56 protein-coding genes and 1 tRNA gene (1 of these 57 running past the window's edge) are annotated in these 54587 nt (G+C 63.2%); 19 read left to right on the top strand and 38 right to left on the bottom strand.

What is annotated here, in order from left to right:
• Positions 1 to 396 carry the 5' portion of an MlaA family lipoprotein gene (locus AACY13_RS22390; RefSeq protein ID WP_339463801.1) on the bottom strand. The gene continues 306 nt to the left of window position 1, outside the view, so the window shows 396 of its 702 coding nt (coding positions 1–396); the start codon lies at positions 394 to 396; the stop codon falls past the left edge of the window.
• 213 nt (positions 397 to 609) lie between these two features.
• On the opposite strand from AACY13_RS22390, the gene AACY13_RS22385 reads away from it, so the two are divergent.
• Together AACY13_RS22385 and AACY13_RS22380 are read left to right on the top strand one after the other, a co-directional pair.
• Positions 610 to 1320: an HAD family phosphatase gene (locus AACY13_RS22385; RefSeq protein ID WP_339463800.1), complete on the top strand. Its 711-nt coding sequence runs from the start codon at positions 610 to 612 to the stop codon at positions 1318 to 1320.
• A gap of 158 nt (positions 1321 to 1478) precedes the next feature.
• On the top strand, positions 1479 to 1745 hold the full coding sequence (locus tag AACY13_RS22380; protein WP_339463799.1) for a DUF4404 family protein: 267 nt from the start codon (positions 1479 to 1481) through the stop codon (positions 1743 to 1745).
• Positions 1746 to 1914: 169 nt separating this feature from the next.
• Here AACY13_RS22380 and queF read toward each other — a convergent pair whose 3' ends face one another.
• The 6 genes from queF to AACY13_RS22350 all read right to left on the bottom strand — a co-directional run bounded on the left by queF (position 1915) and on the right by AACY13_RS22350 (position 6514).
• Complete coding sequence (queF, locus tag AACY13_RS22375) at positions 1915 to 2745, bottom strand: NADPH-dependent 7-cyano-7-deazaguanine reductase QueF (RefSeq protein ID WP_339463798.1); 831 nt, start codon at positions 2743 to 2745, stop codon at positions 1915 to 1917.
• 43 nt (positions 2746 to 2788) lie between these two features.
• On the bottom strand, positions 2789 to 3487 hold the full coding sequence (pyrF, locus tag AACY13_RS22370) for an orotidine-5'-phosphate decarboxylase (protein WP_339463797.1): 699 nt from the start codon (positions 3485 to 3487) through the stop codon (positions 2789 to 2791).
• Between the two features lie 82 nt (positions 3488 to 3569).
• Positions 3570 to 4775, bottom strand: coding sequence for a winged helix-turn-helix domain-containing protein (locus AACY13_RS22365; RefSeq protein WP_339463796.1), 1206 nt, complete (start codon positions 4773 to 4775; stop codon positions 3570 to 3572).
• A gap of 12 nt (positions 4776 to 4787) precedes the next feature.
• Positions 4788 to 5261 (bottom strand): DUF3291 domain-containing protein, encoded by a 474-nt coding sequence (locus AACY13_RS22360; protein ID WP_339463795.1) that lies wholly within the window; start codon positions 5259 to 5261, stop codon positions 4788 to 4790.
• A 35-nt stretch (positions 5262 to 5296) separates the two neighbouring features.
• On the bottom strand, positions 5297 to 6235 hold the full coding sequence (locus AACY13_RS22355; RefSeq protein ID WP_339463794.1) for a DMT family transporter: 939 nt from the start codon (positions 6233 to 6235) through the stop codon (positions 5297 to 5299).
• A 48-nt stretch (positions 6236 to 6283) separates the two neighbouring features.
• Complete coding sequence (locus AACY13_RS22350) at positions 6284 to 6514, bottom strand: DUF1127 domain-containing protein (RefSeq protein WP_339463792.1); 231 nt, start codon at positions 6512 to 6514, stop codon at positions 6284 to 6286.
• A gap of 96 nt (positions 6515 to 6610) precedes the next feature.
• Between AACY13_RS22350 and AACY13_RS22345 the strand changes: the two genes are divergently transcribed.
• Positions 6611 to 7465: a LysR substrate-binding domain-containing protein gene (locus tag AACY13_RS22345; RefSeq protein WP_339463791.1), complete on the top strand. Its 855-nt coding sequence runs from the start codon at positions 6611 to 6613 to the stop codon at positions 7463 to 7465.
• On the opposite strand, the gene AACY13_RS22340 is transcribed toward AACY13_RS22345, so the two are convergent.
• Complete coding sequence (locus AACY13_RS22340) at positions 7455 to 8210, bottom strand: sulfite exporter TauE/SafE family protein (protein ID WP_339463790.1); 756 nt, start codon at positions 8208 to 8210, stop codon at positions 7455 to 7457. The genes AACY13_RS22345 and AACY13_RS22340 overlap by 11 nt on opposite strands.
• A gap of 106 nt (positions 8211 to 8316) precedes the next feature.
• On the opposite strand from AACY13_RS22340, the gene AACY13_RS22335 reads away from it, so the two are divergent.
• Positions 8317 to 9273 (top strand): LysR family transcriptional regulator, encoded by a 957-nt coding sequence (locus tag AACY13_RS22335; RefSeq protein WP_339463789.1) that lies wholly within the window; start codon positions 8317 to 8319, stop codon positions 9271 to 9273.
• Positions 9274 to 9421: 148 nt separating this feature from the next.
• Here AACY13_RS22335 and efp read toward each other — a convergent pair whose 3' ends face one another.
• The 5 genes from efp to AACY13_RS22310 all read right to left on the bottom strand — a co-directional run bounded on the left by efp (position 9422) and on the right by AACY13_RS22310 (position 12587).
• The gene (gene efp / locus AACY13_RS22330; RefSeq protein WP_339463788.1) at positions 9422 to 9994 is read right to left on the bottom strand and encodes an elongation factor P; all 573 of its coding nucleotides are present in this window, start codon (positions 9992 to 9994) and stop codon (positions 9422 to 9424) included.
• A 46-nt stretch (positions 9995 to 10040) separates the two neighbouring features.
• Positions 10041 to 11174: an elongation factor P maturation arginine rhamnosyltransferase EarP gene (earP, locus tag AACY13_RS22325; protein WP_339463787.1), complete on the bottom strand. Its 1134-nt coding sequence runs from the start codon at positions 11172 to 11174 to the stop codon at positions 10041 to 10043.
• A 52-nt stretch (positions 11175 to 11226) separates the two neighbouring features.
• Positions 11227 to 11865, bottom strand: coding sequence for a substrate-binding periplasmic protein (locus AACY13_RS22320; protein ID WP_339463809.1), 639 nt, complete (start codon positions 11863 to 11865; stop codon positions 11227 to 11229).
• 312 nt (positions 11866 to 12177) lie between these two features.
• Positions 12178 to 12267 (bottom strand) — tRNA-Ser (locus AACY13_RS22315).
• 92 nt (positions 12268 to 12359) lie between these two features.
• On the bottom strand, positions 12360 to 12587 hold the full coding sequence (locus AACY13_RS22310; protein ID WP_339463786.1) for a hypothetical protein: 228 nt from the start codon (positions 12585 to 12587) through the stop codon (positions 12360 to 12362).
• Positions 12588 to 12784: 197 nt separating this feature from the next.
• Between AACY13_RS22310 and AACY13_RS22305 the strand changes: the two genes are divergently transcribed.
• Both AACY13_RS22305 and AACY13_RS22300 read left to right on the top strand, forming a co-directional pair.
• Entirely contained in the window at positions 12785 to 13474 is a 690-nt protein-coding gene (locus AACY13_RS22305) for a crotonase/enoyl-CoA hydratase family protein (protein ID WP_339463785.1), read from the top strand.
• A gap of 202 nt (positions 13475 to 13676) precedes the next feature.
• The gene (locus AACY13_RS22300; protein WP_339463784.1) at positions 13677 to 14399 is read left to right on the top strand and encodes a lysophospholipid acyltransferase family protein; all 723 of its coding nucleotides are present in this window, start codon (positions 13677 to 13679) and stop codon (positions 14397 to 14399) included.
• 59 nt (positions 14400 to 14458) lie between these two features.
• Here AACY13_RS22300 and AACY13_RS22295 read toward each other — a convergent pair whose 3' ends face one another.
• Complete coding sequence (locus AACY13_RS22295) at positions 14459 to 15187, bottom strand: amidotransferase (RefSeq protein ID WP_339463783.1); 729 nt, start codon at positions 15185 to 15187, stop codon at positions 14459 to 14461.
• A gap of 221 nt (positions 15188 to 15408) precedes the next feature.
• On the opposite strand from AACY13_RS22295, the gene AACY13_RS22290 reads away from it, so the two are divergent.
• On the top strand, positions 15409 to 15543 hold the full coding sequence (locus tag AACY13_RS22290; RefSeq protein WP_339463782.1) for a hypothetical protein: 135 nt from the start codon (positions 15409 to 15411) through the stop codon (positions 15541 to 15543).
• 26 nt (positions 15544 to 15569) lie between these two features.
• The gene (gene ptrC / locus AACY13_RS22285) at positions 15570 to 15764 is read left to right on the top strand and encodes a type III secretion system co-regulatory protein PtrC (RefSeq protein ID WP_339463781.1); all 195 of its coding nucleotides are present in this window, start codon (positions 15570 to 15572) and stop codon (positions 15762 to 15764) included.
• Between the two features lie 39 nt (positions 15765 to 15803).
• On the opposite strand, the gene AACY13_RS22280 is transcribed toward ptrC, so the two are convergent.
• From AACY13_RS22280 to AACY13_RS22270, 3 genes are all read right to left on the bottom strand, one after another.
• Positions 15804 to 16280, bottom strand: coding sequence for a hypothetical protein (locus tag AACY13_RS22280; protein ID WP_339463780.1), 477 nt, complete (start codon positions 16278 to 16280; stop codon positions 15804 to 15806).
• A 195-nt stretch (positions 16281 to 16475) separates the two neighbouring features.
• Positions 16476 to 18635, bottom strand: a complete 2160-nt coding sequence (locus AACY13_RS22275; protein ID WP_339463779.1) for a 3-hydroxyacyl-CoA dehydrogenase NAD-binding domain-containing protein — start codon at positions 18633 to 18635, stop codon at positions 16476 to 16478.
• A gap of 163 nt (positions 18636 to 18798) precedes the next feature.
• Positions 18799 to 20004, bottom strand: coding sequence for an acetyl-CoA C-acetyltransferase (locus AACY13_RS22270; protein WP_339463778.1), 1206 nt, complete (start codon positions 20002 to 20004; stop codon positions 18799 to 18801).
• 690 nt (positions 20005 to 20694) lie between these two features.
• Between AACY13_RS22270 and AACY13_RS22265 the strand changes: the two genes are divergently transcribed.
• Together AACY13_RS22265 and AACY13_RS22260 are read left to right on the top strand one after the other, a co-directional pair.
• Positions 20695 to 21054, top strand: coding sequence for a rhodanese-like domain-containing protein (locus tag AACY13_RS22265; protein WP_339463776.1), 360 nt, complete (start codon positions 20695 to 20697; stop codon positions 21052 to 21054).
• Positions 21051 to 21860, top strand: a complete 810-nt coding sequence (locus AACY13_RS22260; RefSeq protein WP_339463775.1) for a cytochrome c — start codon at positions 21051 to 21053, stop codon at positions 21858 to 21860. The genes AACY13_RS22265 and AACY13_RS22260 overlap by 4 nt, the downstream gene beginning before the upstream one ends.
• Before the next feature lie 349 nt (positions 21861 to 22209).
• Here AACY13_RS22260 and AACY13_RS22255 read toward each other — a convergent pair whose 3' ends face one another.
• The 9 genes from AACY13_RS22255 to AACY13_RS22215 form a co-directional block, all read right to left on the bottom strand.
• A complete protein-coding gene (locus AACY13_RS22255) occupies positions 22210 to 23007 on the bottom strand; it encodes a transglutaminase family protein (protein WP_339463774.1) in 798 nt (265 codons plus the stop codon).
• Positions 23004 to 23954 carry an alpha-E domain-containing protein gene (locus tag AACY13_RS22250; RefSeq protein ID WP_339463773.1) on the bottom strand — a complete coding sequence of 317 codons (951 nt, stop codon included), beginning with the start codon at positions 23952 to 23954 and terminating at the stop codon, positions 23004 to 23006. The genes AACY13_RS22255 and AACY13_RS22250 overlap by 4 nt, the downstream gene beginning before the upstream one ends.
• Positions 23955 to 23956: 2 nt before the next feature.
• The gene (locus AACY13_RS22245) at positions 23957 to 25366 is read right to left on the bottom strand and encodes a circularly permuted type 2 ATP-grasp protein (protein WP_339463772.1); all 1410 of its coding nucleotides are present in this window, start codon (positions 25364 to 25366) and stop codon (positions 23957 to 23959) included.
• A 350-nt stretch (positions 25367 to 25716) separates the two neighbouring features.
• The gene (locus AACY13_RS22240) at positions 25717 to 26424 is read right to left on the bottom strand and encodes a type 1 glutamine amidotransferase (RefSeq protein ID WP_339463771.1); all 708 of its coding nucleotides are present in this window, start codon (positions 26422 to 26424) and stop codon (positions 25717 to 25719) included.
• A 130-nt stretch (positions 26425 to 26554) separates the two neighbouring features.
• A complete protein-coding gene (locus tag AACY13_RS22235; protein ID WP_339463770.1) occupies positions 26555 to 26896 on the bottom strand; it encodes a ribonuclease E inhibitor RraB in 342 nt (113 codons plus the stop codon).
• A gap of 474 nt (positions 26897 to 27370) precedes the next feature.
• Entirely contained in the window at positions 27371 to 28132 is a 762-nt protein-coding gene (locus AACY13_RS22230) for an SDR family oxidoreductase (protein ID WP_339463769.1), read from the bottom strand.
• Positions 28133 to 29110, bottom strand: a complete 978-nt coding sequence (locus AACY13_RS22225) for an alpha/beta hydrolase (protein ID WP_339463808.1) — start codon at positions 29108 to 29110, stop codon at positions 28133 to 28135.
• A complete protein-coding gene (locus AACY13_RS22220) occupies positions 29094 to 30569 on the bottom strand; it encodes a flavin-containing monooxygenase (protein WP_339463768.1) in 1476 nt (491 codons plus the stop codon). Before AACY13_RS22220 ends, AACY13_RS22225 begins: the two co-directional genes overlap by 17 nt.
• A gap of 230 nt (positions 30570 to 30799) precedes the next feature.
• A complete protein-coding gene (locus AACY13_RS22215; protein WP_339463767.1) occupies positions 30800 to 31666 on the bottom strand; it encodes a glycosyltransferase in 867 nt (288 codons plus the stop codon).
• Between the two features lie 176 nt (positions 31667 to 31842).
• On the opposite strand from AACY13_RS22215, the gene AACY13_RS22210 reads away from it, so the two are divergent.
• From AACY13_RS22210 to AACY13_RS22200, 3 genes are all read left to right on the top strand, one after another.
• Positions 31843 to 32865 carry an AraC family transcriptional regulator gene (locus AACY13_RS22210; RefSeq protein ID WP_339463766.1) on the top strand — a complete coding sequence of 341 codons (1023 nt, stop codon included), beginning with the start codon at positions 31843 to 31845 and terminating at the stop codon, positions 32863 to 32865.
• A 157-nt stretch (positions 32866 to 33022) separates the two neighbouring features.
• The gene (locus AACY13_RS22205; RefSeq protein ID WP_339463765.1) at positions 33023 to 33907 is read left to right on the top strand and encodes a DNA-3-methyladenine glycosylase family protein; all 885 of its coding nucleotides are present in this window, start codon (positions 33023 to 33025) and stop codon (positions 33905 to 33907) included.
• Positions 33908 to 33910: 3 nt separating this feature from the next.
• On the top strand, positions 33911 to 34408 hold the full coding sequence (locus AACY13_RS22200; protein ID WP_339463764.1) for a methylated-DNA--[protein]-cysteine S-methyltransferase: 498 nt from the start codon (positions 33911 to 33913) through the stop codon (positions 34406 to 34408).
• A 3-nt stretch (positions 34409 to 34411) separates the two neighbouring features.
• Here AACY13_RS22200 and AACY13_RS22195 read toward each other — a convergent pair whose 3' ends face one another.
• The 5 genes from AACY13_RS22195 to aroC form a co-directional block, all read right to left on the bottom strand.
• Entirely contained in the window at positions 34412 to 34984 is a 573-nt protein-coding gene (locus AACY13_RS22195) for a histidine phosphatase family protein (protein WP_445262606.1), read from the bottom strand.
• The gene (locus AACY13_RS22190) at positions 34965 to 35156 is read right to left on the bottom strand and encodes a PLD nuclease N-terminal domain-containing protein (RefSeq protein ID WP_339463763.1); all 192 of its coding nucleotides are present in this window, start codon (positions 35154 to 35156) and stop codon (positions 34965 to 34967) included. Before AACY13_RS22190 ends, AACY13_RS22195 begins: the two co-directional genes overlap by 20 nt.
• Positions 35157 to 35254: 98 nt before the next feature.
• The gene (locus AACY13_RS22185) at positions 35255 to 35803 is read right to left on the bottom strand and encodes an acireductone dioxygenase (protein ID WP_339463762.1); all 549 of its coding nucleotides are present in this window, start codon (positions 35801 to 35803) and stop codon (positions 35255 to 35257) included.
• A gap of 64 nt (positions 35804 to 35867) precedes the next feature.
• Complete coding sequence (locus AACY13_RS22180; protein ID WP_339463806.1) at positions 35868 to 37019, bottom strand: MFS transporter; 1152 nt, start codon at positions 37017 to 37019, stop codon at positions 35868 to 35870.
• A 58-nt stretch (positions 37020 to 37077) separates the two neighbouring features.
• Positions 37078 to 38169, bottom strand: coding sequence for a chorismate synthase (aroC, locus tag AACY13_RS22175; RefSeq protein WP_339463761.1), 1092 nt, complete (start codon positions 38167 to 38169; stop codon positions 37078 to 37080).
• A 178-nt stretch (positions 38170 to 38347) separates the two neighbouring features.
• On the opposite strand from aroC, the gene AACY13_RS22170 reads away from it, so the two are divergent.
• Both AACY13_RS22170 and AACY13_RS22165 read left to right on the top strand, forming a co-directional pair.
• Positions 38348 to 39301: an alpha/beta hydrolase gene (locus tag AACY13_RS22170; RefSeq protein ID WP_339463760.1), complete on the top strand. Its 954-nt coding sequence runs from the start codon at positions 38348 to 38350 to the stop codon at positions 39299 to 39301.
• A 69-nt stretch (positions 39302 to 39370) separates the two neighbouring features.
• Positions 39371 to 40168, top strand: a complete 798-nt coding sequence (locus tag AACY13_RS22165; protein ID WP_339463759.1) for a hypothetical protein — start codon at positions 39371 to 39373, stop codon at positions 40166 to 40168.
• 68 nt (positions 40169 to 40236) lie between these two features.
• Here the strand turns inward: AACY13_RS22165 and AACY13_RS22160 are convergent, their stop codons facing one another.
• Entirely contained in the window at positions 40237 to 41199 is a 963-nt protein-coding gene (locus AACY13_RS22160; protein ID WP_339463758.1) for a DMT family transporter, read from the bottom strand.
• A gap of 277 nt (positions 41200 to 41476) precedes the next feature.
• Between AACY13_RS22160 and AACY13_RS22155 the strand changes: the two genes are divergently transcribed.
• The gene (locus AACY13_RS22155; protein WP_339463757.1) at positions 41477 to 41689 is read left to right on the top strand and encodes a DUF6316 family protein; all 213 of its coding nucleotides are present in this window, start codon (positions 41477 to 41479) and stop codon (positions 41687 to 41689) included.
• A gap of 84 nt (positions 41690 to 41773) precedes the next feature.
• On the opposite strand, the gene AACY13_RS22150 is transcribed toward AACY13_RS22155, so the two are convergent.
• Both AACY13_RS22150 and pap read right to left on the bottom strand, forming a co-directional pair.
• Entirely contained in the window at positions 41774 to 42958 is a 1185-nt protein-coding gene (locus AACY13_RS22150) for a thiolase family protein (RefSeq protein ID WP_339463756.1), read from the bottom strand.
• A 139-nt stretch (positions 42959 to 43097) separates the two neighbouring features.
• Positions 43098 to 44585, bottom strand: coding sequence for a polyphosphate:AMP phosphotransferase (pap, locus tag AACY13_RS22145; protein WP_339463755.1), 1488 nt, complete (start codon positions 44583 to 44585; stop codon positions 43098 to 43100).
• Between the two features lie 109 nt (positions 44586 to 44694).
• Between pap and mnmC the strand changes: the two genes are divergently transcribed.
• Positions 44695 to 46674, top strand: coding sequence for a bifunctional tRNA (5-methylaminomethyl-2-thiouridine)(34)-methyltransferase MnmD/FAD-dependent 5-carboxymethylaminomethyl-2-thiouridine(34) oxidoreductase MnmC (gene mnmC, locus AACY13_RS22140; RefSeq protein WP_339463754.1), 1980 nt, complete (start codon positions 44695 to 44697; stop codon positions 46672 to 46674).
• A 33-nt stretch (positions 46675 to 46707) separates the two neighbouring features.
• Here the strand turns inward: mnmC and rlmKL are convergent, their stop codons facing one another.
• Positions 46708 to 48981 carry a bifunctional 23S rRNA (guanine(2069)-N(7))-methyltransferase RlmK/23S rRNA (guanine(2445)-N(2))-methyltransferase RlmL gene (gene rlmKL, locus AACY13_RS22135; RefSeq protein ID WP_339463753.1) on the bottom strand — a complete coding sequence of 758 codons (2274 nt, stop codon included), beginning with the start codon at positions 48979 to 48981 and terminating at the stop codon, positions 46708 to 46710.
• Positions 48982 to 49408: 427 nt separating this feature from the next.
• Between rlmKL and rmf the strand changes: the two genes are divergently transcribed.
• Entirely contained in the window at positions 49409 to 49624 is a 216-nt protein-coding gene (gene rmf, locus AACY13_RS22130; RefSeq protein WP_233685155.1) for a ribosome modulation factor, read from the top strand.
• A 313-nt stretch (positions 49625 to 49937) separates the two neighbouring features.
• Here the strand turns inward: rmf and AACY13_RS22125 are convergent, their stop codons facing one another.
• On the bottom strand, positions 49938 to 50966 hold the full coding sequence (locus tag AACY13_RS22125; protein ID WP_339463752.1) for a quinone-dependent dihydroorotate dehydrogenase: 1029 nt from the start codon (positions 50964 to 50966) through the stop codon (positions 49938 to 49940).
• Between the two features lie 80 nt (positions 50967 to 51046).
• Entirely contained in the window at positions 51047 to 51268 is a 222-nt protein-coding gene (locus AACY13_RS22120; RefSeq protein ID WP_339463751.1) for a DUF2835 domain-containing protein, read from the bottom strand.
• 224 nt (positions 51269 to 51492) lie between these two features.
• Between AACY13_RS22120 and AACY13_RS22115 the strand changes: the two genes are divergently transcribed.
• Positions 51493 to 52377: a DUF6685 family protein gene (locus tag AACY13_RS22115; protein ID WP_339463750.1), complete on the top strand. Its 885-nt coding sequence runs from the start codon at positions 51493 to 51495 to the stop codon at positions 52375 to 52377.
• 93 nt (positions 52378 to 52470) lie between these two features.
• On the opposite strand, the gene AACY13_RS22110 is transcribed toward AACY13_RS22115, so the two are convergent.
• Positions 52471 to 54587: DUF5801 repeats-in-toxin domain-containing protein (locus AACY13_RS22110; protein WP_339463748.1), on the bottom strand; the 2117-nt coding region annotated here is incomplete at its 5' end.

Genomic DNA, 54587 nt, shown 5'->3' with positions numbered 1-54587 from the left:
ATCCTCATCGCTGCGCTGCAGGCCCATTTGGGTGGCCACATCGAAGAAGCCCAACAGACCGAAGGTGGTGTTGAAGATCAGACGCCCGCTATCGACCCCGGCATCGTGCAACTTGCCCTGCAGCACGTTGTTGGCCAGGTTGCCGACATCGCCGATGTTTCTGAAGATGTTGTGCACGCCATCCTCAAGCAGCTGCGGGGTGACCGCCTGGTAGCCCTTGGCCAAGGGCTTGAGGGTGTAGGCGTCGACATTGTCGTTGATGCGGAACATAAAGCGGTTATAACCCTGCCAAGGGTCTTCTTCACTGGCCTGTGCCAGTGTCGGCAGCAGCGCCAGGCCGGCACAAACAGCCAGGCAGCCTAGCCGCTCAATCCAATTCGCAGCGATCACATGCATTACAGCCTCTCCTTGACAGCAGTAGTGGGCAGCCCATTGGCAGCCATTCAAAAGCGCGCAGTATAAATCTTTAGCCAGGTGGCGGCAGCATAGCGGATCAACCAAGCGCAGGAAAATCCGTTGCCCCGGCCAACAGGCCACTCCAGCCACCCAAGGTTCATCGGCCTGTCATCTGCCTGCCTTAACCTGCGCGGGAAGACAAGGACGAGCCCGATGACCCTATTCCCCACCCCGCCCCGCTTCAGCGCCCTGTTGTTCGGCCTGTCCGGTTGCCTGGTCGACTTCGGCGCACGCACGGCCCCACTGGCCTTGCAACGCCTCTACCCGGATGCCGGCCCGCAGCGCGACCTGCAGCAGCTGCTCGGCCGCCCGCCGCGAGCCCATGAACAACTGGCCTACCAGGACGCCTTGAGCGCGGCAGCCAGCGAGCACGCCGAAGCCACCCCGGGAGCCCTGGCCATGCTTGCGCAGCTGCGCCAGCAAGGCGTGCCTTGTGCCTGGCTCGACGAACTGCCTCGGGACGCCAGCACCCAGCTGGCCAGCGCCCTACCCGACTGGCTGCCCGCGGCAGCACAGCGGCACGAGCGCCCCTGGCCCGCACCCGACGCCATCTGGCAGAGCCTGATCGAGTTACAGGTCGAGTGCCTCGACGGCGGCGTACTGATCAGCGGCGAACCGCGCCTGCTCCAGGCCGGCCTGAGGGCCGGGCTCTGGACCGTCGGCCTGGCCATCTGCGGCCCCCTCTGCGGGCAGGCACTGGCAGACTGGCAAAGCATGGCCTCGGGGCAGCGTGATCGGTTGCGCAGCCAGGCCACCCTGGCGCTCTATCGCCTGGGCGTGCATTCGGTAATCGATCAACTGAGCGATCTGCCCGCCTGCCTGGACGACCTCGCGCAGCGCCGGCAGAAAGGCGAAAAGCCCTGACCGCGGGACGCTGGCGCGCATTACCCGACCCAGCGGCGGCAACCGCATTGATCCAAAGCAAGCAAAGCCCCGGCGCTTGGATTACCCTTGGACACATGCACGTACCTTGCGCCCCGGCGCAAGGTCTATCGATTGGTGTACCAAGAAGGGAGAACCACATGCCCGCAAGCCGCCTGCAGCAACAACTGCAAGACCTGCGCGATCAACTGTCGGAAGAGCCGCCGCTCAGCGAAGAAGAACGCGCCGAACTCTTTGTCCTGACCCAGGAGATCGAACTGCAACTGGCTCGCCAGGCCGCCGCCGCACCGGACGCCACCCTGATCGACGGAGTCAACCTGGCCGTGGAGCGCTTCGAAGTCAGCCATCCGACCCTGGCCGGCACCCTGCGCAATATCATGCAGAGCCTGGCCAATATGGGGATATAAAGCCCCCGGCGTTTACCTGTAATGCTGTTCAGTCAATAAAAATGCCGCTTTCCCCTTGCGAGGTAAGCGGCATTTTTTTGCGTCTAGAGCCATGGATGGGTGGGGCCGCCCAGGTGATAACCCATCCTACGGTCTACGCAAAACCCCAGTACTTAACCGGAGGTTTGCGTTACTGGCGCACCAGCCGGCGATTATCCGGCGTGATGGCCGTGCTGCTGCGATAGGGGTTGATATCCAGACCGCCACGGCGCACGTAGCGCGCATAGACTGTCAACTGCTCGGGCTGGAGCAGACGCTGCAGGTCGAGAAAGATCCGTTCCACGCACTGTTCGTGGAAATCCGCGTGCTGGCGGAAGCTCACCAGATAAGCCAACAGGCTGGCCTGATCCACAGCCGCACCACGGTACTCCACCACCAGGGTGCCCCAGTCCGGCTGACCGGTGACCGGGCAGTTGGATTTGAGCAGATGACTGTGCAGGCACTCCTCCACCACCCGCGCCGGGTCGCAGCGCAGTAGCTCGGGCATCGGCTGAGCGTAATTGCTGATGGTCACATCCAACTCGTCGATACAGGTGCCTGGCGCGGCCACCACGCCTTCGGCCGTCACCTCTGCCAGGCTGCGCAGGCGCACCCCAACCGGCTTGCCCGCCGCCGCCGAGAGATCCTTGACCAGCACCGCCAGCAACTCGGCGTTATCGGCGAACACGGTCTGATTTAGCGAGTTGAGATAGAGCTTGAACGACTTCGACTCGATGATATTCGGCGAGTCGGCGGGTATCGCGAACTCGCCCATGGCCACCACCGGTTTGCCCGAGGGCAGCAGCCAGGACAGCTCGAAGCAGTTCCAGAAATCCACCCCCTGGTACGGCAGACTCTCGGCACTCAGACCCAGCTCGGCCCACTTGGGGGCACGGGGAATGGGGAACAGCAGGGACGGCGTGTAGGTCGCGATATAGTCGCTGGATTTACCCAGGGGCGAATCTTCGGCAGCAGGGTGCATGGCAAAAACCTGATCAAATCGGATTAAAGAAGGTGCTGACGCCTCAGGCCAGTTCGGCCACAACGGCGGCCAGCGCCTGGACCGGATCGGCGGCCTGGCTGATCGGTCGGCCGATCACCAGGTAATCGGAGCCCACCGCCAGGGCCTGACGCGGCGTCAGGATGCGCCGCTGGTCGTCCTGGGCACTGCCGGCCGGACGAATCCCCGGGGTCACCAGTTGCAGCGCCGGGTGAGCGGCTTTCAGGGCCCGGGCTTCCTGAGCGGAGCAGACCAGGCCATCCATCCCGGCCTCGGCGGCCAGGCCGGCCAGACGCAGTACCTGGGCCTGTGGCTCGATATCCAGACCGATACCGGCCAGGTCCTCGCGCTCCATGCTGGTCAGCACGGTCACGCCGATCAGCAACGGCTTGGCCCCGCTCAACCGGTCCAGGGTCTCGCGGCAGGCCGCCATCATGCGCAGGCCGCCGGAGCAGTGCACATTGACCATCCACACGCCCATTTCCGCCGCCGCTTTGACCGCCATGGCGGTGGTATTGGGGATGTCGTGGAATTTCAGGTCGAGGAACACCTCGAAGCCCTGATCGGCCAGCGCGCCGACAATCTCCGGGCCGCAACGGGTGAACAGCTCCTTGCCGACCTTGACCCGGCACAGCGCGGGGTCGAGCTGGGCGGCCAGGGCCAGGGCGGCATCACGGGTCGGGAAATCCAGGGCAACAATGATCGGGGTCTGGCAGGCGGACATGGGCGGGCTCTCGGGCAAGACAAATTCGCCGCGCATTGTAGCGGAAGCCGTACACAATTGCCGGCCCGGCAATCTGCCCGTCTCAGGATAATTGCCCCCGCAGACGCGCAGCAGTGACACTGCTGCAGTCGAGCCGAACATCGCTCAAGCCCAGCCAGTCGGCCAGGGCGCGCAGATTGACGGCCAATGCCGCCAGCCCCTCCTCGTCCAGATCCGGCTCCTGCAGATGCAGAACATGCACCGCCAGACACTGACGGGTCCGCTCGGCGCGCAGATCCAGACGCGCTACCAGACGCTCGCGATGCAGAAAAGGCAGCACGTAATAGCCATACACCCGCTTGTGCTGCGGCGTGTAGATCTCCAGGCGGTAGCGGAAGTCGAACAGCCGTTCGGTACGCGCCCGCTCCCAGATCAGTGAGTCGAAGGGCGACAGCAAGGCGCTGGCCACGACCTTGCGCGGTATCGTCGGCGTGCCCCGACAATAGGCCGCTTGCGTCCAGCCCTGCACCTGCACCCGCTGCAGTTCTCCGGCTTCGAGCAACTCGGCAAGCCGCGCCTGGCTGTCGCGGGCCTGCAGGCGGTAGTAATCGCGCAGGTCCTTTTCCGTGGCCACCCCCAGCGCCCTGGCCGCCAGTAGGAGCAACTGGCGCTGGGCCTCGGCCTCGGGTATCTCGGCCGCAGCCAGCAGCCCGGCCGGCAAGACCCGCTCCGACAGGTCGTACAGACGCTCGAAACCGCGCCGCCCAGCCACCGTCACTTCGCCGGCGGCGAATAGCCATTCCAGCGCATGCTTTTCCGCACTCCAGCCCCACCAGCCGCTGCTGCCGGCCGCCGGTTTGCCTAGGCTGCCCGCGCCTAACGCCCCCTGCTCGGCGACCGCCTGCAATACCCGCCGAATCAATGGCTGCTGCTCGCGGCCGAAACGCGCCAGCTGCTTATAGATGCCCTCGCCATTGCGCGCTTGCCGCATGCGCCAGCGCAGCAGCGGATAGAACGACAACGGCAGTAACGAGGCTTCATGGCCCCAGTATTCGAACAAACCGCGACGACGCCCCTGACTCCAGGCCGCCTGCTCCAATAGCGTTCGATCGTAAGCACCCAGACGGGAGAACAGCGGCAGATAATGCGAACGCACCAGGGCATTGACCGAATCGATCTGCAGCGCACCCAGCCTGTCGATCTGTGCCAGCAACTGCCGAGCGCCGATCTCACCTGGCCGCTTGCAGCCGAAACCCTGGGCGCGCAGGGCTAGTCGGCGAGCTTGGGCGAGGGACAGGGAGTCGGTCATGGCGGTAATGGATTAAGAGTGATCGACTGCCAAGGCCTGAATGTCGGTGGGCAAAAAAGTCTGCCGGAAGCTGAAGGCCTGGGCAGTCGGTCCCTGCTCACGCAGCAACCGCAGGCGTGCGGCTGCCTCGTCGACGCTAGGTAGATGGCCGGCCGGGACCCACCACAGCACCATATGCGCCTCGCCCATGCGCGTGAACCATTCGTTACGGCGCTTGAGCATCTCGGCATGGGCGGACTTATAGACATAGTCCCTGAGCGCCTCGACATCGCGCCAGAGCGACAGATTGACCAGCACCTCCTCACCAAAGGGGCGGATGGCGGTGGCATCCCCCGCCTCGTCCTGCAGCCGCCAGACAAACCCGGGTGCCGCTTCGGCCAGGGCATTGATCCGCTCCAGATTGGCGACGAAATCCGCCATGCCCGGCGATTCCAGTGGTTGCAGCATGCTGGCGATATTCAGTTGCGCGAGTTGGTAAGCGATCATGCGGTTTTCCTTGTCGGGTGGACTCATCGTATAGATCAAGGCAGCACCAGCCGCCAGGTTTTCAGGCGCTTGCCGAGCCAGACATGATTGCTGACCAGGCCAATGCCCAGCAGCACCAGTACGGCACCGACAACGAAGTTCAGGCTCAGGGGCTCATCGAGAATCAGCACGCCGAAGCTCACCCCGAACAGCGGAGTCATAAAGGAGAACACCGCCATATTCGACGCCAGGTAACGCCGCAGCAGCCAGAACCAGGCGAGGTAACTGAGAAAGGACACCACCACGCCCTGCAGCAGCACGCTGGCGACACTGATCGCTGTCCAGCGGATCGGCCCGAGCTGATCGGTCGCCGCCGCATAGCCCAGCAACAGCACGAAGGAAACCCCCAGCTGGTAGAACAGCGTCAGAGTCGGCGGCGCTTCCGACAGGCGCGAGCCGCGCACCACCACGGTGGTCGCCCCCCAGGCCATGCCGGCCAGCAACCCCAGGGCATCGCCCAGCAGCATCCGCCGGTCCAGCGCCGTCCAGTCCATGCCCGCACCGAAGGCCACCGCGATACCGGCGAAACACAGGCCGATACCCAGCCATTGCAGCGCACGCAGACGCTCGCTCGGCAGCAGAAAATGCAGGCCCAGGGCGGAAAATATTGGCGCGGTGTAGAGAAACACCGCCATATGCGAGGCCGAGGTGTACTGCAGCCCCTGGGCGATAAAGAAGAACTCCAGACCGAACAGCACGCCGGCGAGCACACCGCCGCCCCAGGTAGAGCCCAGCCAGCCCTGCCAGCCGCGCTGCCAGAGCATCAACGCGCCAACCAGTAGCGCGGCGATGCCCGAGCGCAGCGCCACCTGCATCAGCGGCGCGATATCCGCCGCCGCCAGTTTGATCGCCACCTGCTGCAAGCCCCAGATGGCGCACAACAACAGCATCAGTTGAAACAGAAATACATCGGCATTCTTGCGCGTACCACTCATGCGCTCACCCGGCTTGCACCTGGCATACAAACTCCCTCAATCAAACGTTCAGCGTGACAGCGGATCATCCCAGAATGGCCGTTCGACTTCCTGCATTACATCGCCCCGACTCAAACCTAGATCCTTGAGTGCGGTCTCATCCAGCGCCGCTAACTGCCGACGCTGTTCGGCCAGCTGATACCAGCGCTTGAGCTGCCGTCCAAACTTTCTGGCCCATGCGCCCAGGCTCGGATACCGGGGCAAGACTGTTGCGAGTACATAACCTTTCTGACCTTTCATCTCGTCGCCCTCCTGTGGGGTTGGCGACAGTCTCGCGCTGGACTTATGATCAATCCAACGAATGTTTCTTATGCACACCATCTCTGAGATTGATGAATGGCCAACTACCCGAGCATCGACAGCGAACTGCTGCGCACCTTTGTCGCCATTGCCGACAATGGCGGCTTTACCCGAGCCGCGGAGATGGTCAACCGCACCCAATCGGCGGTCAGCATGCAGATGAAACGCCTGGAAGAGGACGTCATCCAGCGCCCGCTGTTTCAGCGCGACGGCCGCCAGCTCAGCCTGACTGCCGAAGGCCAGGTGCTACTCGGCTACGCCCGGCGCATCCTCAAGCTGCATGGCGAGGTGATGAACACCATGCGCGAGCCGCACATGGTCGGCTCGGTGCGCATCGGCACCCCGGATGATTACGTGATGCGCTTTATGCCCGGCATCCTCTCACGCTTCGCCCAGGCCTACCCACTGGTGCAGGTGGAGCTGCACTGCGAGCCGTCGTACAACCTGTTGCAACGCCAGGATCTGGATTTGACCATCGTCACCCGCGAGCCGGGTACCGAAATCGGTCAGCTCCTGCGCCAGGAGCGCATCGTCTGGGCCGAAGCCCAGGGCTTCTGCCTCCACGAACAGGAACCGCTGCCGCTGGCGATGTTCAATGCCCAGTGCTTCTGCCGCTCCTGGGCCTGCAATGCGCTCGATGCCATGGAGCGCCAATACCGCCTCGCCTATACCAGCCCCAGCCTCTCGGCGATCATGGCGGTGGTCAGCGCCGGCCTGGCGATCACCGCGCAACTGCAGAGCCTGATCACTCCCGACCTGCGCATCATCGGTGAAGCCGAAGGTCTGCCAGCCATGCCCTCGGCCAGCATCGTGCTGCTGCGCAATGCCAACACCCGGTCGCCGGTGACCGAAACCCTGGCCGAGCACATAGTCGAAGGCTTCAGGCTTTAAGCCCCAGGAGCAGCGCACAGAGCAGCAGGAAGGCGCTAAACAGGCCGCGCAGCACCTGCTCCGGCAAGGCATGCGCGAGCTTGACCCCCCAGCTGATGCTGAACAACCCGCCCAGCGCCAGCGGCAACCCCAGCAGCCAGTCGACATGACCATGCAACGCATAGGTGGCCAGGGTCACCCCGGTGCTGGGTGCCGCCAGTGCCAGGGACAAGCCCTGGGCCACCACCTGGGTGGTGCCGAACAAACTGGTCAATACCGGCGTGGCCAATACCGCGCCACCCACCCCGAACAAGCCGCCAAGTAACCCCGCGCCGCTGCCCAGGACGCCTAGCCAGGGCCATGGATAGCGCAACTGCGCCAGGGCTGGAGCCGGCCGCCAGTACAGACGCGACAGGTTGTACAGCGCCAGTGCCAGGAGGAAGACGACAAAGCCGATGCGCATGCGCTCGGCTTCCAGGGTCACCGCCCAGCTGGCCCCGAGCAGGGCGAAGAGCAGGCTGCTCAGCGCCAGCGCCAGGGCGTGGCGCGGGTCGATACGGTTGCGCTGGTGATAGCGCCACAACGCCAACAGCACATTGGGCACCACCATCACCAGCGCGGTGCCCTGGGCCAGCTGCTGGTCCAGGTCGAACAGCACGCCCAGAGCCGGAATCGCAATCAGCCCGCCACCAATACCGAACAGCCCGCCCAGGGTGCCAAGGGCAAGCCCGAGAAAAAGGTTCAGGGCAAAGTCGAGCAGGTTCATCGGGGCGTTCCAGAAAAGGTGCCACTAGCCTAATCACTGGCCACTGGCAGGGAAACGCACAGCCACGCACAATGGCTATGCATTATCCGCATAACAGAGCACTCGAATGAACCCCGATACCCTGACCGATCAGCTCAGCCTGTTTCTCGATGTACTGGAAACCGGCAGCTTTTCCGCCGCCGCCCGCCGCCACCCCCTGACGCCCTCGGCCGTGGCGCGGCGCATAGATGCCCTGGAGCGCTCCCTGGGTAGCAGTCTGTTCAGTCGCAGCACCCATGCGGTACGGGCCACCCCGGCTGGGCTAGCCTTTGCCGAACGCGCGCGACGCATTCTCGCCGAACTGCACCTGGCCCGCGCCGAAGCCGTGTCGCTGAGCAGCGCCCCCGAGGGCCTGATCCGCATCGACGCCCCCACCCCCTTCGGCCGCCGCCATCTGGCCCCGGCGATTGCCGAATTTCTGCTCGCCTACCCAGGCCTGGATGTGCAGTTGCGCCTGATCGACAGCTTCATCGACCTGCATGGTGCGCACCTGGGCGAGGTCGATCTGGTGCTGCGTATCGGCCCGCTGGCCGACACCCGCCTGGTCGCCACCGCGTTGTCGCCCATGGTGCGGATCGTCTGCGCCAGCCCGGACTATCTGGCGCAGCATGGCGTGCCGCGCACCCCCGGCGAACTGCTGGAACATCACGGCCTCGACTGGGACGGCCTGGCACCGCCCTATGCCTGGCGCTTCGAGTTGGACGGCAAGCTGCAACTGTGCCGGCCAAAGCGCCTGCGCATGACCGCCAACAACGCCGAGGCCCTGCTGTTCAGCGCCCTCGCCGGCCTGGGCATCGCCCACCTGCCCACCTGGCTGATCAGCGACTACCTGCTGCGCGGCGAGTTGCTGCCCTTGTTCTGCGAGAACGGCCTGCCCGCCCCCGAACCCAGCGGCATCTACGCCCTGCGCCTGGAACGGGAAACCGACTCGCGCAGCCGCCTGCTGCTGGAGTTTCTGAAGAATCGCTTCGGCCCGGTCGCGCCCTGGGATCTGGCGTTGCAGAGCGGCTTGCAACGCAGTTAAAGAGCAGAAACTGCAGGCAGAAAAAATGATCGGGAATCATTTTTAGCGTCGCGCAGCGACGACCCGAAGGGTGGCCGCCATGGATGGCAGGCCATAAAAAAGCCCGGCGCTAAGGCCGGGCTCTTTCTTCTCGCGAGGGCTGCCGATCTTAGACCGGTGCCTTGGCGCGGGATTTGTACTCGCCGGTACGGGTATCGATTTCGATCCAGTCGTCGATGTTGCAGAAATCCGCAACCTTGACTTCGGTACCGTTGCTCAGCTTGGCTGGTTTCATCACTTTGCCGGAGGTGTCGCCGCGAGCGGAACCTTCGGTGTAGGTGATCTGGCGAACGATGGTGGTCGGCAGGTCAACCGAAACCACTTTGCCTTCGAAGAACACGGCTTCGCAGACGTCGGTCATGCCATCGACGATGTACGGCATTACGCTTTCCAGGTCGTCCTTGTTCAGCTCGTACTGGTTGAACTCTTCGTCCATAAAGACGTAGTTCGGCTCGCTGTAGTACGAGTAAGTCACGCTTACGCGGTCGAGGATAACCGGTTCAAGCTTGTCATCAGCCTTGTACACGGTTTCAGTCGAGGAGCCGCTCAGCAGGTTCTTCAACTTCATTTTAACGATGGCGCTGTTACGACCGGACTTGGTGAATTCGGCCTTCTGGATCAGCCAAGGTTGGCCGTCGATCAGGGCCACACTGTTGGGCTTCATTTCTTGTGCGGTTTTCATACGAATATCCGGGTTTGGATGGAGTTACAGAATTCTAGGCCGCGTATCATAGCCAATTTAGGTAAAACTGCACCAGCGCCGCGGCAAGATCGGCCTGCGAGGCGCGTTGCAGACACCAGTGTTCGGCATGCTCGACCAGTTCCGGCCAGCTTTTGAGCAGCGCCTGCCAGTCGTCGGCCAGTTCCTCGCCGCCGTTCCAGGCGCGCCAGAAACCACTCAGCGCCTCGCCCGCAGCAGGCGACAAGCCCTCTTTATACAGCGCCAGAAAGGCCTCGAGCTTTTCCAGGTGCGCAGCGTCCTCCTGCCAATAGATATGCCACAGCAGTGGCCGCCCCGCCCATTGCGCCCGCACGAAGGAATCCTCGCCGCGTACCGCATTCAGATCGCAGCACCAGAGCAGGCGGTCGTACTGCTCCTGACGGATAAACGGCAGTACCTGAACCTGCAACTGGCCGCGCTGCAGCAGCGTGCCGATCGGCAAGGACACGCCGCCGAGCCAGGCCTGCAGATCGCTGAGGATACGCCCCTCCGGCACCAGCAACTGGCTGGGTTGGCTGTCGCTGGCCAAGGCATCCAGCCAGCCGGCCAGCGCCCTGTTCTCGTAAGCAAATAGGGAAATCCGCCGCGCGCCCGGCAGAGGCTTAACGCCAATGCTGCGTAAAAAAGCCTCCTGCGCCGCTGGATCGGCCTGAAAGGCCTGGCGCTGCGCCAGCAACTCGCGCTCGCGCAGCAACCCGCCACTGCCTGGGGTAAAGCCTGGAAAGAAGAAGAACTTGGGCAGGCCATTGGATTGCAGCGACGGCAGCCCGTGACACCCCTCGACCCAGTCTTCGGCACTGAGGTACTCCAGGTTCAGCCACAACACCTTGTTCGGCCGCGCCGCCATGGCCGCGACATAAGCTTCGGGCAACTCGCAGGCGAAGGCCTCGATCACCACATCGGCAGGTTCAACCGGCTGCCAGGGCACAGGCCACTGACGGATCTCGACCCCTTCCCGCCTCTGCTGCGCCGCCTGCCGATCGGCTTCGGGACATAGACGGACAAAAGCACCGAGGTCATCCACCCACAGGCGCACTGCCAGATCATGCTCGGCAACCAACTGCCGGGCCAGACGCCAGGTCACCCCAATGTCGCCGTAGTTGTCGACCACGCTACAGAAAATATCCCAGCTCGCCTTCATGCACCGCCCCATCAATAGGCGCGCAGTTTACCAAGACTCACGCAGCCGCCGCTCACTCCAGCACGCTGGCGTCCAGTTGCTGGCGAAACAAGGCCGAATCCCGCGCCAGCGCGACGCCCTGCCAACTACGCTGCACCAGTGCGGCATGACGCTGGTAAAAGGCTTGCGAATAGACCAGGTAATAATGCTTTTCCTGCAGCGCCGGCTCGACACGCTCCAGCGCCACATGGAATTCCAGATTATGCCGCAGCCAGTAGTCGCCCTCCTGCCCAAGCAGCACCACGGCCGCGAGCCGCCCCTTGAGCAATTTGTGCAGATTGGCTTCGGCGCTGCTGGCCCCGCTGTCGATGGTCGCGCCATGGCGCTCCAGCAACTCGATCACCGAGTACCCCAGCTGCACGCCGATCGGGCCCTGCAGGTTGACAAAGCCATTGTCCGTCCAGCGCACCGCATGGCCCTTGCGCCGGTACAGCACATAGCTTTCGCTGCGCATGCGCAGGGCCGCCTGGGGTTGCTGCTGGAGCAGCGGATAGATGGCAAAGGCTCCCCGCTCTTCGGAATAGCTCACGCCCATGGCCGCATCCACCCGACCACGCTGCAGGCTCAGCAAACAGCGCTTCCAAGGCAGCGCGACAAATTCGAAGCGCACATTCAGCGGTGCCTGCAGTTGACGCACCAACTCGAAGTCCAGCCCCTGCTGCCCCTCCAGACGTCAGGGCCGCAGTGGCTCGCGGTCATGGCAGACGCGAATGGCCAGCGGCTCGGCATGGGCCAGCGGCAGCAATACGAGCAACAGCGCAGGCAGCAGTCTTTTCATCTAAGCGTCTAGCCAAGAGAGAGGTGCTACCAGTCTAGGCCTTATGGCCCGGTAAAATACCGGCCCAGATCAACGCAGGTAGAGGAAACCACGCCGCGGCTCGAACGCAGGAATGCGGCGAGCAAACGCCAGAAAGCAAAAGGCCCCGACAACTTGTTAGTTATCAGGGCCTTAACTGAATCTATATGGCGGTGAAGGAGAGATTCGAACTCTCGATACGATTTCTCGTATACACACTTTCCAGGCGTGCTCCTTAAGCCACTCGGACACTTCACCGGGTATCGACATTCATTGCTGTCTGTCGAGGCGCGCTAATCTAGCCGAACAGCCCGCCAAAGGCAAAAGTTTTTTTCAGAATTTTCATGCGCTTATGCCCGATGCTCGGTATCGGACGGTGTGTCCTGCTCGGCCAGCGGAAAGGACTGGCGGCCGAACAGGAGAAAACCCAGGGAAATAAACAGGCTGAAGGCAAACACGCCCAGGGTGCCCAGTGGGGTCTGGCTGCTGCTGTGGGTGGCGAGCAGCAGCAGACCGAGCAACAAGGCCATGGCCAGCACGGCGCGCCATATAGATTGTACGGAGGTTGATCTGGGCATTGGCTTCTCCACGGTCGGACGCGGACCATGAGCCAGCCGCGCGCCTGCAGCCAATTGCCGCTATTGATCGGCCCGATAGACAGCGGCCTCGACGCTACGAACCGTCAGCGGCGCTGACTCACCAGTCAGCCATGGCGCTTTACCTGGCCAGTGCGGATGAGTAACGTCTGCTCCACTTCAGTCCAAGGAACCCGACCATGAGCGACCTGATCAGCTACCAATTCGAAGATGGCATCGCCACCCTGACCCTGTGCAACGGCAAGGTAAATGCCATTTCCCCGGACGTGATCACCGCCTTCAATGCGGCTCTGGATCGCGCCGAACAGGACAAGGCCATCGTCATCATCACCGGCCAGCCGGGCATTCTCTCCGGTGGCTACGACCTCAAGGTGATGACCTCGGGCCCGCAGAACGCGATCAACCTGGTGGCCGCCGGTTCGACCCTGGCACGCCGCATGCTCGCCCACCCCTTCCCGATCATCGTCGCCTGCCCAGGCCATGCGGTGGCCAAGGGGGCCTTTATCCTGCTGTCGTCCGACTACCGCATCGGCGTCGAGGGTGCCTTCAGCATCGGCCTCAACGAAGTACAGATCGGCATGACCATGCACCACGCCGGCATCGAACTGGCCCGTGACCGCCTGCGCAAGTCGGCCTTCCACCGCTCGGTGATCAATGGCGAGATGTTCGATCCGCAAAGCGCAGTAGATGCCGGCTTCCTCGACAAGGTGGTGCCGGCCGAACAGCTGCAGGCAACCGCCCAGGCCGTCGCCCAGCAGATGAAGAAGATCAATATGACCGCGCACAAGAACACCAAGCTGAAAGTGCGCAAAGCCCTGCTCGAAGCCCTCGATCTGGCCGTCGAACTGGATAAGCAGCAGCTGATCTGATTCCGCACCGCCCGTACAGAGCCCGGCCTTGAGCGCCGGGCTTTTTTATTGCGGTCGGGAGCGGGGCGGCGCAAGCCCTTCTGCCGACCTGCTCGCGCACGATAAGCGCCGATGGCGACAGAAAGCAGTGCGTTTGCAGCAATTGCCGAAAACAGTGCACGCCCGTACACTGCGCGCCTTTTTCTTATGACGGACGTACCAAATGCTTTTTCTATTGCGCATGCTGGCGATGGCCGTGCACTTTATCCTCGCCGGCATCCTCGGTCTGCTGCTGGGCATCTGTCGGCCGTTCAATCCGGATAACAGCCGGCTCTGCGCACGTCTGTACAGCCTGCCGGCGCGGTGGCTGCTGCGCCTGCGCCTGCAAACCGAGGTCGGCTCGCTGTTCGAGCAACGCGAGCCCTGCGTGATAGTGGCCAACCACCAGTCCAACTACGACCTCTATGTGCTGGGTGCCGTGGTGCCCAGACGCACCGTCAGCATCGGCAAGAAAAGCCTGAAGTGGGTGCCCTTCTTCGGCCAACTCTACTGGCTGGCCGGCAACGTGCTGCTCGACCGCGGCAATGCCATGCGCGCCAGGCAGGCCATGCTCACCACCACCGAGACCCTCAAGCACAAGGACACCTCGATCTGGGTGTTCCCCGAAGGCACCCGCAACCTGGGCGATGGCCTGCTGCCGTTCAAGAAAGGGGCCTTCCAGATGGCGATTGCCGCCGGCGTGCCGATCATCCCGGTGTGCGCCAGCACCTACGTCAAGCATATGCGCCTCAACCGCTGGAACAGCGGCGAGATCATGATCCGCTCGCTGCCGGCCATTCCCACCGCGGGCCTGAGCCTGGATGATCTACCGCAGCTACTCGACAACTGCCGCAGCCAGATGCAGCAGTGCATCGAAGCCATGGACCGGCAACTGAGCGGCAGCTGACCCCACCCCAGCGAGCAAAAAGCCCGGATAACCGGGCTTTTTTGCGTTTACAGGCCGGCTTAACCGTTCAGGCCGGCACGGCCGTGGGCCACGAAGCGCATCATCCACTCGGCCACGGTATGCCCCTGGTGGTCATGCTCCAGGCTGGCCACCCCCCTGGAGTAGGCCGGCTCGCCGATGTGCTGTTGACGCATGTCGAGCAGTGCCCGTGAATAGTCGTGGACGAACTCCGGATGCCCCTGGAAGCACAGCACCTGATCGTCGATGCAGTAGGACGCGATCGGACAGAAATCGCTGCTGGCCAGTAGCGTGGCGTTGTCCGGCAAGCGGGTGACCTGGTCCTGGTGGCTGATCAGCAGGGTCAGCTCTTCCAGGTCGGGGCTCATCCAGGCCGGCCTGTGCTCCATGCGATAGCGGTGAATGCCCACCCCCCAGCCCTGCTCCGCACGCTCGGCCTTGCCGCCCAGCAGCAGCGCCAACAGCTGATGGCCGAAGCAGATGCCCAGCAGCTTGTCGCCTCGGGCATAACGCTCCAGCAGGTAGGTTTTCAGGGTAGCGATCCAGGGGTCGGTACCGAAAGAATCGGCCTTGCTGCCCGTCACCAGGTAGGCATCGTACTGCTCGCTATCGGGCGGATAGTGACCATCCACCACGTTGTATACCTTGAACTCGGCCGCTATCGGCTGGCGGGCAAACAGCTGCTCGAACATACGGCCATAACTGTCGTATTGGTCGACCAACTCAGGGCGAAGAACATCGGTTTCCAGGATGCAGATCTGCAGCGGCATATGGGCGGTTACCTAGGGCGCAGGAGGGTTGTTATTTCAGCCCGCAAGCGTGCCTGCTGACAGGCTGCAAGGCAATAGCCGTGGGTCAAACCCGAGCAATTTCCCGCGCTCCATCAGCGCCCTCGATAGTCACCATAAGCACCATTCACTTCTGTCGATAGCGGCACACGCCGATGATCTGGCCATCGGGCACTGCGCCCCACCAACCAGAGGACATCAGCATGACCAGCTTCTCCGCCATCGCCAGCCTGCTTGCCGCATCGGCCTTCAACAGCACCCACAGCGCCAGCAACCAGCGCCAAGCCGCGAAAGTGCAAGCCGCACAACTCAAGGCTGAGCAGAACGCCGCCAAATAACCGCGCCCCGAAATCAGGAGACCGCCATGAGCATCGCCCAATCGCTGAGCAACCAGAACGTCTATGGCGTGACCTACGCCACCGTCGACGACAGTGGTATCCACTTCGAGTCCGAGCTGGCCATTCAGTCGGTCGATGGCAAGTTGACCACCCTGAAAATGCCGACCCGACTGAGCGAGCGCCAGGCCATCAGCCAACTGCTGAACACTTGCAAGTCCTGACCCTCTGGTCCTCCCAGAGGCGCTTTCAATTTCAGGCTGTCACGGCTCACCCAGCAAACGCTGATTGGATTTGGCGCATTGCGCCTGCTCACGCGCGCTGTCGCTCAGGTCCCCCAGCAGCCCGGTGCAGACAGCCAGGCTGCTGGTTTTACGCAGGCGCAAATGCGCCCCGGCATCGACCGTTATCAGGTAGGCGTGATCGTAGCGGTCCTTGTCATACCAGGCATCGATCAGCTGAGCGCTGAGCACGCAGCGATACTGCCGCTGTACGGTAAAGCCCTGCATGCGATCGCGCATAAAAACATGGTGGTAACGCGCCCAGTCCCGCTCGCGTATGCCCTGCAGCCGCGCCGCCTCGCAATCGGCCAGGGTGGTGATATCGGGCTCGTGGAGAAACACGCTCTGGGCCAGGTTGGAACCGCCAAGATTGGCCGTCGCCAGTAGATACACCCGATCCTCGGCCGCCTGCGCCATACCGGCCAGTGCCGCCAACAACACAATAGCTGCGCGTAGCATGTCCATCTCCCTGAAAAGCACGCAGCCTAAACAAGCAGGCCGATAATGGCCATGGGCCATAGATAAAAAACGCTACTGAGCCACAAGACTGCTCGATTGAGGAGCAAGACAGCGACGCCAGCGCGTCATGTCCGCGCTGAAACAAAAATGCCGTTCGCCTGGGAAAGCGAACGGCATCGAGTACCCAGCGGACGGTTAGAACGTCTGGTTCTTCGCTGCCTTCTCCAGCAACAACGCCGGCGGCAGGAAGCGCTCGCCGTACTGCTCGGCCAGGTACTGGGCGCGGGCGACGAAGTCCTGCACGCCATACTGGTTGATAAACTGCAGCGCCCCGCCGGTCCAGGCGGCAAAGCCGATGCCCATGATCGAGCCGATATTGGCGTCGGCCACCGACGTCAGCACGCCCTCTTCCACGCAGCGCACGGTTTCGATGGCCTGGATAAACAGGATGCGATCGCGCACATCGATCTGCGAAATCTGCGCATCCGCCTTCTCGAAACGCGCCTTCAACTCCGGCCACAGATGCTTCTTGCCGCCCGCCGGAGCGCCGGCCGCCGGGTATTCGTAGAAGCCCGCACCCGCCGCTTTGCCTGGGCGTTTGTACTCATTGAGCATCATGTCGATCACCGCAAAGGCCGGATGCGCGGGGATCTGCTTGCCTTCGGCGGCCAGGTCCTTGATGGTCTGCTGGCGGATATGGTTCATCAGGCTCATCGACACTTCGTCGCTGATCGCCAACGGGCCGACCGGCATGCCGGCCTTGCGCGCTTCGTTTTCGATCATCGCCGCGCTCACGCCTTCGCCCAGCATGGCCAGGCCTTCGTTGGTGAAGGTGCCGAACACCCGCGAGGTGAAGAAGCCGCGGCTGTCGTTGACCACGATCGGGGTCTTCTTGATCTGCATCACGTAGTCGAAGCCGCGCGCCAGGGTCTCGTCGCTGGTGTGCTCGCCCTTGATGATTTCCACCAGCGGCATCTTGTCCACCGGGCTGAAGAAATGCAGGCCGATAAACTTGTCCTGCTTCTGCACTGCCGCAGCCAGGCCGGTAATCGGCAAGGTCGAGGTGTTGGAGGCAATTACCGCGTCGCTCAGAGCCGCACGTTCGGCAGCCGCAGTGACATTGGCCTTGAGGTCGCGATCCTCGAACACCGCTTCGATAATCAGGTCGCAGCCTTCGAAATCGGCATCGCTGACGGTTGGCTTGATCCGCGCCAGGATGCCATCGCGCTTCTCGACGCTCATCTGGCCACGGCCGACCTTCTTCTCCAGCAGCTTGGCCGAGTAATCCTTGCCCTTCTCTGCGGCCTCGATGGAGATGTCCTTGAGCACCACCTCGATACCGGCCACCGCCGACACATAGGCAATGCCGGCACCCATCATGCCGGCCCCGAGCACGCCGACCTTCTTGGTCACATAGGGCTCGAAACCTTGCGGGCGGGAGCCGCCGGCGTTGATTTCATTGAGCTGGAACCAGAAGGTGCCAATCATGTTCTTCGCCACCTGGCCGCAGGTCAGCTCGGTGAAGTAGCGCGCCTCGATGATCTGCGCGGTGTCGAAGTCGACCTGAGCACCCTCGACGGCGGCGCACATGATCTTCTCCGGTGCCGGGAAGCAGCCCTTGGTCTTGTCGCGCAATACGCTCGGGGCGATGGCCAGCATCTGCGCGACGTTGGGGCTGGACGGCGTGCCGCCCGGGATCTTGTAGCCGGCCACATCCCAAGGTTGTTTGGGCGCGGGGTTGGCGACAATCCAGGCGCGGGCCTTGGCCAGCAGGTCGTCGCTGTTGCTGGCCAGTTCGTGGATCAGACCGGCCTTGAGCGCGGCATCCGGACGAACCTTCTTGCCTTCGGCCAGATACGGCAGGGCCTTTTCCAGGCCGAGCAGGCGCACCATGCGCACCACCCCGCCGCCGCCCGGCAACAGGCCGAGGGTCACTTCCGGCAGGCCGAGCTGGATACTGGAACTGTCCAGGGCGATACGGTGATGACAGGCCAGGGCAATTTCCCAGCCGCCGCCCAGGGCCGCACCATTGATGGCGGCCACCACCGGCTTGCCGAGGCATTCCAAGCGGCGCAGTTGGCCCTTGATATTGAGGATCATCTGGTAGAAAGCCGGTGCGTCGGCCTTGGTCACCTTGATCAGCTCATTGAGGTCGCCGCCGGCGAAGAAGGTCTTCTTCGCCGAGGTCACAATCACCCCAGCAATGCTGTCTTTCTCAGCTTCCAGACGGGCAACGGTAGCGCCCATAGCTTCGCGGTATACCGCGTTCATGGTGTTGGCACTCTGGCCGGGCATGTCCATGGTCAGAACGACGATATTGTCCTGGCCTTTTTCGTAACGGATGGCGTCAGTCATTTCTATTCACTTCCCAAATGTCGGGGGAGCGCTTCAGGGGCGTCACGAGCGAAGGTCAGGCAAGGCGGAAACCATTCGGAAAGCGGAGTTTGCTGGTGCAAATGAGCATTTCCGGAGGATTTCCAACGCAGCATGGCCGAGCGCAGTAGCCCGTGATAGCTCCTTAAATACGTTCGATGATGGTGGCTATACCCATGCCGCCGCCTACGCAGAGGGTGGCCAGGCCGTAGCGCAACTGACGCTTCTCCAGCTCGTCGAGCAGGGTGCCGAGGATCGCGCAGCCGGTCGCGCCCAGCGGGTGGCCCATGGCGATGGAGCCGCCGTTGACGTTGACCTTGTCCTCGGCAACGCCCATGTCCTTCATAAACTTCATCACCACCGAGGCGAACGCCTCGTTGACCTCGAACAGGTCGATGTCGTCGACGTCCAGTCCGGCCTTGGCCAGCGCCTTGCGCGTGGCGGGTGCCGGGCCGGTGAGCATGATGGTCGGGTCGGTGCTGGTCACGGCGGTGGCGACGATGCGCGCGCGCGGCTTCAAGCCCAGCTCCTTGCCCTTGGCAGCGCTGCCGATCAACATCAGGGCCGAACCATCGACGATGCCGGAGCTGTTGCCCGGGGTGTGCACGTGGTTGATCTGCTCGACGTGGCTGTAGACCCGCAGCGCGGTGCTGTCGAAGCCCATCTGGCCCATCATCTCGAAGCTCGGCTTGAGCTTGCCCAGGCCCTCGAGGGTGGACTCACCGCGGATAAATTCGTCGTGGTCGAGTAGCACGATGCCGTTCTGATCCGCCACGGGAATCAGCGATTTGCTGAACGAGCCGTCCTTGCTGGCGCGGGCGGCCTTCTGCTGCGAGCGCAGGGCGAAGCTGTCGACGTCGTTACGACTGAAGCCCTCCAGGGTGGCGATCAGGTCCGCGCCGATGCCCTGCGGGGTGAAATGGGTATGCATATTGGTCGCCGGGTCCATCACCCAGGCACCGCCGTCGGAGCCCATGGGAATGCGCGACATCGACTCGACGCCGCCGACCACCACCAGGTCCTCGAAACCGGAGCGCACCTTCATCGCGCCGAGGTTCACCGCTTCCAGCCCCGAGGCGCAGAAACGGTTGAGCTGCACACCCGACACACTGACATCCCAATCGGCAACCATGGCCGCGGTCTTGGCGATGTCCGCGCCTTGATCACCCACTGGCGTCACGCAGCCGAGCACGATGTCGTCGACCTGGCTGGTGTCCAGGTTATTGCGCGCTTGCAGCGCCTTAAGCAGGCCGGCGATCAGATCGACAGGCTTGACGCTGTACAGCGCCCCGTCCTTCTTGCCCTTGCCGCGGGGCGTGCGCACCGCATCGAAAATAAATGCTTCGGTCATGGCTTCCTCAGACCTCCAATGGAGGGTGGCTGGCGGCACATATCGATCGATTGCGCCTGTTGTTGAGCTGGCTACACCATACGCCCTGACTTTGCAGGCTCAATGACCGAAATGCTCAGGGCTATTGACCGCTCAGCTCAGACGAACGGTCAATAGCCCTGCCGTGCCCGTGCATGCCGTCTAGCTCAAGGGTCCACCGCGCTCGGCAGGGCCTGCGTCATAACCTGTGGGAACAAACCTGAGAGCCCTAGCAATCAACACGTCTATAGCCCCAGGCCGAGTACCCCTACAGTTGATTCAGGCACTGGTATGACCACATGCCTGAGCAGGTGCCGCCGCCGGGTTTTGCCGGGGCGGCTTGATCCACCAACGGCGTGACGCCGCGGCCCGCAGGCAGTGACAGCGAGCAGGGAATGCCACACCAAGAACAACAACAAGGTCAGTCGCCATGTTCAATCAAGCCAAGATTCGCCAGGCCAGCGTGATCGTATTTGCCACCACCCTGATTCTGATTCTTCCCAACCTGACCCGCCTGGTCAGCTAACGTCCCTCGTCCTGCTGCCGGGGTCGCTGCGTTGCAGCAGCCCCCGGCGGCAGGCTTCGCTATGCCCTGCCCGCCCCTGAACCCGCCCCTGCAGCACGGCCAGCCCCTGTGCTAGGGTGACGCCATTGTTGGTTCGGGAGGCCCTCATGCGCTTACTGCTTACCGCCCTTGGCCTGGTCGCCGGCCTGCTGCTGTCGGCCTGCGAAGCCGAACGACCCGCCGTGATCGACGCGCTGCAATCGCCCGCTCACCTGTTGATCGATGTGCGCACCGCCGAGGAGTTCGCCGCCGGTGCCCTGCCCGGGGCCCGGCGCATCGGCCACGAGGAGATAGCCGCGCAGATCGCCAGCCTGGCCCCCGACCTGGACACCTCCATCGTGCTCTATTGCCGCAGCGGCCGCCGCTCGGCGCTGGCCGAAGCCAGCCTGCGCGCCCTGGGCTACCGCAACCTGATCAATGCCGGTGGTTATGGCGAACTGAAACTGGCCCTGGAGAATCACCCTTGAATACCCGCCCATTACTGATCGGCCTGCTGGCCCTGCTGCTGGGCGGCCCCCTTCAGGCCGCAGAACTGCTCCTCGATATAGGGGCCGAGAGCCAGCACTGGAGCAGCGCCGAACTGCTCAAGCATCCGCTGACGCAACAGATCGACATCGACCAGGACGTCAGCTACCAAGGCCCCATGAGCTACCGCGCCGTGCCGCTGGCGGCGCTGCTCGAGGGCGTGCAGGCCGATGAACACCTGCAACTGGTGGCCCGCGACGGTTTTGCCGCCGAACTGCCGGCCGCTCTGGTGCTCACCCCGGGCGGCAGCCAGGCCTGGCTGGCCATCGAGGACCCGAACCAGCCCTGGCCCGTCCTTGGCGTCGACAAACCCAGTGCCGGCCCCTTCTACCTGGTCTGGCAAAACCCCGCCGCCAGCCAGATCAGCCCGGAACAATGGCCCTTCCAGGTGGTGGCCATTCGCAAACTGGCCCCGGTGGCGCAACGCTTCCCGCAACTGCTACCGGCCGCCGATGCCAGCGCCGCAGTGCAGGCCGGCCTGCTCCAGTACCAGAAGCACTGCATGGCCTGCCACCGCCTCAACGGCGCGGGAGACTCACAGTTCGGCCCCGACCTGAATGTGCCGCATAACCCGACCGAGTATTTCAGCGGCGACTTCCTCGGCCGCTATATCCGCGACCCGCAAAGCCTGCGGCACTGGCCGCAGGGCAAGATGCCGGGGTTCTCGCTCGAGGCAATGAATGAGCAGGAGCTGGCGGAGTTGATTGAGTATCTGGGGCATATGGCGGGGCGCAAGGCCGTGCCTTGAAGGCTGGCGCGGCCAACCCGCGGATAGCTCGGAGACTCGCAGGCCATAGGCTGGGTTGAGCAGCGCGATACCCCAAATCGCCTTGGTGGAAAACGCTTCACGGTTTTCCACCCGGCTGATAGGCCGTTGTTTTTGGCTATGTCCCACTGACCTGTTGCAAGCAGCTTGCATAGGGTGGGTTAGCCGCATGCCGCGATTGCCAAGGATCACGTCACCCGGAACGCGGCGTAACCCACCATCGGCCAACGCGTTCCATCGTCTGGTGGGTTACCTGGCGCTCAAGTTCCGAGCGGAACAATCAATCTCGGATCAGCGCCACTAAACCACCCACAAAACTGGTGCAGCGCCTCTACTGCTGCTGCACCAGCAGCAACGGCGACACATCCACTCGCGCATGCATCTGCTCGCCACCGCCGCCGCGGCGCATGCCGCGTACCGGGCAGGCGTCGAGGTAGTCCAGGCCCACGGCCAGCTTCAGGTGGCGCTCGGGTTTGGCCAGGCAGTTGGTCACGTCGAAGCTGTACCAGGCACCGTCCAGCCAGGCTTCGGCCCAGGCATGGCTGGCCAGGTGCTCGCTGCTGTCGGCAAACAGGTAGCCGGACACGTAGCGCGCCGGGATACCCAGGCTGCGGGCGCAGGCGAGGAAGGCGTGGGTGTGGTCCTGACAGACCCCCTTGCCACTGGCGAAGGCCTCACTGGCGCAGGTTTCCACCGCGGTCGTTCCGGGCTGATAACTGATATGGGCATTGAGGGCGTGCATCAGGTCGATCAGGCTGCTGCGGTCCTGGCGGCTGTTGCTCTGCCGCAGGGCGAATTCGCGCAGGGCCTCGTCGGCGCTGGTCAGGCGGGTAAAGCGCAGAAACGGTAGCGGCGACTGGCTTTCATGCTCGGCTTCGCGCGCTTCATCGATATCCACCTGGCCGCGGGCACCGATCACGATGGACTCGTGGGGTTCGTCCAGGGTCAGCACATGGAGGATATTGCCGTAGGGGTCGAGCTGCGCGCGCACCGGCCGCGGCAGGCTCAGCTGCCAGCTGAGCACCTGCTGGCGCTCGCTGTCGTGGGGCGTCAGGCGCAGGTACTGGATGCTGTTGCGCACCTGGTCTTCGTAGCGGTAGACGGTGTCGTGGCTGATTGACAGTCTCATGCGACCTCCAGATAGGACGTTTGAATGGCTTGCCCCAGCTGGCGCACCAGCAGGATGAAATCGGAGAGCCAGGCATGCAGGCCTTCGTCGAGCACTTCGTTGATGCTGGTGTAGCGCAGCCGCGCCTCCAGTTCGGCGGCCAGACGCTGGGCCGGGCGGCCGTTGTCGCCGGGCAGGCTGGCGAGCATCAGGCTGAGTTCGTCCATGCAGGCGCGCAGTGAGCGCGGCACGTCGGCACGCAACAAGAGTAGTTCGGACACCTTGCGCGTGCCCGGCGAGCCGCGGTAGATCTCGGCGAAGGCCTCGAAGGAGGACAGCGCACGCAGCAGCGCGGTCCACTGGTAGTAGCTGCGCGCCGGACGGCCGTCGACTTCGTCGATGTCTTCGCCGAGCATCTCGTAGCGCGCATCGAGCAGGCGCAGGGTGTTGTCGGCGCGTTCGATAAAGGTGCCCAGGCGGATAAAGCGGTAGGGATCGCCGCGCATGATGGTGCCGAAGGTGGCCCCGCGAAACAGGTGCGAACGCTCCTTGACCCACTCGCAGAAGCTGCTGATGCCGTAGCGCCCGAAGCCCTGCTCGGAGATGCCGCGCATCTCCAGCCAGGTGGCGTTGATGTTTTCCCACATATCGGCGGTGATCCGCCCGCGCACGGCGTGGGCGTTGCTGCGCGCGGCCTGCAGGCAGCAGTAGATGCTCGCCGGATTTTGCGGGTCGAGGGCGAAGAAATGCAGCATGCGCTCGGCATGCAGCGGCCCGTGCAGCGCCAGGTAGTCGTCCAGGGTGCCGGTGATCAGCAGCGGCAGGGCCAGTTCTTCCAGGCCATCGCCACGGCCGTCCTGGGGCATCAGCGACAACGAATAGCTGACTTCGAGCATGCGCGCGAGGTTCTCGGCGCGCTCCAGATAACGCGACATCCAGTACAGATCAGAGGCCGTTCTCGACAACATGATTAATCCTCCACCACCCAGGTGTCCTTGGTTCCGCCGCCCTGCGACGAGTTGACCACCAGCGAGCCTTCGCGCAGCGCCACGCGGGTCAGGCCGCCGGGGACGATGCGGGTTTCCTTGCCAGACAAGACGAAGGGCCGCAGATCGATATGGCGCGGTGCGATGCCGCGCTCGACAAAGGTCGGGCAGGTCGACAGGCACAGGGTCGGCTGGGCGATATAGGCCTCGGGCTTGGCGATCAGGCGGGCGCGGAAGTTTTCGATCTCCGCCTTGCTCGCCGCCGGCCCCACCAGCATGCCGTAGCCGCCGGAGCCCTGGGTTTCCTTGACCACCAGGTCGCCCAGGTTGGCCAGCACATGGGACAGGTCGGCGGGTTTGCGGCACTGCCAGGTCGGCACGTTCTTGAGGATCGGCTCCTCGGTCAGGTAGAAGCGGATCATCTCGTCGACATAGGGGTAGATCGACTTGTCGTCCGCCACCCCGGTACCGATGGCATTGGCCAGCACCACGTTGCCGCTGCGGTAGCAGGCCAGCAGGCCGGGCACGCCAAGCATGGAGTCGGGGTTGAAGGCCAGGGGATCGAGGAAGGCATCGTCGAGGCGGCGGTAGACCACGTCCACCTGCTTGGCCCCGGCGGTGGTGCGCATAAACAGCTTGTCGTCGCGCACGAACAGGTCCGCACCCTCGACCAGCTCCACGCCCATTTCGCGGGCGAGGAAGGCGTGCTCGAAGTAGGCGCTGTTGAAGCGCCCCGGAGTCAGCACCACCACGTTGGGGTTGTCCAGCGGGCTGGAAGACTTCAGCGTATCGAGCAGCAGGTTCGGGTAGTGGTCGATCGGAGCCACGCGCTGGGCGGCGAACAGCTCGGGAAACAGGCGCATCATCATCTTGCGGTCTTCGAGCATATAGCTGACGCCGCTGGGGGTACGCAGGTTGTCCTCCAGCACGTAGTAACTGCCGTCGCCATCGCGCACCAGGTCGACCCCGGCGATATGGGCGTAGAGGTCGCGGTGCAGATTCAAGCCCTGCATGGCGATCTGATAACCCTCGTTGGCCAGCACCTGCTCGGCGGGGATGATCCCGGCCTTGATGATGTGTTGGTCGTGATAGAGGTCGGCGAGGAACATATTCAGCGCCTGCACCCGCTGGATGCAGCCGCGCTCGACCATACGCCATTCGCCGGCGGGGATACTGCGCGGGATGATATCGAAGGGGATCAGCCGCTCGGTGCCCTGATCGTCGCCATACAGGGTGAAGGTGATACCCGCACGGTGGAACAGCAGATCCGCCTCGCGGCGACGCTGAGCCAGCAGTTCATCCGGCGTGTCCGCCAACCAGCGGGAAAAGGCTTGATAGTGCGGGCGGACTGCGCCGCTCGCGTCGTACATCTCGTCATAAAAGGTGCGGGCCATGCCGTACTCCTTGTCACCCGGACATGGAGTCAGCTTTGCAAGGCCCGCGCCAGCGACAACAAACCTTAAATATCAATGGCTTGGATATCTGCCCCGAGATTAACGCACCAAAGCCGTGCCCTCCCGTGACCAGCCAGTCGCGCGCGCGCCATTTTAAGGCGCGCACCGGGGTATCGCGTAGGGTGCGCCGTGTGCACCGGTGCAGGTCTCGGTCACTGGGTGCGTCCGGCACGCCCTACCCACTCACGCGGCGGCGTTATCAACATCAGGCAGGGTGGATAGCGCTGTTTTTATCCAGCACAGGGCAAACGCGGGTGGATGGGTAAAACGCCATCCACCCTACCCGCAGGTCAGAGCCCGGCCAGCTGCAGCCAGTGCCTATAGAAGCCTTCGGCCACACGGTTCAGCTCGGCGACCTTGGCGGGCAGGTCTGCCAGCATCTGCGCCCTGCTCTGCTGGCTGGCCTGGCTGTCATCCAGCAGGTGGTGCCAGTCATCGAGCCATTCGCGCACCAGGGCCTCGTTCATTTCCGGGTGGCCCTGCAGGGCCAGCACCTTGTCGCCCCAGGCAAAGGCCTGATTGCTGCACCAGCGGCTGGCGAGCAACGGCTGCGCGCCGGCCGGTATGGCGAAGCTGTCGCCATGCCATTGGAACATCGAAAACTCGGCGGGCAGATGGGCCAGCCAGGGGCTGTTGGCGGCCTCCGGCTGGCGGCTGAGGGTCTGCCAGCCGCTCTCGGTATAGGGCATGCGCGTGATTTCCGCGCCCAGGGCCTTGGCCAGCAGCTGGCCACCCAGGCAGTGGCCGATCAGCGGGATCTCGCGGCGGATCAGCTGCTGCAACGCCGCCACCTCGGTCTGCAGCCAGGGCAGCGGGTCGTTGACGCTCATCGGTCCGCCCATGATGGCCACGGCCCTGGGCTGCTCCAGATCGATGCCGTCCAGCTCGCCCAGGTCGGCGCGCAGCACCTTGAACGAGCAGCCAGCCTGCTCCAGCACCTGGCTCAGGTGGCCCGGCGGGCAGTACTCGATATGGGTAAAAATCAGAACATCGCTCATGGCTACAGGCCTGTCAGTCTCAACGCTATTGTGCTGCGCATGGGCCGGGCAGTCTGAAGGAAAGCGGGGCTTGGGTCGAGGGGCCGGTACGGCACATGAAGCATCGGCCAGCTGGGCTGGCCGATTTTTTCTAGGGTTGCAGGTTCTTCACCTCCTGCGTAACGCCCCAACCGTCCAGCTTGCCGCCAAGCGGTTCGACCACGGACTCCAGATCATGCTCGAAGTCGCCAATGCCGTGGTAGGTGGCAAACATCACCTTACTGACTTGCAGGTGCCATACACCGTCATCACGCTCGGTCACCAGGGCGTGTAAAGATTCACCACGAAATTTGCGGGTCGCCATACGGGCCCGCTCCTCGTCAGGGAAAATGGCGTAGAACTCGATGGGATGGAAGCTGGCAAAGTCGAAGCCACCCTCCTTCATCCGCCGTAAAACCCCGTTACTGACATCATCGTGCAAGGCTGTGCTCATGAAGTGACCTCCTCAGGCGATGGATTAACTACTTTCCCATGCAACCGCCAGAAACCGGCGGTGTCGCGGCACAAGTCGCTGAGCCGCCCGAGATTCAAGCAAGGAGCTGCTTGATGTGTCATAAGCCAGTCCTGAAGCCAGGGCTGGTCGACGCGGGCTGTTCAGGGCGAACAGACCGGAAGCGTCATTTGCAGACTAGCCCTATCCAGAGCACTTTGCCCAGCAAAACTTGCGGGGCCGGCGCGCAGCAGGCCGTTGAAAAAGGCCCTGTTCCAATCAAGTTTTGCCCACAATGCTGAAGGGTTGAGCAGAATGTAGGCGCAGCCTTGGCCGCGATACTCTTCTATCGACCTCGATTCGCGGGCAAGCCCGCTCCGACAAGGGCTGCGCATCTCGGCAAGAGCCAACTCAGATATAGCCTTTGCGAGGCTAACGCAGTGTTGCCAACGCCGGTGGTTTTTCAACGGCCTGGTCTCAGTCGCGGCTAAGCCAGCGCATGGTCAGGCGGCTGATCCAGGCCGGGGTCAACTGCCCCGTCCAGTACATCAGCTTGAACTGCAGGCTGACCGGGCGATGCACCGCACGGCTGTGGGCCTGTTGCCAGGCCGCCTCGGCAATGTCCTCGGCCTGCAGCTTGACCCCCAGGCGTCGTAGCACCGGGGCCTGGAACTGCTGGTTATCGAGCATGGGGGTGCTGACGAAGGGCGGCATCAGGTCGCCGACGCGGATGCCGTGGCGCGCCCATTCCAGGTCCAGCGCCTCGGTCAGACCGCGCACGGCAAACTTCGAGGCCGAATAGCTGGCCAGGTGCGGTACCCCGTACAGCCCCGAGGCCGAGCCCATATTGATCACCTGGGCACCGGGTGTGACGCGCAGGTAGGGAAAGGCGGCGTGGGTCATCTGCAGCAGCCCCAGCACGTTGATCTGCAGAATGCGCGCATGCTCGACCGCGTCGATCTCCTCGAAATGGCCGCAGCGCAGAATCCCGGCGCAGTTGAGCAGCAGGCGCAACTGGCCGCCATGCTGGGCGCAGAAATCCGCCAGGGCGACCTTGACCGCCGCCGGGTCGGTCACGTCCAGCTCGGCGTGCCAGACATCGCCCAGCTCGGCCGCCAATGCTGCCAGGGCCTGGTGATCGATATCCAGCAGGCCCACCTGCCAGCCCTGGCGGTGGAACAGGCGCGCAGTCGCCGCGCCAATACCCGAGGCCGCGCCGGTAATCAGGATGTTGTTCATTCAGCAGCCTCGCTCTCGCAGAAAGCTCACCACTTCGGCCAGGGCGAAATCCGCGGCTCTGAGCAGGCCGGCGTGGGCCTGGAACACGTGCCACAGATCCGGATAACGCTGCAGACGCACATCCACGCCGGCGGCCCTGGCCTTGTCGGCAAAACGCAGGCTGTCGTTGCGCAGAATTTCGTCTTCGCCCACCTGGATCAGCAGCGGGGCCAGCCCGTGCAGATCGGCGAACTGCGGTGACAGGCCGGGATCGTCATGGCCCAGCCCGGCCGGGCAATACAGCGCCAGGGCCTGCTCCACCCATGTGCGCTGGATCAGCGGATCGCCCGCCGGCGGTTCGTGCAGCTGCGTGCCGGTAAAGTCGGTGACTGGCGAGAAGCACACCAGCGCCGCCGGTTGCGCCTGGCCCAGGTCGCGCAGGTGCAGGCTGGTGATCAGGCTCAGGTTGCCGCCGGCCGAATCGCCACCGATCACGATCTGCTCAGGCTTGTAGCCCTGCTCGATCAACGCCTGAAACGCCGCCACGGCGTCTTCGCGAGCGGCCGGATACTGATGCTCCGGAGCCAGGCGGTAGTCCAGGGCGCAAACGTCCAGCTGGCCGCGCTTGGCCAGGTGGGAGCAGATCGCCCGGTGGGTATTCGGCCCACCGATCAGGTAGGCCCCGCCGTGCAGGTAAAGCAGCACAGTGCCGCGACCACTCTGCGGCCTGTGCCATTGTCCGCTTTGCGGCCTGTGCAATGGGCCTCTTTGCGGCCTGTGCCATTCGCAGGGTCGCCCGGCCAGGGTGCCGGCGCTGCGCGTGACGCCACGGGGAGCCGGGCTGACCGCCGTCAGCAGGCGCAGCACCGCGCGCTGCCCGGCAATCGGCATGGGTGGGCGCACCAGGCCACGAAACAGCAGGCGCAGGCCGCCGCGCAGCAGCGTGCGCAGCAGGGTCTGTTCGACGGCAGGCGGGGTGAATTCAGCGGGTGCATTCATAGTCATTCAACTCCGGCGCGCGGGTCAGGTGGCGATAAGCAAAGGTATAGCCCGGCCAGTTATTGGTACTTTTACCGGTGGCGGTCTTGTACCAGCTGGTGCAGCCCTGCTCCCATATCGTTCGATGTGAATGGGCCTGAATCCACTGGTTATAGTCCTGCTGCACCGAGGCTTTGACGTCCACATAGCGTAGGCCCTGTGCACGCAGCAGATCGATGCAGCCCAGCACATAGCGGAACTGGCTCTCGAGCATATAGATGATCGAGTTATGCCCCAGATTGGTATTGGGCCCGTAGAGGATAAACAGATTGGGAAAGCCACTGACGCTGATGCCCTTGTAGGCCTCCGCGCCCTCGCGCCAGACCTGGTTCAGTTCCAACCCGCCCAGCCCGCGAACCTGCATGGGGGCGAGAAACTCCGTGGCGGCAAAGCCGGTGCCGTAGATCAGCACATCGCAGGGGTGTTCCCGGCCGTCGGCGGTTACCAGCGAGTGCTCCCGAACCTGACTGATCGCCTCGCCGACCACCTGCACATTGGCCTGGGCCAGTGCCGGTAAATAGTCATTGCTGATCAGGATGCGCTTGCAGCCCATGGGGTAATCCGGCCGCAGCTGCGTACGCAGCTGCGGGTCACGGATGTGCCGGCGCAGGTGACGCTCGAAACTCAAGCGCATCGGCCTCATCAACCAGGGCATGCTGATAAAGGCCAGCCCGCGGGTTTCATGCTGGATGTACTTGAGCATACGGTCGATGCGCTGCAACCAGGGCAGGCGACGCATCAGCGCCAGCTCCCAGGCGCGATAGGCCCGGTCCGGCTTGCTCAGCACGTAGGCGGCCGAGCGCTGGAACAGCTTCAGCTCGGCCACCCGGGGCTGGATCTGCGGCACGAACTGAATCGCCGAGGCACCGGTGCCGATCACCGCCACGCGCTTGCCCGTCAGATCCAGATCATGCCGCCAGCGCGCCGAGTGGAAAGCCTCGCCCTGGAACCGCTCGATACCGGGCAGGTTGGGATAGGCCGGGCGGTTAAGTTGCCCGCAGGCGCTGATCAGCAGCGCGGCAGTCAGCTCCTCGCCATTGCCCAGGGTCACCCGCCAGAGCGTGGCGACCTGATCGAAGCGCGCCGACAGCACCTCGGCATTGCAGCGGATACGCGGGCGCAACTGGTACTTGGCCACGCAGTGCTGCATATAGGCGTGAATTTCCGCCTGGGGGGCAAACTTGCGGCTCCAGTCGGTTTTCGCCTCGAAGGAAAACGAATAGAGGTGCGAAGGCACATCGCAGGCCGCCCCCGGGTAACTGTTGTCGCGCCAGGTGCCGCCGATATCGGCGGCCTTCTCCAGGATCAGGAACTCCTCGATACCGGCCTGCTGCAAGCGGATGGCCATGCCCAAGCCGGCAAAGCCGCTGCCGATGATCAGCACGCGCAAGGGTGCTGCCGGGCGGGAACTGTTGTGCATTGTTATCTCCCCAATCGCATCTGTTTGACAGCACAGGATGCTACTTGCCTGGGTAGACAAAGGTTATGGCTTAGCCGGACAACGAATTGTGACTTTCGGACAGCGCACCTGATCGCGGCAGGCCGAGGCTCTAGCGAGTAAAGCCGAATGCCCCGGGAAGCCGCCTATTCCCGGGCACTCGGAAGGCGCACGGGGCGCGGGTCAGGAATGACGCGGTGCGCCCGCAACGGCTACCAGAACTTCCACCAGCGCTTGGGCCGCGTCACGCGGTTGCCGGTATAAGCCTTCTGGGAAAACTTGGGAAACTCGCCAAATACTTCGGGCAGCCGGTAGGTGTCCAGCGCATAGCCGTTGTCCAGCGCCTCCTGGTAATAGCGGTCGAAGAGGTTCTGCAGGTCCTTGCGCGGGTGCGCCATGATCTGACCATCGAACCAGTGCTTGCGCCCTTCTCCGGCCAGACGCGGAACCGAAAGAGAGTGGGAGAACTGAGTGCCCATGTCCGAGTAGTGGAGAATCTTGATCTGCTCGATCGGGCTGTTCTCGCCGTCGATATTGTTGTACTCGGTGTCGAACGGCTGAATCACTCCGGTATTGACCTTGTAGTACTTCTTCAGTTGCTGGTGGACCTCCGGCCGGCTCTTGATCTCCTCGATCGCCGGCAGGTGCTGTTCAGCCGCGGCGCAGTCCCACATCGACACGCAGAAGCGCCAGGACTCCTGCCCACCCTTGGCCATGACCACCTTGCCGGGCTCGAAGGGCAGTTGCCAGAGTTCGGCCAGGTCGCACAGGACGATCACGTCCGTGTCCATATAGATGGCCTTGCCCTGGTAGCCGCAGTAGGCCGGAATGCCCCAGCGAAAACCCGAAAACGGCGTGGCCCAGGCTTCGGTGCGCCAACCCTGCTGCTGCGCCGGATTGGCATGCCAGAAGCTCTGCGGGTCGCGGGAAAGCTGCATCCAGTGGATTTCGACCGGCATGGAGCAATGCTTACGGATGCTGTAGTCCAGCACCATCATCTGCTCCAGGTCACAGTCGTTGGGGTCGCAGCCAACGAATACCTTGATCACTTCCTGCATACCCTGGGGTTCCTCTGCCACTGCCTGGCTCCGCTAAAACCTGATGCACGCCAGCCCTGGGAGGCGAACGCAAATTTCGGCGTACGCTAATGCTTTGCCGCCGGCAGATCAAGCAGGCAGCCGCCTGGCCGGCCTTCGCCTGGCGACCCGAAGCTGTGGCATAGTCGACCACCCTATTGTGACTTTCGGACAGACGCATGCCCCACCCGCCCCCCAGCGCCTCCAGACGCAGCATCACCAGCGCACAACTACTGGTCCAGCTGGGTCTGGAACTGGGCCTGAGTCTGGAAACCTGCCTGCTGGACTGCGGCTTGACGCCGTTGCAACTGGCCGACCCTTTGGCCGAGATCGCGCCGCAGCAGGAACTGCAACTGATCGCCAACCTGGTCGCGGCCCTGCCCGGCGTACCGGACCTGGGCCTGCAGGCCGGCCTGCGCTACCGGCTGATCACCTATGGGATCTGGGGTTACGCCCTGCTCAGCAGCCAGGACTTTCGCCAGGCCGCCGAACTGGGGCTGCGCTACCTCGACCTGACCTACGCCTTTACTCATATCCGTCTGAGCGAAGAGCACGACCACGCCCACCTGCACTTCGATGACGCGCACCTGCCGCCGGAGCTGCGGGACTTTCTGGTGCTGCGCGATGCGGTGGCAGTGATGGTGATCCAGCGCGAGCTGACCGGCACCGCCCTGCCCCTGGACCGCGTGCAATTGCGCATGAGCGCGCCGCGCCAGCGTGCGGCCTTTACCGAGCAGTTCGGCCTGCAAGCAGAATTTGCCTGCACGGAAAACCGCATCAGCTTTGCCCGGCACTGGCTCGATGCACCGCTGCCCCACGCCAACGCCCCGATGACGAGCCTGTGCGAACAGCAATGCCAGGCCCTGCTGGCCAAACGCCGGGTGCGCAGCGGGCTGGCCGGCCAGGTACGCGATCGCCTGCTCAGTACCCCGGGCCGCCTGGCCGACATGGAACAGGTCGCCAGCGAGCTGAAGCTCAGCAGCCGGACCCTGCGCCGCCGCCTGGAACAACAGGGCAGCAGCTTCCGCCAGTTGCAGGAAGAAGTGCGCCAGGCCCTGGCCGAAGAGTTGCTGGCCACTGGCGGCCTGAACCAGGAGGAAATCGCCGAACGCCTCGGTTACAGCGAAGTGTCGAACTTCGCACATGCCTTCCGCCGCTGGAAAGGACTGACCCCGGGCCAGTACCGTCGCAGCCAGCGTTGAGCCCTGCGCCTCGGCACGCGGTGATCATTTACCCTAGGATCTTGGCACTTTCCGCGTTCAAGCAACGGGCCTGAGCTACGCCTTGAGGATCGAGGTGGATTAGTTTGAAAGTCAGTTCGACGCTGACAAGCCCACCCGCGGCGGTTATCGTCCAGCCATGAATCAGTCACCCGCGCCCATACTGCTCGACTACCAGCCGCCCTGGCAGTGGCAGCAATTCCACGATCATTTTGCCCTGCGCGCCTTGGCCGGGGTCGAAAGCCTGCAGCCCGACGGCTATGCACGCAGCGTGCGGCTCGATGGCCGGCGCGGCTGGTTCAGGGTCCAGCCCCTGGCCGACGCATCCACTCTGCTCCTGCACCACAGCGATTCGCTCGGGCCCTGCCTGCCTGCGCTGATTGCCCGTGTCCGCAAGATGTTCGACCTCGACTGCCAACCACAGCAGATTGCCGCACACCTTGCCAGCGACCCGCAACTCGGCGCGCTGGTCGCCCGCAATCCCGGCCTGCGCCTGCCCACCGCCTTCGAGCCGTTCGAGCAGGCGGTGCGCGCCATCGTCGGCCAGCAGGTTACGGTGAAAGCCGCCGTGACCATCACCGGCCGCCTGGTCATGCGCCTGGGCGAGCCGCTCAAGAGCGACGATGCGCCTGGCGTGCACCGTCTGTTCCCCACTCCAGCCGCCATCGCCGAAGCCAATCTGGAGGCCATCGGCATGCCCGGTAAACGGGTGCAGACCCTGCAGCATTTTGCCGCCCAGGTAGCCAGCGGCACGCTGCGGCTGGATCTGCGCGACGGTTGCGCCGCCCTGATCGAACGCCTCTGCGCCCTGCCCGGCATCGGTCCCTGGACCGCGGAATACATCGCCCTGCGCGCCTTTGGCGAGGCCGACGCCTTTCCGGCCAGCGACCTGGGCCTGCTCAAGGCACCGCTATGGGGTCCGGATGGCATCGACGCCAAGCAGCTCAAGGCCCGTGCCGAAGCCTGGCGACCCTGGCGTGCCTACGCGGCGGCGCATCTGTGGCACAACTACTCGGAGGGCTAAACCATGTTCTACCGCTACCACGACAGCCCGCTCGGCCGCCTGTTGCTAAGTGGCGATGCCAGCGGCCTGCAGCAGGTGCTGATGGATATCGACGACACGCCCCGGCTCATCGCCGAGCAGTGGCGCAGCGCCAGCGATGAGCTGGATGAGGTGTGTAGGCAACTGGACGAGTATTTCGCCGGATGCCGGCAGCGCTTCGAGCTGCCCCTGGCACCCCAGGGCACAGCGTTTCAACAGGCCGTGTGGCAGGCGCTGCTGCAGATTCCCTTCGGTCAAACCAGCAGCTACAGCGCCCTGGCCGCGCAGATTGCCCGGCCCAAGGCGGTACGCGCGGTGGGGGCAGCCAACGGGGCCAATCCGATCGCCATCATCATCCCCTGCCATCGAGTGATCGGCCGCGATGGCAGCCTCACCGGCTATGCCGGCGGCCTGCCGCGCAAGGCCCTGCTGCTCAAACTGGAAGGGGCGCAGTTGCCGGAGCAGGCGTTGCTGGGCATCTAAGACTCAGGGCGGAGGGATCCGCGCCAACACCCTGGCCGGCACGCTGAGCGGTAGCACGAGGATCAGGCCTTCGCCCGAGGCGGGATAAATCCTGCTCAGGGCGGTGATATTGACCTGGTGCGATACCAGTACCAACGGCGCGCCGCGAGCCAGGCGGTTGACCGCCTCAAGCAGTTGCCGGGTCTGCTCGCCGGCCCGCGCCTGCGTCGCGAAAAAGGAATCCAGCGCCGGCAAGGGTTCGACGGCAGCCAGGCCCATCTCCTGTCCGGTGTCCAGAGCCCGGCACCAACGACTACTGAGTATTCGGGGGCGCTCGATACGCTGGCTGCGCAACAGCTGGCCCCAGCGCTGCGCCTGCTCGCGGCCGAGCTGATTGAGATTGCGCTGAGTGCGGCAGTCAGCCAGCTGAAAATTCGCCGGATCACCCGTGCCTGGCGCAGTGGCATGGCGCAACAGCAGAACGGCGCGGCCTTCACGCAGCGCGGTCCAGGCGTGTTCATCGCCGGCCTGGACCGCGCCGCTCAGCAGGCACAGCGCCCAAAACCACGCACCGGCCTTAGAACTTGATCGTGCCACGGGGCCCCATCAACGCCCAGATGATCAGGCCGATCACCGGCAGCAGTACGATCAGCACTATCCACAACACCTTGATGCCCGTTTCGGCGTTGCTTTTGATAACGCTGAGAATCGCCCAGATATCCAGGGCCAGAATGATCAAGCCCAGCAAACCGTTAAAGGTGGAACCCATGTTGACTCTCCTGAGTGTGGGGGTTGCCTGGATAGGATAGACGCTGGTGGCCAGAGTTCAGTCAGACCGCGCTCGCGCCAGGCAAGGCGTAGCGGCTGCTAGCAGTCATCCAGCCCGGCGATGCTGGCGACAAGCGCATCGTCGGCGGGTTCGGCAACCGGCAACTGGTCGCTGTCGAATAGACGCAGCAGGGTAATCCGCGGCTGCTCGCCGGAGTCGAACCAGTGCAGGGTGGCGGCCGGCAGCTGCACCAGGTCGTTCTTCTCGCACTGCACGGCATACACATAGTCGTCGATATGCAGGCAGAGCAGGCCACGCCCCGCCAGGCAGTAATGCAGATGCGCCACGCCATAGCGCTGCGCGCTGGGCAGGCTGGTACGCGGGCCGTCCTGGTAGCGCGGTTCGCTACACAGGCTGAGCACATCGAAACTGGCGAAGCCACGCTCGCTCATCAGTTGGTCGAGCTGGGTGCGGCAGGCCGCGACCACCTCATCGACAGCGCTGCCGGCCCGCACGGGCACCGCGACCGGCAGCTGGACGAACTGCACGCCGACCGCGGCCAGGGTACTGGCGATGTCTTCGGCGTGGGTCAACAGCTTGTTCGGGGCTTCTGGTGAGGACTGGTGGTAGACGGTCAGGCTGCTCATGGTCGGGTTCTCGCACTCTCGGTAAGGGCTGCAATGGGCGCGGCAAGGCGTTTTGGACAGCGACTCACGGCTGTTCTTCGCGCATATAGATGGCACTGATCAAGGCCGCCGCCAGGACGATCAGACTGGCGATGGCGAAGGTCCAGGCCGGCCCCAGGGTATTCCAACTGTAGCCGGAATACAGCGCGCCCAGGGCACCGCCCACCCCGGCCAGGGTGGCATACAGGGCCTGGCCCTGACCCTGCTGGCGGTCGGCGAAGCTGCGCTGGACGAAGTGGATGGCCGCCGCATGAAAACTGCCGAAGGTCGCCGCATGCATCAGCTGGGCGAACAGCAACACCGGCAGATGATCGGCCAGGTTGCCCAGCAGCAACCAGCGCACGGCGGTAATCAGGAAACTGGCCAGCAGCACGCTGCGCAGCGAGTAGCGGGCGAGCAGTTTGGCCATAACCATAAACAGCACGATCTCGGCCAGTACCCCGAGGGCCCAGAGTTGGCCGATCAACCCGCGCGAGTAGCCGAGGCTCTCCAGGTGCAGGGTCAGAAAGGTGTAATAGGGGCCGTTGCTGAGCTGCATCAGGCCGACGCTCAGATAGAAGGCGAGAATCCCCGGGCGGCGCAACTGGCGGATAAAGCCGCCCTGATCCTGGGTATTGGGGCGCATCTGCGGCTGGGCGTTGGGCACCCACCAACTGCTCAGCACGATGCCGCCCATGATCAGGATCAGCGCCCAGGGATAGGCGTCCAGGCTGAGCAGCTCGAACAGCTTGCCCAGCCCCACCACGGCGACGATAAAGCCGATGCTGCCCCACAGGCGGATCTGGCTATAGCGCGGGGCCTGCTCCTTGAGATGGGCAAAGGTGATCACCTCGAACTGCGGCAGCACCGCGTGCCAGAAGAACGCGTGCAGCGCCATGATCAGCGCCAGCCAGGCGTAGCTCTGGCTGATAAAGATGCCGGCAAAGCACAGCAGCGTGCAGATCGCGCCGAAGCGCACGATGGCCAGGCGGCGGCCACTGTAATCCCCCAGCCAGCCCCAGAGGTTCGGCGCGATGCAGCGCATCAGCATGGGGATGGCGATCAGCTCGCCGATCCGTGCAGCGGAAAACCCCAGGTGATCGAAATACAGCGCAAGGAACGGCGCGGTGGCACCGAGCAGGGAGAAATAGAAAAAGTAGAACCCGGATAGACGCCAGTAGGGCAACGCCGGGCTCATGCTGTGCATAAACCCGGAACCGTGCTGCAGGACGCGGCTGGCCGCGCAACCATGCTAATCACAGCTGTGGCAGCACCGGCGTGGTGACCCGCACATCGGCATTCTGCGCACGGTGGCGCAACAGGTGGTCCATCAGCACCATGGCCATCATCGCCTCGGCGATCGGCGTGGCGCGGATACCCACGCAGGGGTCGTGACGGCCCTTGGTGATGATGTCGACCGGGTTGCCGTCGACATCGATGGAGCGCCCCGGCGTGGTGATGCTGGAGGTCGGTTTAAGCGCCAGGTGGGCAACGATCGGCTGCCCGGAAGAAATGCCGCCGAGGATGCCGCCGGCATTGTTGGAGAGGAAACCCTCGGGGGTCATCTCGTCGCGGTGCTCGGTGCCGCGCTGGGCGACGCTGGCGAAACCGGCACCGATTTCCACGCCCTTGACCGCATTGATGCTCATCAGCGCGTGGGCCAGTTCGGCGTCCAGGCGGTCGAAAATCGGCTCGCCCAGACCCGGCATCACGCCCTCGGCAACCACGGTGATCTTCGCCCCGACCGAATCCTGGTCGCGGCGCAGCTGGTCCATATAGGCTTCCAGCTCCGGCACCTTGTCCGGGTCGGGGCTGAAGAAGGCGTTCTGCTCCACCGACTCCCAGTTCTTGAACGGAATCTCGATGGGGCCGAGCTGGCTCATATAGCCGCGAATCACAATGCCCTGGGTAGCCAGGTACTTCTTGGCGATGGCACCGGCGGCCACGCGCATGGCGGTCTCGCGCGCCGAGCTGCGGCCACCGCCGCGGTAGTCACGGATGCCGTACTTGTGGTGGTAGCTGTAATCGGCGTGGGCCGGGCGGAAGGAATCCTTGATCGCCGAGTAATCCTTGGATTTCTGGTCGGTATTGCGGATCAGCAGGCCGATCGAGCAACCGGTGGTCTTGCCTTCGAACACCCCGGCGAGGATTTCCACCACATCGTCTTCCTGACGCTGGGTGGTGTGGCGGCTGGTACCCGGCTTGCGCCGGTCGAGATCGCGCTGCATGTCCTCCAGGGAAAGTTCCAGCCCCGGCGGGCAGCCGTCGACAATGGCGACCAACGCCGGACCATGGCTTTCGCCCGCGCTGGTGACAGTGAACAGCTTGCCGTAGGTATTGCCGGACATGTGCAAAGGCTCCGCAAGAATCGACCACAGGCCTGGCGCATACCCGCGTCAGGCCTCGTTAAATAAGGCGGCGAGTATACCCTTGGCGTCCATTGAGTTCATCCTCGAACCTTAGCCGCGGAAAAACGTCCAAATGGTCCCATTCTTAAAGTATCCCGCCATGTTGCGAGCCCTGCTAATGACCCTCCCCCTGCTTGCCGGTCTGGCCCAGGCCGCGCCCAATACCCTGCAGCAGCGCCCACTCAGCCTGGAGACCAGCCAGGGTACGCTGCATGGCACCCTGCTCCAGCCGCGCAGCGCCGAGCCGCTGGCCGTGGCCCTGCTGATCGCCGGCTCCGGGCCGACCGACCGGGATGGCAACAACCCCGCAGGCGGGCACAACGACAGCCTCAAGAAGCTGGCCCAGAACCTGGCCCGGCACGGCATCGCCAGCCTGCGCTACGACAAGCGCGGCGTGGCCGCCAGTCGTGCGGCGACCCCGGACGAACGCGACCTCAGCGTAGACGCCTACGTCGCCGACGCCGTGGCCTGGGGCCACCTGCTCAAGCGCGACGCGGCCTTCGACCGGCTGATTCTGATCGGTCACAGCGAAGGCGCGCTGATCGCCAGCCTGGCCGCCCCACAGCTCGAGGCCGACGCTCTGGTGGCCCTGGCCGGCAGCGCGCGACCGATCGACCAGGTGCTGCGCGAGCAGCTGTCCTCTCGCCTGCCACCGCCCCTGCTGGCGCAGAGCAACCGGCTGCTCGACAGCCTGCTGGCCGGGCAGACCAGCGCACCAGTGCCCGAGGCCCTGCAGGTGCTGTTCAGGCCCAGCGTCCAGCCCTATCTGATCTCGCTGTTCAAGCAGCAGCCCGCCGAAGCCTTCGCCAGGCTGAGCATGCCCACACTGATTGTTCAGGGCAGCCATGACATCCAGGTCAGTGTCGCCGATGCCCAGGCCCTGCACGCCGCCAAACCGGATGCCGAACTGTTGATAGTGCCCGGCATGAACCATGTGCTGCGCATCGTACCGCTGGCCATGCCGGCGCAACTGGCCAGCTACAACAACCCTCGGCTACCCTTGGCCGACGTGCTCGGCGCAGAGATTTCCGCTTTTATCCGGCGCAGCGCCCCAGCCGCAGACTCCAGATAGACGCAGGTCAGCCGATAAGCCTGAGGACAGGCGAGGCCAGCACCGGCTTCGCGCACAGGACCCTTGCGTATGACTGACCAGCAAACGCCGCCAACCGCTGCCGAGATCGACGGACAGCCCCCGGCAGAGATGGAAAAGGCCCATCCCTGGGCCGAACTGGACCCGGAACAGTTCAGCCTGCTGAGGCTGGCCCCCTTGCCCATCGACCGCCATACCGGCCCACGGCCCTTGCGCTTTATCCAGATGGGTCGCCTCGAACGCCAGAGCCCGCGACAGAGCCTGCTGCGCCTGACCCTGCAGCTGCCCGGGCAACGTCTGCGCAAGGAACAGAATGTGCTGGAAGTCTGGGCCGACCACCGCCAGAAGCTCTTGCGCTTCGCCCCGGACGACGGCCTGCACCTGGAGCCGGAAAACCGCGGCCTGGGCCGCTTTATCCTGGCCCAGGCCATCGCCTGGGCGCGCCGGCATTACAGCCATTACCAGGTTCAGGGGGCCGCCCTGCCGAGCAGAGACGCCTTCAGCGAAGAGGCCAGGGCCCGCCGTGACCACTGTCTGCAAGCCCAGGGCTTTGTCATCGAATACCTCGACCCGCTGCAGCTCAAGGCGCGCTATGGCACACCGCGGGTCAGCACGCTGCACAGCGACTGGAATGCCGACAAGGTGCAGATCGTCGAGCTGCTCGACGCTGCCGGCATGCTGCAACAGGCCGACCAGAACCTGCGCGAACAGGAGAGCAAGCTGCGCAAGCTCAGTGAACGCATCGATCGATTCAGACGCGAAGACGGCAGCCTGCGCTTTACCATCACCTGCCTGGTCGCCTTCTGCCTGTTTCAGGCCGGCCTGCTGATCTGGATCGCCACCCGCTGATCCAGCCCGCCAGGAACCTGTCCGGCTTTTGCGCAGTAGAACAGCGTTAAGTCCGACAGGCTCCGAGGCTAAAGCTGGGCGGCCAGACGGGCGCGGCGGTTGCGCAAACCGGCCATCAGCGAGGGGCCCAGGGCGGTCAGCGCCGAGCCCAGTACCACCAGCACGGCACCGCCATAGGCAATCCAGTTGATCTGCTCGGGCTGCACATGGGCCGGCCACCAGCTTGCCGCCAGCGCCACCGAGGTGAAGGTCACCAGCGGGGTGATGGCCAGGGTGGCGCTGACCCGCGACGCCTCCCAGTGCGCCAGGGCCTCGGCAAACGCGCCATAGGCCACCAGGGTGTTCAGGCAGCAGGCGAACAACAGCCAGGCCTGCAGCGAACTCAGTTCAAACACCTGCGCCGGCTGCGCCCAGGGCGTGAGCAACAGGGCGCAGGCCAGGTAGATCACCATCATCACCTGCAGCGAATTCCAGACTGTGAGCAGCTGCTTCTGCGCCAGGCCATAAAACGTCCAGACGCATGCCGCCAGCAGCACGATCAGCACCCCCGCGGTGTAATCGCTCAGGGAGGTCAGCAATTCGCCCAGACGCTGGTTGAAGAACAGCACAAAGCCGATCAACAGCAGCGCCAGGCCCATGCCCTGCCCCAGGCTGAAACGCTCGCGGAAGACGAACAGGCTGCTGATCAGCAGCAGAATCGGCGCGACCTGGATCACCAGCTGCGTAGTGCCCGGGCTGAGCAGGTTCAGGCCAATCAGGTAGAGCACATAGTTGGCGCTCAACCCGGCAATCGCCAAGGCCAGCAACCAGCGGCCCTTTTTCCCCAGCGGGCGCAAAGCCGGCAAACGCCGACTGGCGGCCAGATAGGCGAGCAGAATCGAGCCGGAAACCAGCAGGCGATACCAGGTCACAGTGACCGGGTCCATCACCTGCAGCACCTCTTTCAGCTTGATCGGCAGCACGCCCCACAGCACCGCGGTGAGCAGCGCGAGAAACATGCCGTAGAGCCAGCGACCGGAAGATATGTGCATGACAGCCTCGAAACGCGCCGGCATGCCCGAAATCCGGCACGCGGGTGGCGCAAAGGCGCATTCTAGGGCCTGGCCAGACGGCACTACAGTCACAGTTGCAGACCGTCAGACAGCAGAACTGTGCTGATGGCCATCGGCAATCGTCACGAAAATGGCGTCAACACTCAAAAAAATGTGAAAAAAGCCGTCAAAAATCGACCATTTGTCGCCAAATCACGTATCCGACCAGTTGCCGATTAGACTCAAATCAATAGCTACTAATTTGGGAGGAGTGAGCATGTTTGGTCAGCGTCATGTGGACCCCAGCCCCGGCACCCATTACCGCAGCGAGCGGGTCAGTTCGGTCAATGGCCAATACTTCTTCTCCACCCGGGAAGGCACCCTGGAAGGCCCCTACTTCACCCGCATCGATGCGCTACACGGAATAGATGCCTATATCCAGCGCATGCAAATTTCTGGCGCGCTCTACGCGCGATCCAACCGCTTCTAGCCTCCATAACGCGCAAACCCCGGGCAGTTCACTGCACCGGGGTTTTTGCTTGCTCAAGTATAAATCGGGCCGCTGCCCGCGCCTTCAGCGCACCGCTTCGAACAGACCGGTTGCGCCCATGCCGCCGCCCACGCACATGGTGACGATGCCGTAGCGCAGATTGCGCCGCTGCAGCTCACGCACCAGATGGCCGACCTGGCGCGAGCCGGTCATGCCGAACGGGTGACCGATGGAGATGGAGCCGCCGTTGACGTTGTACTTGGCGTTGTCGATCTCAAGACGGTCGCGGGCATACAGGCACTGCGAGGCGAAGGCTTCGTTGAGCTCCCACAGGTCGATATCGGCCACACTCAGCCCCCGGGCCTTGAGCAGTTTGGGTACCGAGAACACCGGACCAATGCCCATCTCGTCCGGTTCGCAACCGGCCACGGTAAAGCCGCGGAAGAAGGCTTTCGGCTTGAGACCCAGCTCGATGGCTTTTTCCAGGGTCATGACCAGGGTCATGGACGCGCCATCGGACAGCTGCGAGGCGTTGCCGGCAGTGACCGAGCCGTCGTCGGCGAATACCGGTTTGAGCGCGGCCAGGCTTTCGAGGGTGGTGTCGACACGGTTGCAGTCATCGCGATCGACCACGCCCTCGACGATCTTCTTCTCGCCGGTGGCCTTGTCCTCGACCAGGTACTTGACGTTCATCGGCACGATTTCGTCGTCGAACAGGCCCTCGGCCTGGGCCCGGGCGGTGCGCTGCTGACTCTGCAGGGCGTAGGCGTCCTGGGCTTCGCGGCTGACGTTATAGCGCCGCGCGACGATCTCGGCGGTCTGCCCCATGGGGTAGTAGATACCCGGCACATCCTTTTGCAGGATGGGGTTGAACAGGTTGTCGGTGTTCATGCTTTTCAGGGTCATGGTGATCGACTCGACCCCACCGGCGACGATGATATCGCTGCAACCCGAGGCCACCTGGTTGGCGGCGATGGCGATGGCCTGCAGGCCCGAGGAGCAGAAGCGATTGAGGGTCATGCCCGCCACGTTGGTGCCCAGGCCCGAGAGCACCGCCACGTTGCGGCCGATATTCATGCCCTGGGCCCCTTCGTTGGAGCCGGCACCGACGATGCAGTCGTCCACCAGCGCCGGGTCGATACCCGTGCGAGCCAGCAGCGCATTGACGCAATGGGCCGCCATGTCGTCCGGCCGGGTCTGGTTGAACTTGCCACGGAAGGACTTGGCCAGACCAGTCCGCACGCTGTCCACTATCACCACTTCACGCATGCCGCACCTCATTGTTGTTGGGGTTTGAATTAGGGCGAGAATAAAACCGAACAATCCACGCCCGCGACGATCATTCAGCAAACATATGCGCAACCATCGTATCGGCCGCGTCGGTCGCTTCGATCAGTGCTCTCCTGACTCAGTCCTTGGCAAACGCCGTCTCCAGCGCCTGATTGATGGTGCGTAATACCTTGATCCGGGCAAAACGCTTGTCGTTGGCCTCAACCAGGGTCCAGGGCGCGATCTCGGTGCTGGTGCGGTCGACCATATCCCCTACCGCGTCGCGGTACAGCGGCCACTTGTCGCGGTTGCGCCAGTCGTCTTCGGTGATCTTGAAGCGCTTGAAGGGAATCTGCTCGCGAGCCTTGAAGCGTTCAAGCTGGGTATCCTGATCGATCGACAACCAGAACTTCACCAGCACCACACCCGCATCGCTCAACTGCTCCTCGAAATCATTGATCTCGCTGTAGGCGCGTAACCAGTCGGCCGGGCTGCAATACCCCTCGACCCGCTCCACTAGCACCCGTCCATACCAGGAACGGTCAAACAGGGTGAACTTACCGCGTACCGGAATATGCCGCCAGAAGCGCCAAAGATAGGGCTGCGCGCGCTCCTCCTCGGTGGGCGCGGCCACCGGCACGATACGGTACTGGCGCGGGTCGAGCGCGCCGATCACGCGACGAATCGCCCCGCCCTTGCCGGCGGCATCGTTGCCCTCGAATACCGCCACCAGCGAATGCTTGCGCATGCGTTTGTCGCGCATCAGCCCGGACAGCCGCGCCTGTTCGACGACCAGTTGCTCGTCGTAATCATCCTTGGCCAACTCCTGGCTCATATCCAGGCTGTCGAGCAGGCCGCGGTTGTCCAGGCTGGACGTCAGCGGTGCCGAATGGGGTTGCGGCAGTGGCCTGGATTCAGCCTTGAGCGCGGCCTGCAGACCATTGAGCAGAATGCGCCCGACCGTCAGGCTGCGGTAATACTCATCCACGCCTTCCACCACATACCAGGGTGCATAGTCGCGGCTGCTGCGGCGCAGCACGCGCTCGCCGACCTTGACGTACTTGTCGTAGGTCTTCGATTGCTGCCAGTCCAGCGGGCTGAGCCGCCAACTGTGCAGCGGGTCGTCCTGCAGCGATTTGAGCCGCGCCTTCATGCGCTGCTTGGAGAGGTGAAACCAGAACTTGAAGATCAGCGTGCCTTCATCGCAAAGCATGCGCTCCAGGCCCAATGTGCTGTCGATGGCCTGATCCAGCACGGCATTCTTGATCCGCCCGTGCACCCGCCCCTGGAGCATCTGGCTGTACCAGTTGCCGAAAAAGATGCCGATCCGCCCCTTGGGTGGCAACTGCCGCCAGTAGCGCCAGGCCGGCGGCCGGGCCAGCTCCTCATCGGTCTGCTGATCGAAGGTGCTGACCTGGATCAGCCGCGCATCCATCCACTCGTTGAGCAGCTTGACCGTCTCGCCCTTGCCTGCCCCTTCGACCCCATTGATCAGGATGATCACGGCAAAACGGCCCTGTTGTTGCAACTCGTATTGCGCTTCCAGCAAGGCCTCGCGTAGCGCCGGCACCTCGGCCTCGAAGGTTTCCTTATCGATGCTGTGACCAATCTCGGCAGACTCGAACATAGCCAACTCCCTGACATGATGGGTTGAGCCTAGCGGATCGCCCCCTGCCTTGTCCGGATTCACCCTGCAATCGGCTAGAATGCGCGACTGCGCCACTGGGTACCCCCGCATGTCCGATACGTCTAACACCACTCGTCAACAGGCACACCTCGATTGGGACGAGCAGGGCCAACCCCTCTGCGCCCAGTTCAACGATGTGTACTTCTCCAACGAGGACGGCCTGAAAGAAACCCGCTATGTGTTTCTCGCCAATAACCAGTTGCCGGAGCGCTTCGCCACCCTGGAGGCCGGTGAGCACCTGACGATTGGCGAAACCGGTTTCGGCACCGGCCTGAATTTTCTCTGTGCCTGGCAGTTGCTGGAGCAGCAGGCCGTTCCAGGTGCCCGCCTGCACTTTGTCAGTGTGGAAAAATACCCGCTGAGCCGTACCGACCTGCAGCGCGCCCTGGCCTTATGGCCCGAGCTCGCGCCCTACGCCGAGCAGTTGCTGGCGCAATACGTGGCGCTGCACCCGGGCTTTCAGCGCCTGGTATTTGCAGGCGGGAGCGTCATCCTGACCCTGCTGATCGGTGATGCACGGGAACTGTTCGGCCAACTGGATGGCCGGGTCGACGCCTGGTTTCTCGACGGCTTCGCCCCGGCAAAGAACCCGGATATGTGGACCCCAGAACTGTTTGCCGAATTGGCCAGACTGTCCCATGCCCACACCACCCTGGGCACCTTTACCAGCACCGGCTATGTACGCCGCCGGCTGAACGATGCCGGTTTCAAGATGAAGCGCGTGCCCGGGCTGGGGAAAAAATGGGAAGTACTTAAGGGCGGCTTTATCGGTACCGCCGAGACGAGCGAAAAGCCCTGGTTTGCCCGCCCGCCGCAGCCTTCTGGCCCGCGCACCGCCATTGTCATTGGCGCGGGTCTGGCCGGCTGCGCCACCGCCGCCAGCCTGGCCCAGCGCGGCTGGCTGGTCTGCCTGCTGGAGCGGCATGACGCCATCGCCCAGGAAGCTTCGGGCAACCCGCAAGGGGTGCTCTACCTCAAGCTATCGGCCCATCACACCACGCTGTCACGCCTGATCGTCAGCGGTTATGGCCATACTCGCCGACTGCTTGAGCGCCTGCAAAAAGGCCAGGATTGGGACAACTGCGGCGTGCTGCAACTGGCCTTCGATGCCAAGGAAGCGCAGCGCCAAGCGCAGCTGGCGGCGGCCTTTCCGGCCGACCTGCTGACGAACCTGGACAGAAGCGCCGCCGAAATCAAAGCCGGTATTCCCCTGCCAGCGGGCGGCCTGTTCTACCCCGAGGCCGGCTGGGTACATCCGCCGGCGCTGTGTGCACTGTTTGGCCAGCAGGCGAACATCCAGCTGCAACTGCATCGGGAGGCGCTGGAGCTGCGCCGCGAGGGCGACCACTGGCAGGCCTGGAATGGCGAGCAACTGCTGGCCAGCGCCAGCGTAGTGGTACTGGCCAGCGCAGCGGAGATCAAGGGTTTTAGTCAGGCCGCGCACTTGCCGCTGAAACGTATCCGCGGGCAGATCAGTCGCCTGCCCGCCACCGCGGCCAGCCGCGCACTCAGCACCGTGGTGTGCGCCGAAGGCTATGTCGCCCCGGCCCGCCAGGATGAACACACCCTGGGGGCGAGTTTCGACTTCAGCAGTGACGATCTGACGCTGAACAGCGCCGATCACGCGAGCAATCTACAGCTACTGGAAGAAATCTCGCCAACGCTAGCGAGCCAGCTTAACGCCGCAGAGTTAGACCCCGAGCAGCTACAAGGACGCGCCGCCTTTCGCTGTACCAGCCCGGACTATCTGCCGATTGTCGGCCCGTTAGCCGACGCAGCCACCTTTACCGAGGCCTATGCGGTACTGAGCAAGGATGCCCGCCAGGTGCCGCAAACGCCCTGCCCCTGGCTCGACGGCCTGTATATCAACAGCGGGCATGGTTCACGCGGATTGATCACCGCGCCACTGTCCGGCGAGCTGATCGCCGCCTGGCTCAACGACGAGCCGCTGCCGGTGCCCGCCGATGTGGCACAGGCCTGCCATCCGAATCGCTTCGCCTTGCGCGCGCTGATCCGCAACAAGAGTTAAGGCTGCGCGCCTGTTAGCAGGCGCGCACGAGCATCAGCCGCGCAGACTAAAACGCCAGGCGCGGTGGATTTTCGGGTTGCGGGCAAAGTCCGGATCGAGGGTCGACTCGCTGATTTCCTCAACCTGATAACGCGCCGCCAAGCTCTCATCGAGCTCAAATTTGCGGAAGTTGTTGGAGAAATACAGCACCCCGTCCTTGGTGAGACGGGCCATGGCCAAGTCGAGCAACTGCACATGATCGCGCTGGATATCGAAGATGCCTTCCATGCGTTTGGAATTGGAAAAGGTCGGCGGATCGATAAAGATCAGCTCGTATTCGCCACGGTCTTCGGCCAGCCAGGCCATCACGTCGCCCTGCTCCAGACGGTTCTTGTCCGAATAGCCATTGAGCGACAGGTTGCGCCGCGCCCAGTCCAGATAGGTTTTCGACAGGTCGACGCTGGTGGTGGTACGCGCGCCGCCCTTGGCCGCATGCACGGTGGCGGTGGCGGTGTAGCAGAACAGGTTGAGGAAGCGCTTGCCGGCGGCCTCTTTCTGGATACGCAGACGCAGCGGTCGGTGATCGAGGAACAGGCCGGTGTCGAGGTAGTCGGTGAGGTTGACCAGCAACTTTACGCCGCCCTCGCTGACTTCCATAAACTGGCCCTGGGTGGCCTGGCGCTGGTACTGCTTGGTGCCGCTCTGGCGCTCGCGGCGCTTGATCACCACCTTGCTCTTGTCGACGCCCAACGCCTGCGGAAGCGCGGCGATGGCGTCAAACATACGGGCCTTGGCTTTCTCCGGATCAATGGACTTGGGTGCGGCATATTCCTGCACATGCACCCAATCACCATACAAATCCACCGCCATGGAATATTCCGGCATATCGGCGTCGTACAGGCGGTAGCACTGTACGTCTTCACGGCGCGCCCACTTGCCCAGCTGCTTGAGGTTCTTCTGCAGACGGTTGGCAAACATCTGCCCGCCCTCGCTCAGGCGCGCTTGTTCGACCACCGGAGCAGGTGCAGGAGCCGGTTTGATCGGGTTGCCGTTCTTGTTGTACTGCCGCTCTTGCGGCTCCAGGGGTGCCTTGTCGGCCTCGGCCTGTTCGCGCTCGCGTTCACGCTGTTCCGGAGTACGACGCTCGCCGGTGACGAACTGCTCGGGCTGCACCTTGATCAGCAACAGCTTGCACGGCAGCGCGCCGTTCCAGAAGGCGTACTGCTTGTGGCTGCGAATGCCCATGCGTTTGCCCAGGTCCGGCGCGCCGGTAAACACCGCCGCTTCCCAGCCCATACAGGCCTGACGCAGACGTTCGCCAAGGTTCTGGTAGAGGTACAGCAGGCTGGCTTCATCACCCAGGCGCTCGCCGTAGGGCGGGTTGCAGATCACCAGGCCTTTCTGATTCTGATCCGGGCGCGGTTCGAAGGTCGCCACTTCGCCCTGATAGACCTTGATCCAATCGCTCATGCCCGCGCGTTCAATGTTATTGCGCGCCGGCTGAATCAGCCGGGGGTCGGCCTCGTAACCGCGAATCCACAGCGGCGGTTTGGCCATGCCGACCTCGGCACGCTGCTGGGCCTCAAGCTGCAACTTTTTCCACAGGGCCGGCACGTGTCCCAGCCATTTGCTGAAGCCCCATTGCTCGCGGGTCATATTCGGCGCGATATCGGCGGCAATCATCGCCGCCTCGACCAGGAAGGTGCCGACACCGCACATGGGGTCAGCCAGTGCGCCGCCTTCAGCCGCAATACGTGGCCAGCCGGCGCGGATCAATACGGCAGCGGCGAGGTTTTCCTTGAGCGGTGCCGCGCCCTGCTGCAGACGATAACCGCGCTGGTGCAGGCTATGGCCGGACAGGTCGAGGGACAGAATCGCCTCGCCGCGATCCAGGCGCAGGTGCACGCGCAGATCCGGGTTGAGCTTGTCCACCGAAGGCCGCGTCCCGTCTTTCAGGCGCAGCTTGTCGACGATGGCATCCTTGACCTTCAGTGCGCCGAAATGAGTGTTGTCGATGCCCGAGCCGTTACCGCTGAATTCCACGGCCAGACTACCGGTGGATTCCAGGTGCTCGAACCAGTCGACCTCCAGCACCCCTTCGTAGAGGCTCTGGGCATCCTGCACGCTATAGCGTTTGAGCACCAACAGCACACGGTTGGCCAGGCGCGACCAGAGGCACAGACGATAGGCGGTCTCCATGTCGGCCATGCCTCGAATGGCCGAGGTGTGCTCACGCGCCTCTTCAAGCCCAAGCTTGCTGGCCTCTTCAAGCAGCAAGCCTTCCAGGCCCTTGGGGCAGGTGAGAAAGAGTTCGTAACGATCCGACATGGGAGCTTCCAGTGTGCCTAAGGCAATAAACGGCGTGCAGCGAAATCAGCACGCCCAAAATAAGTGACAAAGCGTCGCAGCGCGACCCTTCGTCGGAATAAACAACAGCCGCAATCGCAATCAATTCGCGATAGCAAAACACCAGTACCGTCCCCGCATACGCCCACAGCATAGGCCTCGGGGTGAAAAAGCGGCATCCGGCCACAACGCCTTATGGCTTGGCCCGCAAAAATGTTACGCCCTTATGACGAAACGATCATTCACAGGCCTCTGCGCATTCGTTAGAAATCTACCTAGGCCATCGCCGCAAGGGCGATGGCAAGGAGGCTCGCGACGCCGGCAGCGAACTCCGTAGGCAGAACTTTCTCTGCCTGACCTTGCTACAAGGTCTAAGGGACATAACAGTCAACATTGAGGGCTTCACCCTATGAGAAGACTTAAGCGTGATCCGTTAGAAAGAGCCTTTTTGCGCGGCTATCAATATGGGATCAATGGTAAATCCCGCGAACTTTGTCCATTCACCCTCCCGTCCGTACGCCAAGCCTGGTTAAACGGCTGGCGCGAGGGGCGCGGTGATAACTGGGACGGCATGACCGGCACTGCCGGCATCCATCGACTCAACGAACTTCACGCTGTCGGCTGATCAAGGAACCCTACCGACTTCCAGGCACGCTCCATCCGAGCGGCGGGCGCAAGCCCAGGGGCTCCCTTAGGGAGCCCTTTTTTATGGCCTGCCATCCATGGCGGTCACCCTTCGGGCCGTCGCTACGCGACGTTAAAAATTCCTCCCGATAATTTTTTATGGCCTGCCAAATCCATGCTGCTCCCTTTCGAGCCATCGCTATGCGACGTTTAAAATCCCTCCCGGTAATTCTTTATGGCCTGCCGTCCATCGCGGTTACCCTGCCGGCCTTCGTTACGCGACGTTAAAAATGGCTCCCGGCCATTTTTTATATCTAGGCTTTGGCTGGTAACGCGGCGATCGCATCGACCGCTTCGCGAATCAAGGCCGGCCCCTTGTAGATAAACCCGGAATAAATCTGTACCAGGCTGGCACCGGCGGCGATCTTCTCGGCCGCATGCTTGCCCTCGGTAATACCGCCCACCGCAATGATCGGCAGACGCCCCTTCAACTCGCCCGCCAGCACCTTGACGATATGGGTGCTCTTGTCCCGCACCGGGGCACCGGACAGGCCACCGGCCTCGTCGGCACATTCCAGGCCATGCACCCCTTCGCGGCTCAGAGTGGTGTTGGTGGCGATCACCGCGTCCATACCCGCCTCCACCAGCGCATTGGCAACTTCCACGGTTTCCTCGTCGCTCATGTCTGGCGCGATCTTGATCGCCAGCGGCACCCGCTTACCATGCTCTGCGGCCAGATCCTCCTGACGCTGACGCAGGGCTTCGAGCAGCTGCTTGAGCGAGTCGCCGAACTGCAGACTGCGCAACCCCGGGGTATTCGGCGAGCTGACGTTCACCGTCACATAGCTGGCGTGCTGATAGACCTTATCCAGGCACAGCAGGTAATCGTCCACCGCGCGCTCGACCGGGGTGTCGAAGTTCTTGCCGATATTGATACCCAGCACACCCTTGTACTTGGCCGCCTGCACCCGGGCCAGCAAGTGATCTACGCCGTGGTTGTTGAAACCCATGCGGTTGATGATGGCCTCGGCCTCAGGCAAACGGAACAGGCGCGGCTTGGGGTTGCCCGGCTGCGGCCGCGGTGTAACTGTACCAATCTCGATAAAGCCGAAGCCTAGCTGGGCAAAACCGTCGATGGCATCGCCGTTCTTGTCCAGGCCGGCGGCCAGGCCAACCGGGTTGACGAAGTCCAGACCCATTACCTGAACGGGCAAGGCTGCCGGGCTCTTGGTCAACAAGCCATTGAGCCCCAGACGGCCACCGGCCCCGATCAGATCGATGGACAGCTCATGGGAGGATTCCGGGGACAGTTTGAATAGCAGCTCGCGGGCCAGGGTATACATGGGCAGGCTTAGCTCGATAGAGTGACAAAGGCCGCAATTATAGCCGCCTGGCCGCCTCATAGGCGAGGCACAAGGCTGCTTCAGCTCAAACGGCGCAGGCTCAGCAATTCGCCGGCTGCACTAAACTCGAGTTCGAAGGAACCATAGACGCCTTCGCGAGTCAGAAACTGCCGAAAATGATGGGCTGGCACACTGACCCGGCGGCCGTCACGACTGCGCAGCAATATGCGATTAGCATGGCCCTGATAGACCGCACGCAAGCGCTCGGCGGACAGCGCAATATCCAGTACCAGACTGGGCATGGAGGCACCTACGCAAATGAATGCGGCAATATTGCCACAGGCAAAGCACAAGCCCGTGAAAAAATGGTCGGGAGCCATTTTTAACGTCGCGCAGCGACGTCCCGCAGGGTGGCCGCCAGGGATGGCAGGCCATAAAAACCCGTCAAATCAGTCGATAAAGCCTGTGCAGCGGCCTTATGCCTCTGCCAAACTGGCATTGCTGACTATGGAGTTTCCACCCGGCCATGAGTTTGTCTGAGCAGCCCCCTACCCTCAGCTCACGCCTTGGTGCCCTGGCCCAACGCCTGGGCCTTATCGGTCGCGCGCCTCGCCAAATACTTGAGCGCGCCGGCCAGTTACGCCTGCCATTCGCCCCCCTGCCCGAGATCCGTGACAGCATCTGCTGGCAGGACGGGCCACAACTGCATCGCTTGATCGATTTACCACGCGGCGCGCTGTCCGGCCCCGTACAAGAAGACAAGGCCCAGGCCCACGCGGCCTTGATTCGCATCATCGAACTAGAGGAGCGCCAGCTGAGCGCATTCGACCTGCGCATGGTCGATGGCCTCTCAGGGTGTGATGCCGACCAAGCCGCCTTTGCCAGCTTCGAGGGCTATGCCGCCAGCCAGACATGCCGCCAAGTGCGCATCATCAGCTACAAGGACTTCGTTAAAACCATCAGTCTGGCTCTGCCGCGCTTCCTGGCCGGCGAACGCATCAACCTCCGGCAGGCCAGCTGGCATGGCGAACGGGTGTTCTGGGCCGGCGAGCATCACCCCCAGGCGTTTGCCTGTGCAATCGCCTATGCCCGCCGCCGCGAGCTGGAAATCAGCCTACCCGCGGACCTCAGTCACTACCGTTTGAGCGCCCAGGGACTGAGTGAGCTACAACAGCAGTACCATGCCCTGGCCATGCCGGCAGCCGCCTGGAGCGACCCGGCCTTTATGGGACTGCTGCTCGATAGCGGCCTCCCCTATGCGCGCCTGTCGCTGCTACGCAGCCCAGGCGACCCGGAAATCCTTCTACTGCCCAAATACTCTGCCGAAGCCACCGCACTGGGCGAAGGCCTGCGCCTGGCCGGCGCACCGGATGTAGTGGGGTATTTACAGCGGCTGACGCAGCACCGCTGATAATCAAAAACACCCGCTACAGACTTTCACGTCCAGATTTGCCATAAAAAGCCCGCCCTCATTCAAGAGGGCGGGCTCAGAACGGCTCCCGCGTCAGACGATGTATTCTTGTTCCTGACCACCAATCAGTAGTATCACCTTGTCTCCAACACCGATGTTGTTCAGTGTCGCCACTTCAACAAAGTCGCCATTTAGGCCATCAACATCCACTTCCAGTTTGGCATCTGGGCCGACAGCGGTGATATGCACAAAATCGCTCACATTGCTGGCAACACCGAAGTTGGCATCCAGCAGCGCACCCAGATCGATTTTGTCCCCCTCGTCAAAGTTGTAATCGGTAATCACGTCGGCATGCGCAAGTCCCGTTTCGGAGAAGACAAAGGTATCCGCGCCGCCACCACCGGTCAGCGTATCGTTACCCAGCTCGCCGATCAGAATATCGTCAGCATCCCCGCCAATGAGAGTGTCGTGGCCACCATTACCCATCAGCACCACACCATTCTCAGCATCGACGCCATCCGCGGCAGCAGAGATCACCGTATCCGGATCGAGCATGCTAACAGTCAGCTCATCATCCAGCGCCGACATGTCACCGTCGCCATCTGTGACCGCAAGATTGAAGTTAAGCGCCAGCTCTTCGATAGTTACAGCCTGATCGTAGGTAATTTCATTGATATTGAAACCAGCACCACCACTTGTATGGTCAACTCTGAGGCTAGTGAATTCGGAATCCACATAGACTGTATAGGTCTTGCTGGCGGCACTATAAGCCCATGTACCCGCCAGATCTGTATCAACAAGTACCGTAATACGTTCCGTCCCGCTAACAACAGAAAGATTCTGGGTACCGGCCTGGACTTGATTGAAGTCAAGCGCTACGCCATCAATGATTACCGCCAGCAAGGCGATTGCATTCGGCCCCCCTGTCCACTGTTGCGTTGTAAAACTTACGAGCCCCTGGGGCTTGGCAAAATCCATCTCCAGCCACTGCCCAGTGTTTATTTTGGTCGTCCCTACCCCAATACCATTATTGGATGCATTGACATTCTCGGAGCCTCGGATGATTAACGATTGATCATCCGTAGCTACCTCACCGACAGGGCCAAACGCATCAAAGTCGCTACCACTGACCGTCGTAGAGGAAATGACTTCATTCGAAATCATCTCGAAGGTATAGGTGCCATCCGGATTGATAGTTAGCTCAAAGAACGGACTACCGGCAGGGTCAGCCAAACTGCTGAAGGCATAGAACTCGACACTGCCATTACCACCGTCAGAGACTGCATTGGTGACAGTGCTGTAATAGAAGCTGAACAGGACTTCATTCGCGCCATCCGTTACATCGACCTTGAAAACGCCAGCCTCTGCCGTATTACTCTGGACGAAACTGACCGACTCACCGGCATAGGTACCAGTTTCTGCCAAAGCCACTGACAGGAAGTCCAGACCATCGGCACCGAAGCTCGCGCTATAGAGCCCACTAAAGGCAACGGTCGAAGCGCTTGAGATCACTGCATCCATGACCGACAGGAAGTGCGGGCCGTCGTCACGGAACACCAGCGAACCGCTCAGGTCCAGGTTGGCGTCATCGCTGTCGCCGTCCTTGTCGGTGATGGTCGCCGTCAGGGTCAGGCTGTTCGCATCCGGGCTGATCGGTTCGTTCGGGTCGTTGGTCGGGTGCTTGATTGCCAGCACCTGATCCAGGGTCACCAGGCTGCCCACCACGGTGACGCTGAAGGACACCGCACCCAGCTCACCGCCCACCCGGCCTTCCACGCCGTTGGCGGTGTTGTAGAGCAGGATGCTCTGGTTGCTGGCCACATCCACCAGGCCGCTGTCGGTGCCATTGACGGTACTCACCGCATAAGTGGTGCTGCCGCTGTTATCGGCTCCGTAATTGCCAAGGAAGGCACCCGACACGTCGACGCTGTCGTTCAGCGCCAGGTTGGTTTCATCCACTTCCAGGCCCACGTCGAACTGCGAGGCCACGTTGATGCTCGGGCCGTCGTCGCGGAACACCAGCGAACCGCTCAGGTCCAGGCTGGCGTCATCGCTGTCGCCGTCCTTGTCGGTGATGGTCGCTGTCAGGGTCAGGCTGTTCGCAGCCGGGCTGATCGGTTCGTTCGGGTCGTTGGTCGGGTGCTTGATTGCCAGCACCTGATCCAGGGTCACCAGGCTGCCGACCACGGTCACGCTAAATGCCACCGCGC

Origin of the sequence: Pseudomonas sp. EA_105y_Pfl2_R69, assembly GCF_963970915.1 — a bacterium.
Taxonomy (GTDB): Bacteria; Pseudomonadota; Gammaproteobacteria; order Pseudomonadales; family Pseudomonadaceae; genus Aquipseudomonas.
This window is presented reverse-complemented; position numbering and strand designations above follow the sequence as displayed.

Excerpts from the sequence above, each read along its gene's own strand:
- AACY13_RS22385 (WP_339463800.1), top strand. The coding sequence starts at position 610 with ATGACCCTATTCCCCACCCCGCCCCGCTTCAGCGCCCTGTTGTTCGGC.
- AACY13_RS22380 (WP_339463799.1), top strand. The coding sequence starts at position 1,479 with ATGCCCGCAAGCCGCCTGCAGCAACAACTGCAAGACCTGCGCGATCAA.
- queF (WP_339463798.1), bottom strand. The coding sequence starts at position 2,745 with ATGCACCCTGCTGCCGAAGATTCGCCCCTGGGTAAATCCAGCGACTAT.
- pyrF (WP_339463797.1), bottom strand. The coding sequence starts at position 3,487 with ATGTCCGCCTGCCAGACCCCGATCATTGTTGCCCTGGATTTCCCGACC.
- AACY13_RS22365 (WP_339463796.1), bottom strand. The coding sequence starts at position 4,775 with ATGACCGACTCCCTGTCCCTCGCCCAAGCTCGCCGACTAGCCCTGCGC.
- AACY13_RS22360 (WP_339463795.1), bottom strand. The coding sequence starts at position 5,261 with ATGATCGCTTACCAACTCGCGCAACTGAATATCGCCAGCATGCTGCAA.
- AACY13_RS22355 (WP_339463794.1), bottom strand. The coding sequence starts at position 6,235 with ATGAGTGGTACGCGCAAGAATGCCGATGTATTTCTGTTTCAACTGATG.
- AACY13_RS22350 (WP_339463792.1), bottom strand. The coding sequence starts at position 6,514 with ATGAAAGGTCAGAAAGGTTATGTACTCGCAACAGTCTTGCCCCGGTAT.
- AACY13_RS22345 (WP_339463791.1), top strand. The coding sequence starts at position 6,611 with ATGGCCAACTACCCGAGCATCGACAGCGAACTGCTGCGCACCTTTGTC.
- AACY13_RS22340 (WP_339463790.1), bottom strand. The coding sequence starts at position 8,210 with ATGAACCTGCTCGACTTTGCCCTGAACCTTTTTCTCGGGCTTGCCCTT.
- AACY13_RS22335 (WP_339463789.1), top strand. The coding sequence starts at position 8,317 with ATGAACCCCGATACCCTGACCGATCAGCTCAGCCTGTTTCTCGATGTA.
- efp (WP_339463788.1), bottom strand. The coding sequence starts at position 9,994 with ATGAAAACCGCACAAGAAATGAAGCCCAACAGTGTGGCCCTGATCGAC.
- earP (WP_339463787.1), bottom strand. The coding sequence starts at position 11,174 with ATGAAGGCGAGCTGGGATATTTTCTGTAGCGTGGTCGACAACTACGGC.
- AACY13_RS22310 (WP_339463786.1), bottom strand. The coding sequence starts at position 12,587 with ATGCCCAGATCAACCTCCGTACAATCTATATGGCGCGCCGTGCTGGCC.
- AACY13_RS22305 (WP_339463785.1), top strand. The coding sequence starts at position 12,785 with ATGAGCGACCTGATCAGCTACCAATTCGAAGATGGCATCGCCACCCTG.
- AACY13_RS22300 (WP_339463784.1), top strand. The coding sequence starts at position 13,677 with ATGCTTTTTCTATTGCGCATGCTGGCGATGGCCGTGCACTTTATCCTC.
- AACY13_RS22295 (WP_339463783.1), bottom strand. The coding sequence starts at position 15,187 with ATGCCGCTGCAGATCTGCATCCTGGAAACCGATGTTCTTCGCCCTGAG.
- AACY13_RS22290 (WP_339463782.1), top strand. The coding sequence starts at position 15,409 with ATGACCAGCTTCTCCGCCATCGCCAGCCTGCTTGCCGCATCGGCCTTC.
- ptrC (WP_339463781.1), top strand. The coding sequence starts at position 15,570 with ATGAGCATCGCCCAATCGCTGAGCAACCAGAACGTCTATGGCGTGACC.
- AACY13_RS22280 (WP_339463780.1), bottom strand. The coding sequence starts at position 16,280 with ATGCTACGCGCAGCTATTGTGTTGTTGGCGGCACTGGCCGGTATGGCG.
- AACY13_RS22275 (WP_339463779.1), bottom strand. The coding sequence starts at position 18,635 with ATGACTGACGCCATCCGTTACGAAAAAGGCCAGGACAATATCGTCGTT.
- AACY13_RS22270 (WP_339463778.1), bottom strand. The coding sequence starts at position 20,004 with ATGACCGAAGCATTTATTTTCGATGCGGTGCGCACGCCCCGCGGCAAG.
- AACY13_RS22265 (WP_339463776.1), top strand. The coding sequence starts at position 20,695 with ATGCGCTTACTGCTTACCGCCCTTGGCCTGGTCGCCGGCCTGCTGCTG.
- AACY13_RS22255 (WP_339463774.1), bottom strand. The coding sequence starts at position 23,007 with ATGAGACTGTCAATCAGCCACGACACCGTCTACCGCTACGAAGACCAG.
- AACY13_RS22250 (WP_339463773.1), bottom strand. The coding sequence starts at position 23,954 with ATGTTGTCGAGAACGGCCTCTGATCTGTACTGGATGTCGCGTTATCTG.
- AACY13_RS22245 (WP_339463772.1), bottom strand. The coding sequence starts at position 25,366 with ATGGCCCGCACCTTTTATGACGAGATGTACGACGCGAGCGGCGCAGTC.
- AACY13_RS22240 (WP_339463771.1), bottom strand. The coding sequence starts at position 26,424 with ATGAGCGATGTTCTGATTTTTACCCATATCGAGTACTGCCCGCCGGGC.
- AACY13_RS22235 (WP_339463770.1), bottom strand. The coding sequence starts at position 26,896 with ATGAGCACAGCCTTGCACGATGATGTCAGTAACGGGGTTTTACGGCGG.
- AACY13_RS22230 (WP_339463769.1), bottom strand. The coding sequence starts at position 28,132 with ATGAACAACATCCTGATTACCGGCGCGGCCTCGGGTATTGGCGCGGCG.
- AACY13_RS22225 (WP_339463808.1), bottom strand. The coding sequence starts at position 29,110 with ATGAATGCACCCGCTGAATTCACCCCGCCTGCCGTCGAACAGACCCTG.
- AACY13_RS22220 (WP_339463768.1), bottom strand. The coding sequence starts at position 30,569 with ATGCACAACAGTTCCCGCCCGGCAGCACCCTTGCGCGTGCTGATCATC.
- AACY13_RS22210 (WP_339463766.1), top strand. The coding sequence starts at position 31,843 with ATGCCCCACCCGCCCCCCAGCGCCTCCAGACGCAGCATCACCAGCGCA.
- AACY13_RS22205 (WP_339463765.1), top strand. The coding sequence starts at position 33,023 with ATGAATCAGTCACCCGCGCCCATACTGCTCGACTACCAGCCGCCCTGG.
- AACY13_RS22200 (WP_339463764.1), top strand. The coding sequence starts at position 33,911 with ATGTTCTACCGCTACCACGACAGCCCGCTCGGCCGCCTGTTGCTAAGT.
- AACY13_RS22190 (WP_339463763.1), bottom strand. The coding sequence starts at position 35,156 with ATGGGTTCCACCTTTAACGGTTTGCTGGGCTTGATCATTCTGGCCCTG.
- AACY13_RS22185 (WP_339463762.1), bottom strand. The coding sequence starts at position 35,803 with ATGAGCAGCCTGACCGTCTACCACCAGTCCTCACCAGAAGCCCCGAAC.
- AACY13_RS22180 (WP_339463806.1), bottom strand. The coding sequence starts at position 37,019 with ATGAGCCCGGCGTTGCCCTACTGGCGTCTATCCGGGTTCTACTTTTTC.
- aroC (WP_339463761.1), bottom strand. The coding sequence starts at position 38,169 with ATGTCCGGCAATACCTACGGCAAGCTGTTCACTGTCACCAGCGCGGGC.
- AACY13_RS22170 (WP_339463760.1), top strand. The coding sequence starts at position 38,348 with ATGACCCTCCCCCTGCTTGCCGGTCTGGCCCAGGCCGCGCCCAATACC.
- AACY13_RS22165 (WP_339463759.1), top strand. The coding sequence starts at position 39,371 with ATGACTGACCAGCAAACGCCGCCAACCGCTGCCGAGATCGACGGACAG.
- AACY13_RS22160 (WP_339463758.1), bottom strand. The coding sequence starts at position 41,199 with ATGCACATATCTTCCGGTCGCTGGCTCTACGGCATGTTTCTCGCGCTG.
- AACY13_RS22155 (WP_339463757.1), top strand. The coding sequence starts at position 41,477 with ATGTTTGGTCAGCGTCATGTGGACCCCAGCCCCGGCACCCATTACCGC.
- AACY13_RS22150 (WP_339463756.1), bottom strand. The coding sequence starts at position 42,958 with ATGCGTGAAGTGGTGATAGTGGACAGCGTGCGGACTGGTCTGGCCAAG.
- pap (WP_339463755.1), bottom strand. The coding sequence starts at position 44,585 with ATGTTCGAGTCTGCCGAGATTGGTCACAGCATCGATAAGGAAACCTTC.
- mnmC (WP_339463754.1), top strand. The coding sequence starts at position 44,695 with ATGTCCGATACGTCTAACACCACTCGTCAACAGGCACACCTCGATTGG.
- rlmKL (WP_339463753.1), bottom strand. The coding sequence starts at position 48,981 with ATGTCGGATCGTTACGAACTCTTTCTCACCTGCCCCAAGGGCCTGGAA.
- rmf (WP_233685155.1), top strand. The coding sequence starts at position 49,409 with ATGAGAAGACTTAAGCGTGATCCGTTAGAAAGAGCCTTTTTGCGCGGC.
- AACY13_RS22125 (WP_339463752.1), bottom strand. The coding sequence starts at position 50,966 with ATGTATACCCTGGCCCGCGAGCTGCTATTCAAACTGTCCCCGGAATCC.
- AACY13_RS22120 (WP_339463751.1), bottom strand. The coding sequence starts at position 51,268 with ATGCCCAGTCTGGTACTGGATATTGCGCTGTCCGCCGAGCGCTTGCGT.
- AACY13_RS22115 (WP_339463750.1), top strand. The coding sequence starts at position 51,493 with ATGAGTTTGTCTGAGCAGCCCCCTACCCTCAGCTCACGCCTTGGTGCC.